Origin of the sequence: Corynebacterium sp. TAE3-ERU16 (assembly GCF_019209935.1) — a bacterium.
Lineage (GTDB): Bacteria > Actinomycetota > Actinomycetes > Mycobacteriales > Mycobacteriaceae > Corynebacterium > Corynebacterium antarcticum.
Genome location: NZ_JAHUTN010000010.1, coordinates 57,168 through 114,838, shown reverse-complemented (window position 1 = coordinate 114,838; position 57,671 = coordinate 57,168). Strand labels below are relative to the sequence as shown.

The following is a 57,671-nucleotide window of genomic DNA, read 5'->3' as shown; positions in this document are numbered from 1 at the left end:
CCCGCAGATGGTCGATGAACTCGATCTCGCAGTGCCTGCCGTAGAGATCCGCCTCCCGGTCCAGGACGAAGGCCTCGACGCTACGCCGTTCATCGCCGAAGGTCGGATTCGTGCCGACTGAGATCGCGGTGATGTACCGGGTTCCGGGCACCATGTCGCCCTCCAGCGGACCCGCGTCGGGATCGTCGGTGACCGTGAACCAGCCGCAGTACACCCCGTCCGCTGGAACGGCGACGGCGTCCGGGAAGTAGAGGTTGGCGGTAGGGTAGCCGAGCTCCCGGCCGCCCCGGCCAGCACCCCGGACGACCTCACCGGACAGCCGGAAGGGCCGCCCGAGCGCCCAGTTCGCCCGGGCCACATCCCCCTCGCGCAGCAGGCCCCGGATGACCGAGGATGAGATGGTCGTCCCGTCCTCGGTGAGCAGACCCTGGACGTCCACCTCGATACCGCGTCCGGAACCGAGCTCGCGGAGGGTGCCGGTGTTGCCGGCAGCCCGGTGACCGAAGGTGAAGTTCTCCCCCACCACGACGGCGACGGCCTTCAGCTTCCCGGCCAGGACGCGGTCGACGAAGTCCTCCGGCGACTGCTTCGCCATGCTCGCTGTGAACGGGACGACGAGCATGTGGTCCACACCGAGCTCCCGGGCGAGATCGGCCCGGGTGGTCACCGTACCGAGCCTCGGAGGCAGCTTCTCGGGCGCGAAAACCGACATCGGATGGGGGTCGAAGGTCATGAGGACCGCGGGAACGCCGAGCTCCCGGGCCCGCCGGGTGGCCGCTCCGATGAGCCTCCGATGCCCCCGGTGAACTCCGTCGAACACACCGATGGTGACCACCGAGCCCTCTAGGTCGGCGGGTATCTGCTCCAGTCCGTGCCAAATGTCCACCGGTACAGGTTACGTGATCGCCTAAACTGGCCGCATGACTGATCCCCTCGCCACATCCGGACTCGTCGTCGTGGACAAACCCGCGGGCCTGACCTCGCACGATGTGATCGCCCGCCTCCGTCGGGCCTTCGGCACCAGGAAGGTCGGGCACGCGGGAACCCTCGATCCGATGGCCACGGGGGTACTGGTGGTCGGCATCGGGCGCGGCACCCGTTTCCTGGCCCATCTGGTGGCCGAGACGAAGTCCTACACGGGCACGATCCGGCTCGGCGCCTCGACATCGACGGACGACGCTGAGGGCGAGGTGGTCTCGTCCGCCCCGGCAGGTGCGGTTGCCCGGCTCGATGACGCGGAGATCACCACGGCACTCGGTGACCTGCGGGGGGAGATCATGCAGAAGCCGAGCGCGGTGAGTGCGATCAAGATCGACGGTAAACGGGCGCATGAACGGGTCCGTGCGGGAGAGACGGTCGAGATTCCGGCCCGACCGGTGACCGTCCACCGACTCGAGGTCACCGACCTCCGCCGTGGTGCGGACCACGTCGACATAGACATCGATGTTCTCTGTTCGTCCGGTACCTACATCCGTTCCCTGGCTCGCGACCTCGGGGAGGCGCTCGGGGTCGGAGGCCACCTCACCGCGCTCCGGCGTACGTCGGTTGGGCCGTTCGCCATCGGCCGTGCCCGCCCCCTGGCGGAGATCATGGACCGGCCGGAGCTGTCATTGAGCCTCGACGAGGCGCTCGCCGCATCCTTCCCGGTCCTCGAGGTCACCGATGACGAGGGTGCCGCACTCGCGATGGGTAAATGGCTGGAGCCCCGCGGTCTGTCGGGCGTGCACGCGGCGGTCACGCCCGACGGGCGGGCGGTGGCACTGGTGAAGGAGGGCCGCAAACGCCTGGCCACGGTGTTCGTCGCACGTCCGTCGACCCTCTGACCGACACCTAGGTGATCGCCGTCGTGGCGATGACGTAGCCGTCCCGTATCAACCACCTTCCGGAGATGAACGGCACCGGTGTCGGACGGACCAGCAGATAGGACACGAAGGTACCGTCGAGGCGCAGATCGACCTCCGCCTGCTCGAAGCCCAGCCACCGGTGCGTCAGCGGGAACCACGCCTTGTAGGTGGCCTCCTTCGCGCAGAACAGCAGGCGGTCCGCACCCTCGATCCCCGCGTCGCGGAACTTCTCCAGCTGGGGCAGCTCGCCCTCCCGGGCGATCGAACTGAGGATCCCCTCCGGGAGCGCCTCGGCGGGTTCCGCGTCGATTCCCATCGACCGGATGAGCAGGGACGGCGCGACCACCGCCGCACGGAAACCCTCGGTGTGCGTGAGTGAACCGGAAACGGCCGGTGGGAGCAGGGGCATACCCCGCTCGCCGCGCAGGATCGGCGCCCCCGTCTCCCGTCCGAGTTGTTCGAGTGCACGGTGCGCACACCAACGGGCGTCACCGAACTCAGCTTTCCGAACATCGAGAGCGTGCGCCACCAGGGCTTTCTCGAGGGGATGCAGTCCGTTGAAGTTGGTGAGGTCATTCACCCCCACCTCGGTCTTGACCCAGCAGAATCTCGCGGAGTTCGGGAACAGGGTACCGTCAAGCATCCCGCACCTCCATCACCGGATAGGGCCAGGTCCACTCCCCCGACAGGTGCCGGTTCCACTCCCGTGGGTAGCCGAGTGAGACCTCTATGTGCGGGATCCCGTCGATGACCGTGATTCCGGGGGTGTGCAGATGCCCGTAGACCACGGCCCGGGCGCCGTATCTCTGTGCCCAGGTGCGGGTGTGCCGGGTACCGCACCAGAGTGACAGTTCCGGGAAGGCCATCTTCTTCACCGGTTCGATGATCAGGGGCCAGTGGTTGACCAGGACGGTCGGACCATCGACCTTGCTGAGCCGTTTGATCGAGTAGGCCAGGCGGTCCCAGCACCACGCCCGGATATCGACGAAGGGGGCGATGGCGAACTGATCGGTCATCACGACCTGGCGGTCGTGGGCGGCCTGCACCGCCTGTTCCACCGTGTACCCGGTCTTGCGGAACGAGTAGTCGTAGAGGGTGAACAGGGGAACGACGGTGACGCCGTCGAACACCGGGTACGGATCCTCCGGGGTCAGGACGTCGATCCTCCGGCATCCGGCCACCAGCTCCTCGTACTTGGCCCGCCCCTGGTGCCTGTCGGTGGAACGGGAGAACAACTCGTGGTTCCCCGGAACCCAGATCACGCACGCGAAGCGTTTACGGAGCCGGTTGAGGATCTGCAGCACGAGCTCGGTGCGCTCGGCCACGTCACCGGCGACGATCAGCCAGTCGGAGGAGTCCCGTGGCTGGATGGAGTCGATCATCTCCCCGTTGTCCTTCACCGCGCCGTGCAGATCAGCGACGGCCCACAGTGTCTGCGTCACTCTTCCCGGGGCGTCGGGGACGCCGGGCGCACTGGGGGTCTGGGACATGCGATTCATTATGCCGCACCCGTGCTGGCACGGTCCCCTTCTTCGCGGCCCGCTGGGGCACTCCCCCGGGCCCAGCGCATCGAACGGAACCGCCACGCGACGAACCCGAGGCGCAGCACCATGAAGGCGGCGAGTCCGCACCAGACTCCGGTGAGTCCGGTTCCCGTGAACAGCGCGAGCCAGACCCCGGGAACGAAACCGGCCATCACCGAGGCGATCGTCGCGTTCCGCAGATAGGCGACATCCCCGGCACCGAGCAGGACCCCGTCGAGCGCGAACACCACGCCCCCGGCGACGATCATCCCGACCATCAGCCACCACGGCCCGACCATGGTCGCGAGGGTTTCACCGTCGGTGGTGAATAGCCCCGGGATGATGGAGTGCCCGAGCGCGAACACCACGGCCAGTACCACCGCGAGACCGCAGGAGAACACGGTCACCCGGGTACCCACCCGTCGCGCGAGCCCGGAGGTTCCGGCTCCGAGGGCGGCGCCCGTCAGGGCCTGGGCCGCGATCGCGAGGGAATCCAGGACGAGGGAGATGAAGTTCCACAGCTGCAGCAGCACCTGGTGCGCGGCGAGAGACGCCGCCCCGAACCGGGCCGCCACCGCCGCCGCGGAGATGAACGCGACCTGGAAGGACAGGGAGCGGGCGATGAGATCACGCCCCATGACCAGCTGTTTGCGCATGATCCCCGGCTCCGGGCGCCAGTTGCCCCCGTGCATCCGGGCGAGACAGATGAGGAAGAGGACGGCGGTGATCGACTCGCCGGTGAGATTCGCCCACGCGGAGCCGACGATGCCGAGGTGACCGACCAGGTAGGGGACGAGCACCGCGGAGGGCAGCACTCCCGCGAGCGTGAACCACAACGGCAGCCGCGTGTTCTGGATCCCCCTCAGCCAACCGTTTCCCGCCATGGTCACCAGGATCAGCGGAATGCCCGCACCCGCGACCCGGAGCCAGGTCGTGGCTTCCGCGGCGACGACCGCGTCGCCCGCCAGCCACATGGTCAGCCGCGGTGCACCGGCGAGGATCACCGCCGCGATCACGGCACCGACCGCGAGTGCCACCCACGTCGCCTGGACGCCCTCACCGACGGCCTCCGGCTTCCTTCCGGCTCCGTAGAGCCGGGCCGAGCGCGCGGTGGTCCCGTAGCTGAGGAACGTCAGCTGTGTGGTGACCATCGCCTGGATCGTGGTCGCCGCACCGAGTGCCGCGAGTTCGTGTTGCCCGAGGCGGCCGACGACCGCCGTGTCGAGGAGAAGATAGAGCGGCGTGGCGGCGAGCACACCGAGCGCGGGCAGCGCCAGACCGAGAATCCGACCGAGGCTGACCTTCTCCAGTTTCCGGGACTCCGTCTCCGTCACGCCCCGTTCTCCCGCGCGGACAGGGACCGGGAGTGTCCCGCTACTGCGTCCCGCACCGTCGCAAGGACCGTGTCCCTGGTTCCCTGGACCGTCGCGCCGGCGGCCAGGAGATGGCCCCCGCCACCGAGTGACGTCGCCACTGAGGCGACGTCGTGGTCCGTGGATCGCAGTGAGACGGACCAGATGCCGGGCTGATTCTCCTTGAGCAGCACCCCCACCCCCTGCCCGGTGGCGCGGATGAACTCGGTGAGCGATTCGATCGTCTCGGGATTCGTCTCCGTGATGGTGGCGTGGTCGGCGGTGAGGACCGTCAGACCGGGGCCGTCGGGGTGGGTCTCCACACCGGCGAGAACCCTGCCGATGACCTTCAGGGAACCCGGTGTGGTCGCGTCCATGAGATCAACGGCGACGGCCCGCGTGTCGACACCGCGTTCCATCAGGTCAGCCGCCATGAGGTGCATCGCGGGGCCGCCCCAGCGGAAGCTCCCGGTGTCCGTGACCAAACCCGCGTAGAGGGCGTGCGCCACGCCCCGGTCGATCCTGTCCCCGGACCGGGTGAACCACCGGTGGAGGATGGCCGTCGTCGATTCCGCTGTCGGGTCGATGACGTCGACGGTCCCGAAGCCCTCGTTCGATGAGTGGTGGTCGATGACGAGCACCCGGTCATGACCGCGGATACCCTCCGCGCAGGTTCCGGTGCGTCCGAGGTCACCGCAGTCCACCGTCACCACGAGATCCGCGGCGGGAAGCCGATCCACCAGCTGAATGTCGTCACATCCCGGGATGGTGCGGAGATTGGAGGCGATGGGTTCGACCTGGCCGATGACACCACGTGCGTCGATACCGCGCCGCCGGAGCACCGCGACGGTGGCGCACACGCTCCCGATCGCGTCGGCGTCGGGCCGGATGTGGCCGACGACGACCGCGGTGGAGACCGTCCCCGGATCGATCAGTTCCTCGGCGGCTGTGAAGAACGGGTCCGCCACGGTATCAGCTCTCCTCGGTGCGGTACGGATTCTCGTCGCCCACGGGCTTCGCGTTCTCGCGGAGTTTCGCCAGTTCCTCGTCGCGCGCCCGGGCCTTGGCGAGCAGCTGTTCCATGTGGCTGGCGGCCTGCGGCACGGTGTCGTGCGCGAAGACGAGGGTCGGTGTGAACCGGACCCCGAGATCGTCACCGACGATCTTGCGGAGTTGACCCCGGTGGCGCTTGAGTGCCTCCGCCGCCGTGGGGACGTCCGGTTCCTCGTCGATGGTCGCGCCCCGGACGGTGTAGTAGACGGTCGCCTCGTGCAGGTCCCCGGTCACCTTGCAGTCCGTGATCGTGATCAGTTCCAGCTTCCGGTCGTTGATCTCGTTCTCGATCGCGGTCGCGACAATCATCTGGATGCGCTTGGCCATGCGGGCGGCGCGGGCGTGGTCGACCATGGTCGGGACTCCTCACGGTTTCAAGGGACGCGTAACGTCCCGGGGGTCACCGGACGGGCATCACTGTGAGAGCCCGGTCCGGCGGATGTACGGTGCCCGATCCTACCCGCCCGAGCAGACGTCTCCGTTGCCGACCCCACGCTGTCGATTCGACCGCCGATCCGACGGGGCCGCGTGCGGGACACCCGCAGGCAGCTGTCGGGAGCAGGCGGGGACGACGAACGGAAGACACCCCGGCACGGGATGCTTCCCGTGCCGGGGTGTCTCTTCAGGAGTGTCAACCGACTAGTCGCGGGGGACCTCGACCTGCTCGTAGGCCTCGACGATGTCACCGACGGAGATGTCCGGGTAGGACAGCACCATGCCGCACTCGTAGCCTGCGGACACCTCGGTGGCGTCGTCCTTCTCGCGGCGCAGTGAGACGATCGTGGCCTTCTCGGCGACGACGTTGCCGTCGCGGATGAGCCGGACCGACGCGTTGCGGCGGACCTTGCCCGATTCGACCATGCAACCGGCGATGAGGCCGACGGCGGATGCCTTGAACAGCGCGCGGATCTCGGCTCGGCCGATCTCCTTCTCCTCGTACACGGGCTTCAGCATGCCCTTCAGGGCCTGCTCGATCTCCTCGATGACCCGGTAGATGACCGAGTAGTAGCGGATCTCGACACCTTCGGTGTTCGCTTCTTCCGTGGCCTTGCCTTCGGCGCGGACATTGAAGCCGATGATCACCGCGTCGGAGGCGGCGGCCAGCGAGACGTTGGTCTGCGTGATCGCACCGACGCCACGGTCGATGATGTTCAGCTGGACCTCGTCGTCGACCTCGATCTTGAGGAGGGCCTCCTCCAGCGCCTCGACGGAGCCGGCGTTGTCGCCCTTGAGGATGAGGTTGAGGGTCGAGGTCTCCTTGAGCACCGCATCCAGATCCTCGAGCGAGACGCGCTTGCGGCTCCGCGCGGCGAGCGCGTTGCGCTTGCGGGCGGCCCGCTTGTCGGCGATCTGTCGGGCGATGCGGTCGTCCTCGACCACGAGTAGGTTGTCCCCGGCGCCGCAGACGGCGTTGAGTCCCTGCACCTGGACCGGCCGCGACGGGCCGGCCTCCTCGACGTCGTTGCCGTACTCGTCGACCATGCGACGGACACGACCGTGTGCGTCACCGGCCACGATGGAGTCGCCGACGCGGAGGGTACCGCGGTGGACGATGACGGTGGCGACGGGTCCGCGGCCACGGTCGAGGTGGGCCTCGATGGCGACACCCTGGGCGTCCATGTCGGGGTTGGCGACGAGTTCGAGTTCGGCATCGGCGGTCAGCAGCACGGCCTCGAGGAGTGCCTCGATGTTCGTGCCCTGCTTCGCGGAGATGTCGACGAACTGGGTGTCGCCGCCGTACTCCTCGGGAACGAGACCGTACTCGGTGAGCTGGCCGCGGATCTTCTCCGGGGACGCACCCTCCTTGTCGATCTTGTTCACCGCGACGACGACGGGGACGTCGGCGGCCTTGGCGTGGTTGATCGCCTCGACCGTCTGCGGCATGACGCCGTCGTCGGCCGCGACCACGAGGATCGCGATGTCGGTGGCCTTGGCACCGCGGGCACGCATGGCGGTGAACGCCTCGTGACCGGGGGTGTCCAGCAGGGTCAGCGTTCGCGGCTGATCCTCGAGGGTGACCGTCACCTGGTAGGCACCGATGCCCTGCGTGATTCCGCCGGCCTCGTCACCGCCCACGTTGGTCTTCCGGATCGTGTCGAGCAGCCGGGTCTTACCGTGGTCGACGTGACCCATGACGGTGACCACCGGGGGACGCTTGGCGAGCTCTTCCTCGTCGCCCTCGTCCTCACCGAACTGCAGGTCGAAGGACTCGAGCAGCTCCCGGTCCTCGTCCTCGGGGGAGACGACCTCGATCTTGAAGTTCATCTCCTCGCCGAGCAGCACCAGGATCTCGTCCGACACGGACTGGGTCGCGGTGACCATCTCGCCGAGATTGAACAGGACCTGGACCAGGCTCGACGCATCGGTGTCGATCTTGTCGGCGAAATCCGCGAGCGAGGCACCACGGGCGAGGCGCAGCTTGGCACCGCGACCGTCCGGCAGGCGAACACCGCTGACGACGTTCGGCGCCTGCATCGCCTCGTACTCGTTGCGCTTCTGCCGCTTGGACTTGCGTCCACGACGCGGAGCACCACCGGGACGCCCGAAGGCACCCGCGGTACCACCGCGCCGTCCGCCGCGACCACCGCCGCCGCGTCCGAAGCCGCCGGGACCACCGGGACCACGACCGCCGGGACCGCCGGAGCGTCCGCCACCGGCGGACTTCTGCGGCATCGCACCGGGACTCGGGCGTTCCGGCATCATCGCGGGAGTGGGACGGCGTCCGCCGCCCTGACGCTCTGGAGAGGATCCGGTACCGGGACGCCCACCCTGGGCACCACCGGGGCGCGGGCCACCGGGACGGGGCCCACCACCCGGACGCGGGCCTGCGGCGCCGGGACGCCCACCCTGGGCACCACCGGGGCGCGGGCCACCGGGACGGGGTCCACCACCCGGACGCGGGCCGCCGCCGGGGCGGGGCTGGGTGCGTTCGGTACCGGTGGAGAAGGGGTTGTTGGCGACACGCGGTGCACGTGCACCGGGCTTGGGGCCGGGCTTCGCCATGGGACGTGGCATCGGGGCGCGCCCCTCGGACCTGGGCTTCTCCGGTTCGCTCTTCTTCGGGGCGGCCGATGCCGGAGTGGGTCCGGCTGCCGCGGGGGCAGCATCGGCCGGGGTCGGCGCAGAGGGCTTCTTGGCCGCCGGGGCCTCGTCGTTCGCCTTGCCGACGGCTTCGGCCGGCGTCGGTACAGACTTCGGTTGGGCCGGCTTGTCCGCTGCGGGCTTCGCCGCGGCGGAGCCGGGCTTCGGCGCGGGACCGGGCTTCGCACCGGGCTTGGATCCGGTGGAGGTCCTGGTGTCGCCGGCGGGCTTGTCACCGCCGTCCTTCTCGACGCCTATCCCCTTCTCGGCGTAGTAGGCCTGCATCTTCTTCACGACCGGTGATTCGACGGTCGAGGATGCTGTCTTGACGAACTCACCCTGCTCTTTGAGCGAGGCAAGCAGTTCCTTGCTTGTAATACCGAGCTTCTTGGCGAGCTCATGTACACGTAGCTTTCCGGGCACTTCTCTCCTTGTAGGTTTAGCTCCAGGCGGATCGAAGGCCGGCGGACCGCGCGTTCTTCAGATCAGCAGGCTGCCGGGTTCTCCGAGCGCCTGAAGATGTAGCGTGTGACGTTCATCGCTGATGCTTCATCGTGTGCTCATCAGTGTTCGTGTCTTTCCTGGGGTAGGTGGTTCAGCGGAGCGTTCCCGTAACCAGGTTCGCACCGCCTCGGTGTCCACGGGGGTGGACACCCGTAGCGCGCGGTTGAACGCGCGCCTCTTCTCTGCCAGCTCCAGTGCCTCGAGGCTCGGGGTGAGCCAGGCACCTCGTCCCGGTTTCCGGCGGGCCGGATCAGGGATGAGGCGATCGGATCGGGAAGGGTCGACGACTATCCGCAGCAACTGCGTGTCCGCTTTACGGTCACGGGTCGCTATACAGGTGCGTACGCGAATGCCGGTCGGTGCCTGGGCACTGGTTCCGGTCACCCGCATTCGTCTCCTCGTTGCTCTCGTCACCGTCGGTGTGTCCCGGCGGTGTTCCGTGCAGCTGACCGGCACCCCACGGGGAGCCGGTCATCTACCGCGACTTACGTTGATGTCGCCTCGCGCTTCCCTCGGATGATGATTCTCCGATGGTGACGATGCCGTGTCCCGGGATACGCGGGCCGCCGAGCCCCCAACGGAGACAGGTGCGGCCGAGAAATCCCGAGGTCATGCGCATTCGTCGGCACGGGCCTTGTACAAGCCTACGCGAAAACACCCGAAAATGTGAACCCGCCGGCTTCCCCGTGACGAGGGAAGCCGGCGGAATCAGCGGAACGGAGTCCGCTGAACGACACTGATGTGGTTCGCCGGGGTCGGTCGGACGGACCGTCTGTCAGCGTCCGTCGGTGTCCGCGTCCGAGTGGATGTCGATCTTCCAGCCGGTGAGGCGGGCCGCGAGACGCGCGTTCTGCCCCTCCTTGCCGATGGCCAGGGAGAGCTGGTAGTCCGGCACGGTGACCCGGGCGACCTGCATGTCGGGGTCGATGACCTCGACGCGGACGACCTTCGACGGTGCGAGGGCGTTTCCGACGAACTCGGCGGGATCCTCGGAGTAGTCGATGATGTCGAGCTTCTCGCCGGCCAGTTCACCCATCACGTTGGAGACCCGCTGGCCGCGCGGCCCGATGCAGGCACCCTTGGCGTTGAGCCCCTTGACGGTCGCGCGGACGGCGATCTTGGAGCGGTGCCCGGCCTCGCGGGCGATTCCGGTGATCTCGACCGAACCGTCGGCGACCTCCGGCACCTCCAGCTCGAACAGGCGCCGGACCAGTTCAGGATGGGTGCGAGAGAGGTTGATCTGCAGGTTCCGCTGTCCTTTCGTGACCCCGACGATGTAGCACTTCACCCGGTCACCGTGCTTCAGCTTCTCCCCCGGAATCTGCTCCGCCGGCAGCAGGACACCGTCCTGACCGTCCACCTCGGTACCGAGGCGCACGACCACGATTCCGCGCTCGTTCGCCCGCGCGTCGGCCTGCACGATACCGCTGATGACCTTTCCCTCGAACTCCGCGTACTCCCCGAAGGCGCGTTCGTTCTCCGCTTCCCGCATACGGCGGATGATCGCCTCGCGCACGGCTCCGGCGGACACCCTGGCGAAGTTGTTCGGCGTGTCGTCGAACTCGGAGACGACCGTTCCCTCATCGTCGAACTCGGTGACGATGACGGCGACGGACCCGGTGGCCGGGTCGATGTCGATCCGGGCCCGGGTGTTATCTCCGGCGGTGTCCCCGGAGTGCGCGTGATACGCCTGCAGAAGCGCCCGGCCGATCGTGGTCAGCATGTCGTTGACGCTGATACCGCGTTCCTTCTCGATGCTCCTCAGTGCCGCAACATCAATATTCACTTGTCTTCCTCCCGCTTGGTCAGCGCGTCTCCGTAACTGAGATCCGCCAGTGCGGCTTCTGCCGCCGGCGGTTGTGAGAATTCAATTTCTACCACCGCGGTCGTACCGGCTCCAATCTCCGCGAGCGGCAGGACGTCGATCCGGACGTCCCTGCGCCCCTTCTCCGGCCTGCGGATGAAGATGACCGAGTCACCGGCCTCGTCGAGCGCCCCGACCCTCCCGAACTCGGTCTGTCCGTCCCTGGTGAGTGCGACGAGGCGGCCACGGTTCCGACGCCAGTGCCGGGGATGGGTCAGCGGGTGGTCGACGCCAGGTGTTCCAACCTCGAGCGTGTAGCCCTGCCCCCCGAACTCGACATCGCCGCGTTCCTCTGCAGCGTCGAATGCGTCGGAGATCTCCCGGGAGACGTCCTCCAGGAGTTCAAGATCGGGGCGCTCGTCGCCGTCGAGGGCGACCGTGACGGAGGACTTCGATCCGGCCCGATTCACGCGGACCCTCTCGACATCGAGAGCGTGCGCCTCCGCGACGGGTGCGACCAGATCGGTCAGGGTCTGTTCAGTTGGAAATGCCATGCGGCCAACCCTACCGTGCCCGGACTCCCGCCCGGGTACACTGATGCGCCGTGAAACGCCGTAGCCTCCGCAGCACCACGATCACCCCCGTCACCGCGCTGTTTCTCGCCGGGGTCCTCACCGCCTGTGCGATCAGTCCGGAACCGGAAGCCGACCCGGCGCTGTTCTCGCTCTCCGCCGACGCGCACGCGGACGCGGCGGAGCTCTCCGGTTCAGACCCCCGGGGTGCGGAGGTACGGGAACGGCATGCAGAGGCCCTCGACGCCGAGATCCGGCGGCTGTGCGGCGTCCTGGAGGACGGGACGGTCCCCGATTCCTGCACGGTACCCACCGCTACGGGTGCAACGGTGCCGACCGGAACCGGATCCGCGGACGTTCTCCCTGAGTCCGCGGAGCAGATCGCCCGTGAAGCGGCCTCCGCGCCGCGGGAGTCAGTGCTGAAGCTGGCCCGCATGCACGGCGAACTCGCCGTGCTCACCGGGACGACGCCCGAGCCGGAGTCGTCGACCGTCGGAGATCTCGTCGGCGAAGCGGAGTTCGAACCGGATCCGGCAGACCTGGAAGCGGCTCTGAAGGCCTTGGAGTGGCAGTACTCGGCGATCTACGGCCTCGAGGTCGCGCAGTCGTGGGCCGATCCCGAGGTGGCGGCATCAATCGGAAGGTCGGTGGAGGGGCACCGGGAACTGGCGACGCAGCTGCGGGAACTGTTGTCCGGAATCCCGGAGTCCCGCCTGCCCCTGCCTGCGGCCGGCTACGGGATGCCTGAGGACCGGGCCCCCGCCGATGCGGGGTCCGCTCTCGCGACAGCTGTCCGCATCGAGACCGACTCCGTACTCATGTGGCAGGCGGACGCCGCGACCGCTGAACAGCCGACCTGGCGCGTGTGGTGCATCCTCGCGGGTTCGACCGCGGCGCTGCGGTCGGTACCGGTCCTGGCGGCTGCGGGAACGGATCCGGCCGCTGAGGGCCTGTTCGATCTCGGGTGACAGGTCCCGGGACCCGTCAGATCCGCTGCCAGTCGGGTTTGTTGTCGAACGCGTAGCGGTAGTACTCCGCGTTGGTCAGTCGACTCGCGGCCTCCTCGTCGACGATGACGGTCGCGTGCCGGTGGAACTGGAGGATCGATGCCGGGCACAGGGCGGAGACCGGCCCCTCGACCGTCGCCGCCACGGCGTCGGCCTTGCCCGATCCGGTGGCCAGCAGGAGCAGATGGCCCGCATCGCTGATGGTCCCCAGCCCCTGGGTGAGTACGTGGTGCGGGACCAAGCTCTCGTCGTCACCGAAGAACCGGGCGTTGTCCGCGATCGTCTGCGGATGGAGGGTCTTCAACCGGGTCCGTGAGCGGAGGGATGAACCGGGCTCATTGAACCCGATGTGTCCGTCGGTACCGATCCCGAGAAGCTGGACGTCCACTCCGCCGGCGTCCGCGATCGCCCGGTCGTAGGCGAGACCCGCCGCTGTCGGATCATCGGCCAGTCCGTCGGGGCTGTGGACGTCCCCGTCGGGGATGTCGATGTGCGAGGTGAAGTTGTCCCTGATGAAACGGTAGTAGCTCTGTTCGTGGGTGCGGGGCAGTCCGACGTACTCGTCGAGGAGGAAGGCACGACAGTGCGCGAAGCTCAGGCCTTCATCGCGGTGCCTGCGGATGAGTTCCCCGTACATGGCCAGCGGCGTGGAGCCGGTGGCCAGCCCCAGGGTGGCGGAATCACGACGGGCGTAGTCGGTGAAAACGTCGGCGGCGACGCGCGCGACTGACTCGGCGTCAGGCTGGATGATGACCTCCATGGCGGGGGCCGTCCTTTCTCCTCGGGGATCCTGATCACCGGTTGGAGACCGGTGGGAAGAGCCGCCCAGTGGCGACACCCTTCAATTCAACACTAGCGCCCGCGTGTCAGACAGGAAAACGGCGGAAGAGAGATTCTTCCGCCGTTTTTTCAGATTGAGCCCCGCCAGCTCTCTAGTTGTCAGACAAGATTCCTGACTTCATCGAGAATGTCAGCCACGGGAACCTCCCGGATCTCACCGGTCTCCCGGATCCGCAGCTCCACGACGCCGTCGGCGAAGCTGCGGCCGAGCACGACGACGAACGGCATGCCCAGCAGCTCGGAGTCCTTGAACTTCACACCGGGGCTCACCTTCGGGCGGTCGTCGAAGAGCACCTCGACACCGGAATCCGAGAGCTCACCCGCGAGCTTCTCGGCGGCCTCGGCGGCCTCGGCGTTCTTGTTCGCCACGACTACGTGCACCTGGTACGGGGCGACCGACACCGGCCAGTTCAGGCCCTTGTCGTCGTAACGCTGCTCGGCGATGACCGCGACCAGGCGGGAGACGCCGATTCCGTAGGATCCCATGGTGGGTACGGAACGCTTGCCGTTCTCATCCAGGATCTGCAGCTCCAGGGCCTCGGAGTACTTCCGCCCGAGCTGGAAGATGTGGCCGATCTCGATGCCCCGGGCGAGCCGCAGTGTGCCCTGGCCGTCCGGTGCGGGGTCACCCTCGCGGATCTCGGCGGCCTCGATGTGACCGTCCGGGGTGAAGTCCCGGCCGGCGACACAGTTGACCACGTGGCGCCCCTCGGCGTCGGCACCCGTGATCCAGGACGTCCCGGAGACGACCCGCGGATCGGCGAGAATCGGCACCCCGTTGGCGGCCAGTCCACGCGGACCGACGTACCCCTTGACCAGGAACGGGGTGGTGGCGAAATCCTTGTCGGACGCGAGTTCCACGGCGGCCGGCTCGACGGATGCCTCCAGCCGCTTCATGTCGACCTCGCGGTCGCCGGGAACGAGAATGCCGGTCAGTTCCGGTTCCTCACCGGGGCGGGTGATCTTCACCACGATGCACTTCAGGGTGTCCGCGGCGGTGACCTCGCGGCCGTCGACGTCGATTCCCGCGCCGTTGGCCCAGTCGACCAGCTTGTCGATGGTCTCGCAGTCGGGGCTGTCGTACTCCAGCGCGGCCGGCTGAGCGTCGATGGGCTTCTCCTCGGCCCGCGGAGTGATCACGGCTTCCGCGTTCGCCGCGTAGTCGCCCTCCGTGGCACGGACGAAGGTGTCCTCGCCGTTCTCGCAGACTGCGAGGAACTCCTCGGAGGCCGATCCACCCATCGCGCCGGACGTGGCGGCGCAGATGACGTACTCGATGCCCATGCGGTCGAAGGAGTTGATGTACGCCTGGCGGTGCCTCCGGTAGGCGGCGTCCAGTCCCGCGTCATCCATGTCGAAGGAGTAGGAGTCCTTCATGGTGAACTCGCGCCCGCGGAGGATCCCCGCACGCGGGCGCTCCTCGTCGCGGTACTTCGTCTGGATCTGGAAGAGGACCGCGGGGAAATCCTTGTAGGAGGAGTACATGTCCTTGACCAACCCGGTGAACATCTCCTCGTGCGTCGGCCCGAGCAGGTAATCACCGCCCTTGCGGTCCTTGAGCCGGAACAGGTTGTCCCCGTACTCGGTCCACCGGCCGGTCTGCTCGTAGGGTTCGCGGGGAAGCAGCGCGGGCAGACAGATCTCCTGCCCGCCGATGGCCTCCATCTCCTCGCGGACGATGCCCTCGATCTTCCGGAGCGTGCGCAGGCCGAGCGGGAGCCAGGAGTACACACCGGGAGCCGCGCGTCGGATGTACCCGGCGCGGACCAGGAGCTTGTGGCTGGGGACCTCGGCCTCGGCCGGGTCGTCGCGCAGAGTGCGCAGGAACAGAGTGGACATGCGTGTGATCATGAGCGCCAATATACCCGCCCGGTCCCGCGGGTTAGGGTGGTGACCATGCTCATTGTGCTGCCCCCTTCCGAGACCAAGGCCGACGGCGGCGACGGCGCCCCACTCGACCTCGATCGTCTGTCGTTCCCCGAGCTCAACCCCGTCCGCCACGAGATCGCCGAGGCACTGCTCGCGCTCGATGATGCGACGATGCGCGAGGCCCTGAAGATCAGCGAGAAGCTGGGTGGTGAGATCGCCGCGAACCGGCGGCTGTGGACCTCTCCGACGATGCCCGCGATCCGGCGGTACACCGGTGTGCTCTACGACGCCCTCGACGCCGACACCCTGGATGCCGCCGCCCTGTCCCGGCTCGCCGTCGGATCGGCACTCTTCGGGATCGTCCGGGCCACGGACCAGATTCCCCGGTACCGGCTCTCGGCCGGCTCGAAGATCCCGGATCCCGGAACCGCCAAAGCACCGACGATGAAGGCCCGGTGGGGAGGAGACATCACCGCGGCCCTCAAGGGTGTGGCCCCGGTAGAGGGGCCGGTCGTGGATCTGCGTTCCGGCGCATATCTCGCCCTCGGCCCCCACCCGGGGGCCATCACCGTCCGTGTGGAGTCCCTGCGGGAGGACGGAACCCGGAAGGTGGTCAGCCATTTCAACAAGCACTACAAGGGGATCCTCGCCCGGTCACTCGCACTGACCGGGCACGACCTCGGACCCGGCACCGGCATAGACGAGGTCGCGGACGTCGCCGGGACCACCGGGCTCACCGTCGAGGTCACCGGAAGATCGTCTCTCACGCTGGTCGTGTGACCACCCCCGCCGATCACGCAACCACCCGTCCAGGGTGCAAGAACTATCCGCCCATCCCACCCGGGGCGACCCGTGCCATCCGAACGACCGTTCAGTGGCACCACAGCAGAATCAAACAATTCGCCCGGCCCATCACAGCCACCGATCAGCACACCATGCTTCACATTCACTGTTTTCACAGCTCACCGCCACCTCCACCCCCGTTCTAGGGCCTTAATTCCGCTGCATGGCCACCAGAGGGAATCAGTTGGTAATACTCTTGCGCATGGCCCTGATGTTCTTCGGGATGATCAACAGGCGGCCGCCCGGAATGTGCTGCGGTGGCCGGGGACAACATGGGCACACAGAAATCAGCAGATAGATTCAGCCCAACCCCGGGAGCCACAATGTCAGCGACAACCCGCGAAGAGAACACAAGAACACCATGGGCACTGGGAATCGATGTCGGGGGCACCGCGATCAAGGCCGCGGTCGTCGATCCCTCCGGTGACACACACCATCAGCTCAACATCCCGACCCCCACCGACCCTCGGCGCCTCGCCGACACCGCCGCCGGAGCCGCGACCGAACTGACGGGATGGGCACGGTCGAACGGGGTCGACCTCGTCGACACGGTCGGCGTCAACATCCCGGGCATCATCGACGAGGTTCGCGGTATCTCGGTGTTCTCGGCCAATCTCGGCTGGCGCAACGAACCCATCGCCGGGATGCTCGAGGAGGCCCTGCGCCGTCCCGTGACTCTCGGACACGATGTGCGCAGTGGTGCCTTCGCCGAATCCCGGTGGGGCGTGGCCTATCCCGATTTCTTCTTCCTCGCCATCGGAACAGGCATCTCCTCGGTCGTGATCAGCGGCCATCAGCCCACCACCACCTGGCAGTGGGCCGGTGAGATCGGCCAGGTACTCGTACCCGGGTACGACGGTGACCTCGTGCCGCTCGAGCACGTGTGCTCCGCCGCCGGTATCGGACGGCGGGGTGCCAGCCTCGGTCTCGTCCCCGAGGGCTCCGGCTCGCGGGAGGTCTTCGAACTTGTGGACCGGGGCGACGGCAGGGCGACCGAAATCACGGACTTCGCCTGCGAGACACTCGGCAGGTTCCTCGCTCCGGTCGTCGCGACCCTCGGCCCGATCCCGATCGTCATCAGCGGCGGCATGGTCGCCCGCGGTGAGAAACTGCTCGCCCCCATCCGGGAGGCGTTGACCAGATACCTCGGGGTGGTCCCGGCACCGGGGCGCATAGAATCCGCGAAGCTAGGCATAGATGCGCAGGTCAGGGGCGCCGCGCTGAGGGCTTTCGATTCCTCCGGGTGCGAGATCCGTCCGAGGTCGGCGGACACGGGTACCCACCCATCCCCCTAGAAAACCGCCCGCCCCGATCCCTGAAACGGGCGCTTCAACCGGTGACAGTGGGCGGATGAGTTCATCGACGCCGGACTCCACCCGGATTCGATGCCCGTGCGCTCTTCAATCGCCGGCAGCCTGATCAAGCTTCACCCACCACTTCTTCCTGCGGTTACCCGCAAGCGAACCCTGAAAGGCCAGTCATGTCCTTCATCAGTGATCTCAAGTCCGCTCCCCCGGTCGGGCGCGCCATCGCGCTCACCGCGGCGGCCCTCGGAATCACCTACGGCTACGACATCTCCAACATCGCCGCCGCGCTGCTGTACCTCGAGAAAGACTTCGGTCTGGACACCACCGGACAGGCGACCATGGCCACCGCGGTCGTCATCGGTCAGATCTTCGGAGCCGTCGCCGGCGGCCCGCTCGCGAACGCCATCGGCCGAAAGAAGACGATGCTCATCGTCGCAGCCGGATACGTGGTGTTCTCCGTGGCGAGCGCCTTCGCCCCCACCGCCGGCATCCTGGTGTTCCTCCGAGCACTGCTCGGCCTGACCATCGGCCTGTCGATCACCGTCGTTCCCGTGTTCATCGCGGAATCCTCCCCCAACAGGATCCGTGGCGGTCTCCTGACCGCCTACCAGGTGACCACGGTCCTCGGTATCATCGTCGGATACCTCGTCGGCTGGGGCCTGTCCTTCTTCGAGAGCTGGCGCTGGATGCTCGGCGCCGCCGCGATCCCGGCCGCCATCGTGTTCGTCGCACTGTTGAAGATCAGTGAGACCCCGCAGTGGCTCGTCCTGAAGGGACGGGTCTCGGAAGCACGGGCGGTCCTGCTGAACATCAATCCCCCGGAGGAAGCCGAGGAGGAGCTCCGGTCCATATCCGAATCCGTCAACCAGAACCGTGGCGGAAACGACCTCAAACGTCTGGGCGAGATGTTCCGTGGACCGATCTCCCGGGCCACGATCTTCGCCATCGCCCTCGGCTTCTTCATCCAGATCACCGGCATCAACGCCACCATCTACTACGCACCCCGGATCTTCGAGCAGATGGGCTTCCACGGAACCGCCCAACAGCTCCTCCTCCCCGCTGTGGTGCAGACCTTCGGACTGGCCGCAGTCCTCGTCTCCATGGTCGTCATCGACTCCTTCGGTCGCCGGAAGGTCCTGCTCAGCGGCATCGGCACCATGATCTTCGCCGACATCCTGCTGGTTCTGGTCTACCGCATGAGCGCGGACTCCTCGACCGCGTTCCTGGTCCTCGGATTCATCGGTATCGTCCTGTTCACGATGGGCTTCACCGGTGGCTTCGGTGCCATCGTCTGGGTCTACGCGGGCGAACTGTTCCCCACCCGTTACCGCGCCCTCGGTGCGTCACTGGTGCTGACCGCTGACCTGATCGCCAACGCGATCGTCGCACAGCTCTTCCCGTCGCTGCTGGAGGCCGTCGGTGGTGCCGGAGTCTTCGGGATCTTCGGTGTACTGGCCTTCGTCGCCTTCATCGCGGTGTTCCGCTACGCCCCCGAAACGAAGGGCCGCAAGCTGGAGGACATCCAGAGCTACTGGGAGAACGGTGCGAAGTGGGACGGTCCGGTCAAGGCCTGATCGTCCCGAGCACCTCCATCTGAACCGGAATTCCTGATTCTGAAGCCCGGTCACCCGTGCACTCCACGCGGTGACCGGGCTTCGTTTCGCCGGTACCGGGAGGACCCCGGCCTCCCGGTACCGGCTCCGGTCAGCGGATCGCGCGTCTGGTGTCGGACCACCACGCGATAGCCCCCAGAACGACCACCCAGCAGGCCAACGCGACACCACCCTGGAGCGGCGTGGCCGTGATGCCCGGGATGGAGCTTCCGTTGGCTATCTGTCCCGAGAGGAAGGGCAGGACCCAACCGACGTCCTTGAGCGCCTGGACGGGCAGAGCGTAGACCATCGCCTCGATGACGAAGACATCGGCGGCGAAGATCAGGGATGCGAGCACCGTGGAACGGGTGATCACCGCGAGAAGCGCGGCGAGGACAACCGCGGTGACGAACTTGATCAGGTCGAACCGGAACTCCCGGAGCTGCTCACCCGGGACATCGGCGGGGAGGGTGTCTCCGATGAGGAGAACGGCACCGCAGGCGAGCGCCAGTCCCAGCGCAAGCCCGGCGAGAGCACCGATCAGCACGACCCCGACACGGAGGGCGGTACCCCGGCCTCTCCTGTTGTCCATCATCCACATCCAGGCGATGGAGTGGTGCCGGTAGGTGCCCCCGATGATCGCCGCTGCGGCGAAGCCCGCGATGAGGAATGACAGATCGGTGCCGACCGTGAGGTCGCGGAGAGTCAGCGGCCCGTCATTCTGGGCGAGCCGTATCGCTACCGAGAATGCCGGAATCACCAGTATCACGGCCGCGAGGAAGACCAGGTGGCTGCGCACCGAGGTCAGTTCGGTGATGACGGCGGCGAGAATTCCTCCGTACCCGGGACGCCGGTATGTTCCGGTGGTCGGGAAATCTGAGATTGAGGCGGTCATGATCAGGCGCTCCTGTAGGTGGTGGTGTCGGCTGTCGCGGTGAGGAAGACGTCTTCGAGGGACTGCTCCCGGGAGGCCAGGTGTGTGATCACGATTCCCGCCCCCTGACACAGCCGTGCGATGCGCTCAGTGGTCGTGGTGTCCGCGTTGACGGTGATCAGTCCGTCTGGCGCACGGTCGGCGGTGATGTCGTGCTCGGCGAGGACCCGGACTGCGGCGTCTGTGTCGGTGCACCTGATCTCGTGCACCGCATCCCCGACGAAGTCCGACAGCGGCCCCTCAGCGATGAGCCTTCCCCGTCCGATGATCACGAGCCGGTCAGTGGTCACCGACATCTCGGAGAGCAGGTGCGAGGACACCAGCACGCCGCGTCCCTCCTCCGCGAGCTGCCGGGTCATCCGGCGCATCCAGATCACCCCCTCCGGGTCCAGCCCGTTGACGGGCTCGTCGAGTATGACGTGGCCGGGGTCGCCGAGCAAAGCGCACGCGAGACCGAGCCGCTGCCGCATGCCGAGACTGTATCCGCCGACCCGCTTGTGTGCGACGGAGTTCAGGCCCACCCGGTCGAGCACCGTATCGATCCGGTCGGCGTCGATACCGCCCGCCCGCGCCATCATGCGCAGATGTGCCCGTCCGCTGCGTCCCGGGTGGAACCAGGAGGCGTCGAGCAGCGCGCCGATGACGCGGGCCGGTGCGGGCAGCGCGGTGAAGCGACGCCCATCGATGAAGGCGGTGCCCGCATCCGGGCGTTCGAGTCCGCAGATCATGCGCATGGTGGTCGATTTTCCGGCGCCATTGGGGCCGAGGAAACCCGTGACCTGCCCGTCGGGCACGGTGAAGGAGAGATCGTCGACGGCCGGCGTACCGCCGTATCTTCTGGTCAGTGAGGTGACTGTGATCATGTCTCCACGATCCCGCGTCGGGTGAGGTCCCCACGTCCTCCGCCGAGGTGATCCCCGGAAAATCAGCCCCCGGGATGAGCGAGCAGCTCCGCGCGACCCACCAGGCCGGTCCGGTAGGCGTGGAGAACCGCGTGAACCCTGTCCCGGGATCCCGTCTTCGCGAGAATGTGCCGGATGTGGGTCTTCACCGTGGCCATGGACACGAACTCGCGGGCGGCGATCTCGTCGTTGTTGTAGCCCAGTGCGACCAGTCGCAGAATCTCGGTCTCCCGCGGGGTGAGCGGGTCAATGAGGGGCACCGGCGTCGGGATCTGCTCTTCAGCCGCATCCGCACCCGTCTGCCCGGGTGTCCTCAGTCGTTCAAGCAGCTCCGCGGTCACCGACGGTGCGAGGACCGCAGCCCCGGAGTGCACGGTGCGCACGGCGTCGAGAAGCTCCTCCGGCTGGGCGTCCTTCAACAGGAACCCGGACGCTCCCGCGGCGATCGCACCGCTGACGAAGCGCTCATCGTCGAAGGTGGTGAGCATGATGACGCGGACATGGCGGTCACTCGAGAGCACACGCCTGGTCGCCGGAATACCACCGGTCCGGGCCATCTGGACATCCATCAGGATGATGTCGGCACCCGATTCCCCGTCGGGGATCTCGTCACCGTCACCGGCCTGCCAGACGACCTCCATATCGTCCTGGCTGCCGATGAGCATGGCGAAACCCGCACACACCAGGGGCTGGTCGTCGACGATTCCGACCCGGATCATCTCGGCACCACCGCCGTCACCACGAACCGTGCACCCGTGTCCACGACATCCAGCTGCCCACCGACCGCTCTGAGACGTTCCCTCATCCCGGCGATGCCGAAGCCACTTCCCCCGGGATTCCCCGTCTGACCGGTCGGGTTGGTCGCGGTGACGGTGACGGCCCTGCCCGTGTCGGTCGCGGCGAGTTCCCCGGTGCCGTCGCCGTGCCGGAGCATGTTCGTCAGCATCTCCTGGACCAGCCGGTACAGCGTCATCTGCGACAGCTGGGGCAGGTCCGTCGGGATCTTTTCCAGCCCCTCTGCACGCAGAGCCAATCCGCTTCGCCGTGCATCCGCGATCAGGCCGGGGATGTCCGCGGTACCGGGTGGGGCGGTCTCTGAACGTCCCTCATCCTCCCGCAGGACGCTCAGCAGGCCCCGCATCTGAACCAGTGACTCCCTGGAGGTCTCCGCGATCAGCTCCAGGGTGTCCACCGCCACCTGAGGATCCTTGCGCGCCGCGAACCTGGCACCGTCGGCCAGTGAGGTGACCGCGGCCAGGGAGTGCGCCACGATGTCGTGCATCTCGCGGGCGATGCGCGTTCGTTCCACCACACCGGCGAGTTCCGCGCGCTGGCGGAGCGCCTCGAGATCGCGCCGTCTGCGGCGCGCGATATCACCGAGCAACCAGAAGAACGCCACCCAGGTCCACGACGAGAAGAGGGCCGCCACCAGCATCACCACCGGCCATCTGCCTCCTTCGGGGAGGAGAGAGATGTTCCAGAGCATCAACAGGGCCACGGTGGCGCCGAGCAGCATCGCGCCGAGGTACACGAAGCGGATACGCGATGTGATGCGCGCGGCGGTGAGGAACGCACAGTACGCCACGATCACCGCGCCGGCGCCCGGTCCGCCGGGTAGACCGCGAAACAGGATCGCCGACAACACGATGCCCGTGGTCCCGACGGCGACCGCCGGGTACCCAGGCGCGACGAGCAACACGCAGGCGATGATGAGATAGAGGACCGAGGAGAGTGTGTCGGTGTGCCCACCGGCATCCAGGAGGATGGCCCCGGACGCGCAGAACACGTAGCAGAACGCGTGACCCGTCCCGCCGACGGCGACGCGGACACGCTCCAGAAGCGCAGCTGTGGCTCCGGAACAGGTGACGGGTGGCGGCATCGGGCAGGTCTCTCGGATCGGGTGCGGGTCCACCCGACAATCGTAGGACCCCGTGGGCGGGAGGGAATCAGCCTCAGGGATGACTGTGGATCCGACCGAAAAACGGGCCACCGGCCACCTTCCACCGAAAACCGGGGCCCTCTCGGTCGCCTCCCCGGGCGACGGTTCATCCCCGGGGCTTCATTCCGGCGAATGCCTCACCGACGTACGGGCATCCACGGTGGGATCGATGTGCCCCGCTAGCCCAGGGTGCTGGCCTTCTCCGCTTCGCGGCCCTCGCGGATCTGCTCCGGGGTGAAACGCACGAACACCAGGGATATCACCACGACTGCGATCGCCAGACCGGCGCAGATCAGCAGCGATGAGGTGTAACCCGTTCCGAGCGCGGCACGCGCCGCATCATCGAGGGCCGCCCGGTCGATCCGGTCGAAGGTGGAACCGAGGGCCGACCTGGCACGGTACTCCGCGAACGCGGTCACCGCCGCGAGCCCGAGCGGCCCACCGAGGGTCTGCGACACCAGCGACGTGGCGGTCAGCGGGCCGACGTCCATGGGTTTGACGCCTGCGACGACCGACAGGGTCAGTGGGATGAGCACGACACCGACACCGAATCCGATGATGAGGATCGGCAGAAGAAGGTCAGGGACGTAGGTGGTGTCCACACCTAGCGTGGATCCGAAGACGAATCCCGCGACGAGGATGAGGCCACCCGCGGCGATGATGAAGCGGGGTGCGGTCCGCTCCACGACGAGTCCGGCGACCCAGCTTCCCGCCCCGAGCGCGAAGGCGAAGGGAATGAACGCCAGTCCCGCCTGGAGCGGGCCGTAGCCGACGACCTCCTGGACGAACAGCGCGACCTGCACGGTCATGGCCATCATGAGCGCACCGACGAGCAGCAGACAGATGAACACCACCGCGCGGGACCGCTCGCCGAACATGTGCAGCGGCAGCACCGGGTTCGGGACCCGACGCTGGGAGAGGAAGAACGCGACGAGGATGCCGACACCGAGGACCAGGGCACCGACGACGACGGGCGAGTATCCGGTGCCGCCCTCCGCGAGGCCGAACACCAGGAGGGTGGACGCGCCGGTGGCGAGGATCGCACCCCGGACGTCGAGCCGGATCCGCTCGAATGCGGGTGTGCGGGCGAGCACCTTCACGCCGACGACGAGGATCAGCAACCCGATCGGGACGTTGATGAGGAAGATCCACCGCCAGCTCGCTTCGGTGAGAGCGCCACCGGCGACGAGGCCGAGGACACTGCCCAGGCCCGTCATCATCGCGAACACGGAGAACGCCTGGTTCCGTGCCTTGCCCGGTGCGAAGGTGACGACGATGAGCGCCATCGCGGTGGGAGAGGCGACGGCCGCACCGATCCCCTGGATCACCCGCGCGGCGAGCAGGATCACCGGAGTGGTCGACAGACCGCAGGCCAGAGAGGCGACGGTGAACAGCCCGACACCGGTGAGGAACACCCGCTTCCTGCCGAAGGTGTCGCCGAGCCTTCCGCCGAGCAGGAGCAGGCCGCCGTAGGCCAGGGCGTAGGAGGTGACGACCCAGGAGCGGAGGTTGTCCGTGAGGCCCAGCTCGATCTGTATGCGTGCGAGCGCGAGATTGACCACCGTCCCGTCGAGAACCACCATCAGCTGCAGCGCCGAGAGCACCGCGAGTGGCCAGCCGAGTGCGGAGGCGGCCACCGGTGGGGTGATCTCCCGTGCGCCGGGGCCGGTTCCGCGGGCGGTCACAGACCCGCCACCTCTCCGATGACGATGACGGCGGGTGGGGTCACCCCGTTGGCGGTGATCAGGGCGCCTAGGTCACCGAGTACACCACGGAAGCTCCTCTCCCGGGCCGTGGTGCCCTCCTGGATCACGGCCACCGGGGTCTCCGGGCTGCGTCCGGCGGCGATGAGGGCGGTCGCGATGGCCGGTGAATTCTTCACCCCCATGATCACGACGAGGGTTCCGCCGGTCCGGGCCAGGGCGTCGTAGTCGACGAGTGACTTGGGGTGCCCGGGCGGCACGTGTCCGGATATGACGGTGAAGGAGTGCACGACGCCACGCTGGGTGACCGGGACATCGGCGGCGGCGGGAACCGAAACCGCGCTGGTCACCCCGGGGACGACCTCGCACTCGATCCCCGCCTCGCGGCAGGCGACGAGTTCCTCGAATCCACGGCCGAAGACGTAGGGGTCCCCACCCTTGAGCCGGGCGACGTTGCGTCCGGCCCGGGCGTGGGAGATCAGCAGTTCGTTGATCTTCTCCTGCGCCATCTGCTTGCCGTACGGCAGCTTGGATGCGTCGATGACCTCCTTGTCGGTGAGGTCGCAGAGCTGGTCCAGCTGGTCGGTCGGTCCGAGGTGGTCGGCGACGATGACATCGGCGGCCCGGAGGCGATTCATACCCCGGACGGTGATGAGGTCGCGGGCGCCCGGCCCGCCGCCGATGAGGGTGACGTGGCCGGATGAGGGCTGTCCGGTACCGGTGCTGGTGGGTGAACTCATAGATGTCGAGTGTAGTCGTTCGGTTCAGGCCCACCTGGGTTGGAGTCCGGTCGGTGGAGAGCACCCAACCGAACGTTTGATTCGTCAAATGACTAAACGAACTGTCCGTTTCTGTCCGGTTTTCCGATTCCACGCGCATCTGATCCGCGCACACTGGAAGACAGTTCCCACCAGTCCGACCCTCAAAGAGGAGTACCCCCGAACATGTTCCTCGCTCTCCGTGACCTGCGGGCCGCCCGTGGGCGGTTCGCCCTGATCACCGTCACCGTGGCGATGATGGCCCTGCTGGTCAGTTTCCTCTCCGGACTCACGGGAGGTCTGACCCACCAGAGCATCTCCGCCCTGTCCACCATCGGCGGTGCCTCCGCGACCCTGTCCGACACCGGAGAGGCCAGCCTGGACCGGTCACGGCTCGATCCGGAATCCACCACCGCACTTCTGGACGCCGCCGCGGCGGCCGGAACCCCCGCCACCGCCGTGGGGATCGACCGGAGTCTGCTCGGCGAGGAATCCGTGTCGGTACTGGCCACCAGGCCCGCGGCCGACGGCCCGGCGGATGCGTCCACTCCCCTGCCCGGACCGGGTCACGTCGTCCTTTCCGAGGCCGCGGCGAAGGCCACCGGGCTGGCCGCCGGGGATTCGACGGACCTCGGCCGCTACGGCACGGTGACGGTCGACGCCGTGCGCGGCGACGACCACTACTCGCACCAACCGGTCGTCTGGGCCCATCTCGACGCGGATGCGCCGGCCACCTTCATCGCCTCGGGCGCCCCGATCGACGCGGTACCCGGCACGCTGGGGATCTCCGCCGGGGACCTGCCCGGCACGATGGCGTCACACAAGGCGGAGTCGACCTCCCTCACCATGATCAACGTGATGCTGCTGATCATCACCGCGTTGGTCACCGGGGCATTCTTCACCGTGTGGACCATCCAACGGAAGCCCGACATCGCCACCCTGAAGGCCCTCGGAGCCACGAGCACGGCACTCGTGGTCGACGCTCTCGGCCAGGCCGCCGTGATCCTCGCGGTGGGCGTCGGCGCGGGGCTCGGGCTGACCCTGATCTCGGCGTCGCTGATCGGCGACGGACTTCCGTTCGTGGTGTCGACCTCGACGACGCTCTACCCGGCGCTCGCCATGTTCGCGCTCGGCCTGGTCGGTGCCGCCGCCGCACTGTCCTTCCTGAAATCCGCTTCCCCGCTTTCCGCTCTCGGAGGTAACCGATGAACTCCAGTCCAGTCCTCACCCTCGACGACGTCACCCTGACCTTCCCCGACGGCGCCGGTGAGATCACCGCAGTCGATCGCGCGTCGCTGTCCCTCGACGCCGGTGAACTCATCGCCATCACCGGCCCCTCCGGTTCCGGCAAGTCCTCGCTCCTGGCCGTCGCCTCCACGCTGCAGCCCCCGACCTCCGGGTCGATCCGGCTGCGCGACCGGGAACTCGCCGATCTCTCGTCCAGGGAGGCGGCCGCCGTCCGACGGAACGACATCGGGATCGTCTTCCAGCAACCGAACCTGATCGGATCACTCACCGCCACCGAACAGTTGATGATGACCCGGCACCTGGATTCCCCGTGGCGGAGACGCGCCTCCAAAGCCGCGACGCGGGACCGCGCCCTCGAGCTCCTCGAACGTCTCGGCCTAGCCGATGCCCGCGACCGGAACGTCGGTGCACTGTCCGGTGGTCAGCGGCAGCGCGTCAACATCGCCCGCGCCCTGATGAACTCCCCGGCACTCCTCGTCGTCGACGAACCGACCTCGGCGCTCGATTCCGGGCGTTCCGCGGACGTGATGGACCTGCTCCTGGAACTCGTCGCGGAGGAGAGGGTAGGGACCCTCCTGGTCACCCACGACGAGGAGGCCGCCCGGCGCGCCGACCGCCTGTGCACGATGGTGGACGGGAAACTCACCGAGGATCGCCGGGCACTCGTCGGCGGCTAGGCGCAGGCGGCCACGAACCGTTCGATGGCTCTCGGTGTCGCGGCCGGATGGCAGTGCAGATAGGACGCGTGCACGGTGTCGCCCGCGAATCCCTCCCGGACACCCCGCTCGTCCCAGCCACGCCAGCCCCAGGCGGGTGACCAACCGGCCACGGAGGTGTCGGTGAGGGCTGTGTGGTGGAACTCGTGGCCGGTGAGTCGCTCCCCCTCCCTGTGGAGCACCGAGTCAGACAGCGCGACGGCTTCCCGGTAGCCGAGGGTGAGCCGCCGGCCCATGGCCGCGTGGGTGTCGATCACCCCGAGCATCGGATGCGCGTCGAGGCTAGCCGTCAGCCACAGCAGGCCCGCGCACTCCCCGTGGACGGGCATACCGTCGGCGATCCGTTCCCGAACCCGCTGGCGGAGTCCGGTCCGGCCCGCGAGATCCTCCACATGCTCCTCGGGGAACCCGCCGGGAATGATGAGTCCGTCGCAGTCCGGCAGGTCATCGGTGAGCGGGTCGAAGCGCACGACCCGGGCGCCCGCCGCACCTAGGAGTTCGGTGTGTTCCGCGTATGCGAAGGTGAAGGCGGGTCCACCGGCGACTGCGATCGTCGGTCTTCCTGCCTCCGCGACCTCGGTGCGCGGATTCCACGACTCCCCGTTCCACGTGCAGTCGGCGACGGAGACGAGGCCGTCCAGGTCGAGGTGCTCCTCGACGAGATCGGCCATCCGCTCGACGGCGGTGACCGCGGCACCGCCCCGCTCGATCGCGGTCACCAGCCCCAGGTGGCGGGAGGGCACCTCGATGTCGGCGAAGCGTGGCAGGGAACCGAGGACGGGCACGCCGACGGCATCGCACGCGCTGCGGCAGACCGCGTCGTGACGTCCGGTTCCCGCCCGGTTCAGGATCACCCCGGCCAGTCGCACACCGTCGACGGCCGTCGCGAAACCCCGGACCATCGCGCCGATCGACTGGCTCATTCCCCGGACATCGACGACGAGTACGACCGGCAGTCCGAGGGTGCGGGCGATCTCCGCGGTGGAGCCGGGCGCACACACGGGATCCGAACCGGCCGCGATGCGGCCGTCGAAGAGTCCCATCACACCCTCGACCACGGAGATGTCGCATCCGGCGGAACCGTGGGCGTAGAGCGGGCCGATCCGTTGGCCACCGCACATCACGGAGTCGAGGTTCCGTCCGACCCTCCCCGCGGCGAGACCGTGGTACCCGGGATCGATGTAGTCGGGCCCGACCTTGAACGGGGCGACCTCCATCCGGCGCGCCAACGCTCTGATCAGTCCCGTGGCGATCGTGGTCTTGCCGGTGCCCGATGCAGGCGCAGCGATGCACAGGCCCGGTACTACCACTCGATTCCTCTCTGCCCCTTGCGTCCCTGGTCCATCGGGTGCTTGATCTTCGTCATTTCGGTGACGAGATCGGCGACCTCGATGAGTTTCGGGTCCGCGTCCCGGCCGGTCATGACGATGTGCTGGCGTCCCGGCCGGTCCACCAGAGTCGCCACGACCTCGTCGACGTCGATCCAGCCCCATTTGATTGGGTAGGTGAACTCATCGAGGACGTAGAAATCGTGGGTCTCCGCCTCAATCCGGCGACGGATCTCCGCCCATCCCTCGGCGGCGTCGCGGGCGTGATCCTCCTCGGTCCCGGCCTTGCGCGCCCAGGACCATCCCTCGCCCATCTTGTACCACTCGACGGGGCCGCCTTCACCCGTCTCCTCGTGGAGCTGGCCCAGTCGCCGGAGCACGGCTTCCTCCCCGACCTTCCATTTCGCGGACTTCACGAACTGGAACACCCCTACGTTCATACCCTGGTTCCAGGCACGCATGGCCATGCCGAAGGCCGCCGTCGATTTTCCCTTCCCCGGACCGGTGTGCACCGCGGTGACGGGAAGCATCCGGCGCTGCCGGGTGGTCAGACCGTCATCGGGGATGCTGGCTGGGTCGAGTTTTCCCTTGGGCATGGGGAGGATCCTTCGGTGCGTCGGGTGCAGCTTGTCGGGATCATCCTATCGCGACGGGTGTCGACGCCGACGGGTATCTGTTCTCCGTCGCCTCCGTCTTCCCTTGAATGCCGGTTCCCCGCCCTTCTTTCGGGAGGGACGGGGAACGGTTTTCTCTGGTGACATCGGCCGCCCGGAATCATCCCGGGCACGTGGACGCCGATCTAGCGGTACAGGCCCAGAATGTTGAACCTGACGAAGTGGAACAGTGCGGCGATCATCGCGACTATTCCACCGACGTTCAGGAGAGACAGCAGGCTCAGGCCACCGAAACCGATGAGGAGCTTTCCACCGAATCCGGAGGACATGCCGTTGCCGTCTGGGATCTCCGGGGTGGAGGTAGTGGTGGTGGTAGCCGGAGTGGAAGTCTCCGGAGTGGAGGTTGCCGGACTCGAGGTAGCCGGCGTGGTGGTGGCCGGCGTGGTGGTGGCCGGCGTTTCAGTGCTCTTCAGCGGCTCATTGTCGTCGGATGTCCCGAGTTCGACTGCCTCGAGGGCGTCGTCGGCGGTGCCGACGGTGACGGCGTCGCCGCCGGTGGAGACCTTGATGAGGGTGAGGGTCTCTTCGCCACCGAAGTCGTGGACACCGGAGATGAAGATGTCGTCGCCGACGAACTTCAGTGTGTCCGCGGCCTGGCCGTTGGTGTACTGGAGGGTGGAACCGACGGTGGTGCTCGAGATGACCTCGAGTGTGGTCGGGTCGAGGACGGCGAGTTCGTTGCCGTCGCTGGCGCTGGCCAGCACGAGGTTGCCCTCGGAGTCGAAGGTCGCACCGGTGATGAAGTCGAAGGCGGTGACCTCGTCGGCGGTGCTCTTCCTGGTGAAGGCGCCCTTGGAGTAGGTGTAGACGCCGACGGACTCGAAGTCACTGTTCACGCCGTTGTAGAACACGATGTTCCCGTCGACGATGCTGGCTGTACGTCGTCCGCCGCCGTACAGCACCGACTTGAACTGCTCCTTGGCCGCCTCGATCTCGACGGCCGCCGGGGTCTGACCCGGGCGGATGTGGAGCGGCGTGCTGCCCGTGCGCCCGTCGGGCCCATCGAGGATGTCGTCGAGGATGTAGACGAACGTGCCGTCGGGAAGGGCACGGAGGCCGACGGCGTTGCCGGTGGGACTCCTGTAGCCGTAGGTGCTGTCGAAGCTCCCGCCGTCCTCTGAGGCCGGGGTTCCACGGACCTCGCTCATGGGGGGCAGTGCCGTCTGACTGGAGGTTCCGTCCGTGAGGTTGAACACGGTGAACACGCCTTTTCGCGTGTCGGGGTCGGCGGTGAGGACGCCGAGGGTGTCCGTACCCTCCGAGTAGGCGAGACCGGTCACGTTCGAGTTCGGCACGGTACCGAGTTCCATGACGGCACCGAGACCCGCTGCGCTCGCGTCGGCGTAGCGGATCGTGTTTCCGTCGGCCCAGTAGAGCGTGTCGGTGGCGGACTTCAGCGCGGAGGGGTTGCCGAGGTTGACGGTGATGTCGTCGACGGCGGTGAACTCACTGAGATCGTTGTTCGCGATGACGATCTGGGAGTCACTCGCTTCCTTGCCGCGGGTGATGTGGAGGACGGACCCGTCCTTCAGCCCGAACAACCGGTTGGCATCACCCCTGGAGTACGAGGTCACGGCCTCCTTCACCAGAGTGAGGTCTTCCGTGGCACCGGTGGAGGTTCCGAAGGAGATGGGATCGCCGAAGGAGAGATCCAGGGCGTCGAGGGCGTCGTATCCCTTCGGGTTTCCACTGAGCGCGGCACGTCCCTCCTCGGTGACGGTGACCGCGATGTCTCGGACGGTGGAGACCTCACCGGACCTGTACCTGGCGTTCGAGAGGTCCAGATCGGCCATCACGACGCGGCTGGGTCCGAACCACTCCCTGGTCTTCTTGTCGAGGGTGTGGACGATCATCGAGATGTTCCCGGTGCCGTCGGCCGGGTTGATCGTCACGGTGGGCTCACTGATGGTCAGGTCGAGTTTGCAGTTTCCGCGCTCATCCTGGTCCATGTAGGTCGGACCGCAGAAGTTCATGACGTTGGCGGTACCGGCGTAATTCAGCACCACGGTCCCGTCATCGGAGTCGGTGCGGGAGACGAAGGCGAAGGACGGCACACCCGAGTGGAGCGTCGCTCCGTCGAAGACGCGGTCGAAACCTCCGGATGCCTGCCGGAAGATGCCCAGTACACCCCAGGCGAGGGCCGGGGTGTCGTCCGCGTAGCTGGTGGTGGAGGCGACGTGCTCGATGCCGATCTTCGCGTTCTCGTCGGCCCCCGAGACAGCGGGGGTGATCAGGGAGATCGACATGGTCAGGCAGGCTACGACAGCGAGGCCGGCCCGGGAGAGACGACGGGTGGACTGAGTCATGGTGCGTTACTTTCTGGGTTTCAGGGGATATCGGTGGTCAGGGACCCTGCTCGGCTCATTGATGTTCGAGTACCGGCTTCCGGGCCACAGCACGTTCCCTAACCTACCTTAGGCATGCCTAATTTCAAACCGTGTTCTGAAACTATATTCACTTTTCTATCAGGTAAATCTTCGCCTAAATGTTTCCGGTTCCAAGCTTCCGGAATATCTTCGGCACCGCGACCGTTGATCCGGATGCCCCGTCCGTACGCCACACCCGATACCGAAGGAACATCCACCGTGTCTACTACCGCATCCCCCATACCCGACATTCCGGATTCCGCCCGCCTCGTCGGTGTCTACAACGCCAACGGGGGAATGCTCGGCGAAGTGTCGTATGTCATCGGAAAGCTCCGCGGAACCACCCACTGCAGCCTCTGCGACATCAGCCACGGCAGATCGGTCCGGGAACGGAAGGACTGGACCACCGCCCTCGATCAACTTCCGCTCCCCCTGGAGACGGTCCATCTCAACGAAATGGACACAGCGACAGCCCGGGCCGCAGGTGGCAACAGCCCGGTTGTCGTGTACCTGGACGGAGACCACGACCGCATTCTCCTCACTCCGGCCGATCTGGACTCCTGCGCGGGGCGGGTCGACCGGTTCCTGGAGCTCGTGACCGATCGGCTCGCCGGGACCCGATGATCTAGCGGGACATGACGGACAGGTGGAGGCCGCCCGGCACATGGGTCCGGAGGAAGTGGATCAGGCCCACAACGAGCGCGAGGAAACCACTGATGTTCAGGAGCGGAAGCAGCCCTGGGGCACCGACCGTGTCAGCTTCGCCGGATCCGCCGAACAGCACACCCAGAATTCCGCCGGAGCTCGTGGATCCGGGCGGTGTTCCGCCGTCGCCATCCCCGGTACCGTTCCCGTCACCATCACCGTCTCCGTCACCACCACCGACGGAGAAGGCGGCGATCGACTTGTCCACGCTTCCGTCGGCGTAGGTGACCGTCACGACGACACCGATGGTCTTCCCGGCATCGGCGGCCGTGGGTGTCAGTGTGACCACACCGGTGTCGGGATCCACCACCGCTTCCCCCGGCCGTTCACCGTCCAGCGAGTAACTCACCGTGCCGGGAACCCGATCACTGTCCGAGGTGAAGGTGGGCTCCGGGGAACTGGCCTTCTGTCCCGGTTCCGCCGGTGTCACCGGATAGACCGGGGTGAGCTCGCGGGCATCGGTCACCGGAGCCACTGAGCCTCCGTTGAGCGACTCATCCATGTAGAACGGGGTGATCGAGGGGTCGAGCTTGCCCGCCGCGGTGGCCTCCTCGAGCATCTGGAGTCCGATGTAGGTGTCGAGATCGGTGTCCGGGTTTTCGGTACCGGGTCGGCCGTCGAGGACGATGATCCGTCCACCGGTGGCGACGACCCCGTCGTTCTGATTGCGTTCGGTTCCCTCCATGAAGCTCGACAGGGTCGCCGAATCCACCACCTCGAAGGTGACGGGATCGATGATGGCCAGGGTGGATTTGTCGGCGTCGGTGAGGACGAGATTGCCGTCATCGGTGAACGCACCACCGGCGAGATTCGCGAGGTTCACCCCGTCCACGACGACCTTGTCCCGACCGTGGACCTGTGTGAAGGTGCCGTTCTCGTAGGTGTAGGTGGCCACCCCCTGCCTCTCCTGATCCGCGTAGTCGTTCCAGATCGCTATTATCCGGCCACCACGGACCGCGACGCCGTCGTTGGATGCGACGAACCCGTACTGCGGCCACGCTTCGGTGACCAGCGTCGCGGTGACATCCTCCTTCGGCGTGACGTGGATCGGGACGGCACCACGTTTCCGGGGTCCGCCGAACCCGTCGTCGGTCCCCTCGACCGGTGTCGTCCCGTGATCATTCACGGACAGCCAGGTCCCGTCCGGTAGGCCGAGGAGCTTCGATGCGCGCCCGTTCGGGATGGACTCGCCGTACGCGCCGTCCGAGTAGTACCTGTCGTCGACGGGGATACCGAACAGCTGGCTGCCACTGGGCAGGTCGACGGTCGCGCGCTCCCCACCCGGGGCGATCGTGGTGAACTGGTCATCACCCTTGCGGGCCTGGTGGATGATGCCCACCTCCCCGGTCGCTGCGTTGAAGCCCATCGAGGTCACACGGTGCGGGAGTCGCGTGATGAGTTCCGGTTCCCCCACACCCGCCGCCGTGACCGCGGCCCTGTAGACCGGGGTGTCCACCACCGGATCCAGGAACCCCGCGGGCTCGTTGTATCCGGCGAAGTAGAGCACGTTCTCCGTCGGGTCGTAGGCGGAGGGGTTGTCCGAGTCGAGATCGATCGTGCGTTTCTCGCCGATCGGCTTCATGTCCCGCCCGATCAGGACGGCGGTGCTGGTCTCGTGGTCCCCCGCGACCAGCACCAGTGATCCGTCACTCCGCGGGAAGAGCCGCACCGCGTGCTCGAGGACGATCCCCGTGTGTTCGACGGCTGTCGTCGAGTAGCCGCCGTCCCCGGCGCCCGTGAACCCGGGGTCACCCGTGAAGGTGAAGTCCAGGAGGGACAGCGCGTCGCCCTCGTCGAGGACGTCGCTGAACGCATGCGCCCCGGCGACGGTCAGCGCCGAGGGAACATCCGCCCACGTGGTCAGGTCGCCCGAGGTGTTGTAGCGGCCGTTCTTCAGGTCGAAGGTGGCCAGGTCCAGGCGTTCCGACCCCTCCCACTCACCGGAGTTCCGGTTGATGGAGTGAACGACGGCACTGAACACTCCCCTGCCGCACCCCGTCGAGGGTGGTGTCGGCACCTCCCGAGATCTGCATGAACAGGTCGCGGATGTTCCAGTACATCGCCGGTGTGTCATCGGGGTACTCGGTGATTTCAGCCGTGTGCCTGATCCCGATGGGGTTGGTCGCTTCCGCCGCGGCCGGCGACACGGCCAGAGGGGAAGCGGTCAGTGCGACACATGCGAATGCACCGATTCCCGCCCGGTGGATTCGGTGGATTCTTCTGGCCATGCGGTGTCCTCGGGTCACTCGGAAGGTGCGGTACCGCACCGTGACCCCGGGGCCGGCCCGGACGGAACGGCGCCGCCTTTGACCGGAAGCTTAGTTTAGGCTCAGCTATGTCTGAGGTTTCCGGGCGAACTGTGGGACACTCCTCAGTCTTCGACGGTCACTCAGACCGCCTCGATGACACCGGCCACCGAATCCGCCGACACCTCATCGAGCCGGACGCAGACCCCCTCGAGCCGTTTCGCGAGGTCCGCAGCCAGGCCGAGTCGGATGCGACCCGCCCGCTCACAGTCAATCACCAGACTGCCCGCGAGTCCGCGCTCCCGGATCACGGCGGCTGCCCGGCGGGCCCCGGCGGTCCCGGATACCCCGGTGGCGCGCCCGTCGGAGAGCACGACGAGCAGGGCCCGTCGCCCGGGTTCCCTGCGGTGTTCCCGTTCGATCAGGTCGTGGGCCATCATCAGGCCCTCACCGAGAGGCGTACGCCCGCCGGTCGGGGCCCCCTCGAGCCGGCGCACCGCGGTCACGGTCGATCCGGTCGGGGGAAGCAGGATCTCGGGGGCTGATCCCCTGACCGAGATCACCGCGATCCTGTCACGGCGCTGATAGGCGTCCCGGAGCATCGAGACGACGGCGCCGGTCACGGCGGAGAGCCGGTCCCTGCCCGCCATCGATCCCGAGGCGTCGACGACGAAGACGATGAGGTTGGACTCCATGCCCCGCCGGAGTGAACCGCGGAGGTCCTCGGGCCGGAAGTCGATCAGGCCGTCCACGATCCCGGCACCCCGCTCAGCGGCGGCGAGCACCGAACCGACGACGTTCAGTCCGCGACCACCCGGGATCGCCCGAACGTTCTGCCCCTGTGCCGACCACGCCTTGGAACGGCGCCCGGGGACCCCCTCATCTCCGGAGCCCTTACGCCTCAGTACCCGCGGAACGAAAGGGGGCGCCCTGTTCGGCGCGACCTGCCTTCCCGTCGGAGGTCGGCTGTTCGGACGGTTCATCGGTCTGCTCAGGAGGATCCTGGGGGGTGTCGTCCTCTGTGTCCCGGTCCTCGGGCTCCGGATCGTTCGCCTCCGGTTCCGGGGCGTTGTCCTCCGGCTGCTCCGGGTGCTGGTCGCGGGCCTCGTCCATGGTCTCGTCGAGCTTGTCCTCGTCGAGACCCGGCTCATCGAAGGGATCGCGGCGGCGTCGGTGCGGTAGCGCGAGCTGCGCCGCGGTCCGGATGTCCCCGTCGGTGACGACGGTGTCGCCGCGGTAGGCGGCGCAGGCCGCCGCGGCGCGCGCGATGACGAGATCGGCGCGCATTCCGTCGACGTCGAAGCTGGCGCAGATGTGCGCGATGCGGGCCAGGTTCGTCCCCGTGAGCTCGACCCGGGGGAGAATCTCCCGCGCCCGGGCGATGCGGGCGGAGAGATCGGCGTCCTCCTCCGCCCACACCGACGCGAATCCCGCGGGATCCGCCTCGTAGGCCAGGCGCCGCCGGATGATCTCGGTGCGGATCTCCACATCACGTGATGCGACGACATCGACGGCCAGCCCGAAGCGGTCGAGCAGCTGGGGACGCAGCTCCCCCTCCTCCGGGTTCATCGTCCCGACGAGCACGAAGTTCGCGGGGGAGCTGTGCGAGATGCCGTCCCTCTCGATGGTGACGCGGCCGGTGGCGGCCGCATCGAGGAGCGTGTCCACGAGGTGATCGGCGAGGAGATTCACCTCGTCGACGTAGAGCACGCCCCCGTCGGCCTGTGCCAGCAGTCCCGGATGGTATTCCGCGCGCCCGGTCGTGAGTACCGTCTCGACGTCGAGCGAACCGACCACGCGGTCCTCGGTGGCGCCGATGGGGAGGTTGACGAGCGGCGCTCCACCGAGCAGGGCCGCGAAGGCCCGCACGGTGGTCGTCTTCGCCGTGCCCTTTTCCCCGCGCACGACGACACCCCCGATCCGGGGCGAGACGGCGTTGAGGATCAGGGCCAGCCGAAGCTGATCCTGACCCACGACCGCAGCGAACGGATAACCGGCGTCGGGGGTGGAGTGCGTCACTGTTAGGCCTGGTCCTCCAGCTTGAGGGTCTTCTGGGTGCGCTCCCAGGTCTCGTGGAACAGCTTCTCGTCCATGGCGAGCTTGGTGCCGTAGGTGGGCACCATCTCCTTGATCTTCGGACCCCACGAGACCATGTGGGAACCGAAGCAGCGCTCCAGGAGTTCGAGCATCGCGGCAGGCGCGATGGAGGCTCCGGGAGACGCCCCGAGGATGCCCGCGATGGAGCCTTCGGCGTTGTTGATCAGGGCGGTGCCGAACTCGAGGGAACCGAACCGCGGTCCCGCGACAGGCTTGATGACCTGGACGCGCTGGCCGGCGGTGACCAGCTCCCAGTCCTCGGAACGGGCGCTCGGCATGTACTCACGGAGCGACTCCATGCGGGCCTCGGCGTCCTTCATCACCTCGGTGATGAGGTACTTGGTCAGGCCCAGCTCCTGCACACCGACGGCCGCCATGGAGGGGATGTTGGTGGGACGCAGGGACTTGGCCAGATCCAGCCAGGAACCCTGCTTGAGGAACTTCGGGGTCCAGCCGGCGTAGGGGCCGAACAGCAGCCCCGTCTTGCCGTCGATGACGCGGGTGTCGAGGTGGGGCACGCTCATCGGGGGCGCACCGACGGACGCCTTTCCGTAGACCTTGGCGTGGTGCTGGGCGATGATCTCCTCGTTGGTGCAGCGCAGCCACTCACCGGAGACGGGGAATCCACCGAAGCCGCGGATCTCGGGGATACCGGACTTCTGGAGCAGCGGTAGTGCCATTCCGCCGGCGCCGACGAACACGAAGTTCGCCCGCACCACACTGGTGTCACCGGTGTGGACATTCTTGACCTTGATCTTCCACTTCGACCCGTCCCGGATGATGTCGGCGACCTCGTGGCCGTACCGGATCTCGGTCCCGGCCTCTTCCGCGTTGCGGAGGAACTGACGGGTCAGCGCACCGTAGTTGATGTCCGTTCCGGCGTCGGTCCAGGAGATGGCGACCTTCCGCCTGTCGAAGTCGCGGCCTTCCGCCATGAGCGGGAGGAACTCCGCGAACTTCTGCTGGTCATCGGTGAACTGCATGTCCGGGAACAGCGGGTGGACGGACAACGCGTCATAGCGCTTGCGCAGGTACTGGACCTGGTCGTCGCCCTGGGCGAAGGAGACGTGGGGGACCTGGTTGATGAAGTCACGTGCGTTGTCGAGCTCGTTGTTCTCCAGGAGGTAGGACCAGAACTGGCGGGAAACCTGGAACTTCTCGTTGACGGCGACGGCCTTTGTGGTCTGGATCTCACCGTTGACCTCCGGGGTGTAATTCAGCTCGCACAGCGCGGAGTGCCCGGTACCGGCGTTGTTCCACGGCGAGGACGACTCCTCGGCGGGGCCGTCGAGGCGTTCGAAGACGAGCTGCGACCAGCCCGGCTCAAGCTGCCGGAGCATCGCGCCGAGGGTGGCGGACATGATGCCTGCACCGATCAGACAGACGTCGACCTCATCTGTCACATGAGCTGCGGAAACCTTGGAGTCAGACACTGTATTCAACCTTCGCTAGTTCTCTGAATTGTGCATTCGTCCCAGTCCCGGTACGCGGATCCTCTCCGGACCCACCACCATCACGGCATCATCCACCGTTCCACCCTGGCCGGCCGACCTGTGCCCGCTCATCTGTCCGCCCATCCCTCGACAACGATGGGATGGCACGCGCGACATGACACGACACCGACGGACCCCTGCAGAGCATCCCGATCGACCACCACTGACCGATGATGCCTTCACCAGCACCGGCGTGGCCCAAGATAAGGATTCCCGGACTGGCCTATCGCTGTAACACCTTACGCCCCGCACCCCGGGGGTATCAGCACAGCCCCGATTTCGATGCCCACTTCCCCACCCACCGACACCCCCGATCTTCCTGACATCACGCCACCTACCTCGAAAAACCCGCCGGAAGCGCGCGAACTCCGCCGGGGGCGGAAGGTCGAGGGGAGAGGAGGCCATACCGTCACCACCCCCACGTTCACCCCCACCGGGCGGGATCATCCCCACCTCCGGTGTTCCATCGGCCGTCAACGGTGCAGCACCTCCGCGTCACTCACCTGAAAACCTGGTGAACAGTCAATGTCCGCACGCGGAGAACCGTGACCGGAGAGTTACGTTTCATCCTGAATGCCCCGTTACCCCCCGGAAACAGATCCCCGGAAGAAGGATGACCACCAGTATGTTCCGAAACCCCCTCAGAAGACGCACGACCGCACTGCTCGTCGCCGCCGCCACGATCCTCGGTGCCAGTCCCGCCACCGCCGACGAGACGGCGGTTCCCCAGTACGGATTCAAGAATCAGTACATCCCGATGGGCACGCCGGCTGACGCCACGACCCCTCCGGACGGGTTCGAGCAGGTCTACACCATGGTGCTGGGCCGTCACGGATCCCGCGGAGCGAGCTCCTCCTCCCGCTTCAAGAACACCATGAAGTACCTCAGGAGGGCGCAGGATCAGCCCGGTGCGCTCACCCCTCTCGGTGAGCAGGTGCTCGTCGAGATCGACCAGATACTGCAGATGACGAGGAACCTGCCGGCCAACGATCACCTGACGCCTCCGGAAGAGGGGGGATACGGAACACTCACCACCCTCGGAGCGCAGGAATGGCAGGCTATCGGACAGCGCAACTACGAGCGCAACCGGGACTTCTACACCCGGATCGCGAACGCCGGGACGAACGAAAAGCTCAGGTACCACAGCTCACCCAAGGGCCGGTCCCAGTTCTCCGGAGTGAACTTCGCCATCGGGCTGCACGACTCGGACGCGGCACTCGATCCGCTGATGGGCTACGACGCCTCCGCCCCGGTCCCCATCGACACCGGGGTGTTCGGGGCCGACGGTGAGCAGACTCCCCAGTCCAAGCTGATGATCGAGTACAAGAACAAGGACAGCCTCGATTACCCGGCGTACAAGGCCTCCCAGGATCTTCCCGACGAGAAGCAGGCCGGTGAGGCGTCCCACAGTGACCCGGCCGTCATCAGCGCCGCCCGGGAGATCCTGGGGCACCTCTACTCGCCCGAGTACCTGGCGACGCTGGACGATGAGGATGCCATCTCGCAGGCCCACCAGTTCTACTCCGTCAACGGCTACGCCCGACTGCTCACCGAGGAAGCCGGTGCACCGGCGGAGGGCTGGGCCACCGAGAAGTACATGACCCAGCAGACCGCCCGGGAGATGCGGTACCTCTACGAGGTCCACGACTTCTACACCTTCGGCCCCGGACGCGAGGGCTCCTCGGATTCCTACCGGATCTACGACCCCCTCATCCGGCTGATGCTCAAGGACGTCGACGACCGTGCGAACGGAACCTCCGAGGTCGCGGGTAACTTCTACTTCACCCACGGCGAGACCCTCGGTCCCGTCGAGAGCTACCTCCAGATCCCGCAGGCGAACCACCCCACGCCTCCCGGGAGGTTCTTCGACAAGGACAACGCGTGGAATTCATCGGTGACCGTTCCGATGGCCGCTAACATCCAGTGGGACGCATTCCGCAACAAGGCCGGGATCACTCTGGTGCGGATGCTGTTCAACGAGAAGGAGACACCCTTCGGGCCGAAGTGCCAGTCGATCGCCGACGGTTCCCCCTTCTACACACTCAACGAGCTGAATGCCTGCGTGCCGTTGGACTCCGTCTCGGACCACTCCGAGGCCCGCCCCGCAGCCATATGGGCACCCGGACTCTCGACGAAACCGGTCTCCGTCTGCGAGGGTGAGCTCCTCGATCCGAGGGCCGGAATCACCGGCCTGTCGGACGACGCCACCATCGAGGTCGTGACGCCGGCGGACACCAGCACGGCCGGTGAGAAGGAACAGCAGGTCAACGTGACGGTTCCCGGCGCCGAGACCGGGGAACTCACCGTTCCGGTCAGCGTCGTGAAGTGCTCGACCGAAACCTCCACCACCACGGTCACCAGCACCAGCGTCATCACGGAGACCGCCGACCCGGTCACGGTCACCGAGATGCCGGAACCCGTCACCAGCGTGACCACCGAGGTTCCGGATCCGGTCACCGGCACGGTGACCACGACGCCCTCCCCGGTCACGACCACGGTGACCACGACCCGGGAACCGGTCACGGTGACGATGCAACCGTCCCCCACCACGGTCACCGAGACACAGACACTGACGCCCCCGACCGTCACCGAGACCTCCGCGTCGGTACCGACGACCGTCACGGAAACCACGACCGTCCTGACGACGACGACGGTACGACCCGAGCCGACCACGGTGACCGCCACTCCGGCGCCCGCCACGGGTACCGTGACGGTGACCGAGACCGTTGCGCCGGGAACCACCACCGTGACCACGGAACCGACGGCCACGGTCACCACCACCGAAAATCCCCGGCCCACTGATTCCGTTCCCGCGGTCACGGGCATCGTCGCGTTGCTGCACTCGATCCTCGCGATCCTGACCAACCTCAATTTCCCGACCACTCTGGGCGGACTGTCCAGCGGGAACAACACCGACCACCTCTTCCTCCCCAGGTTCAACGGAGGAGCACTGGAGGCGTTGCTGGCCGCGATCCGCTCCTGGCGCAACCTGTAACAGCCCTCTCCCCGACCCCGGAGAACCACACCGTCCCGCCCATCGGCGCCGGGCGGCGGGGTTCTCCGGGTTTTTCGTCCCGTACCGGTGCACCGGTGGGAGGTCCGCCCGTGCACCGGTGTCGCGGGCCCCGCATGCCACGCCACCCCGGGATAGGGTGGTCGACATGAGCGATCTGCCGATCTCCGAGACGTACACGGACGACATCCTGGGCGACGGGTTCACCAGACGGTCCCTTCGCCTGGGCGAAGACCCGGAAGGCGACGGACCGGTGGTGGCGACACTGGTCAGGTACCTTCCGGGTGGCTGCCGGGACTTCGACTCACGACCCGCGATGCTCTTCGTCCACGGAATGAGCGACTACTTCTTCCACCGGCACGTCGCCGAGCGCTTCCACCGGGAGGGCTACGCCGTGTACGGGGTGGACCTGCGCAAGTGCGGCCGTTCCCACCTGGCGGGACAGCTGTGGCACGACATACGGGACGTCCGCCGGTATTTCGAGGATCTCGACGCGACCGTGGACGCGGTGCGACAGGACCACGGTCAGGTGATCATCCAGGCACACTCCACGGGCGGCCTCATCGTCCCCCTCTGGCTGGACCACCTCCGCAGGGCGACGCTCACCGGGGACCCCGTGGCCGCGGCGCGACACTCCGCGATCGCGGCGACGGTCCTCAACAGCCCGTGGCTCGACCTGATGTTCCCCGCGCCGCTCCACCGCTGGACCCGCCCGCTGATCCGTGCACTGGGGGGCCGGGCACCGGAACTCAACCTCCCCGGTGGACTCGCCGGCTACGGCGAGTCCATCCACGCCGACCACTACGGCGAGTGGGATTTCGACACCCGGATCAAACCGATAGCCGGTCACGCGAAGAACGCGGGCTGGTTCGCCGCCGTCGTCCGCGCCCAGGACACGGTCCACGCCGGGGGTGTGGAATGCGGGACCCCGGTTCTGGTGTTGTGCTCTACACAGTCCTGGCTCAACAAGCCGTACTCGGCGGTGACGGACACCTCGGACGCGGTACTCGATGTCGATCAGATCCGGCGGTGGGCACCGTCGCTCGGCGCAGATGTCACCGTGATCCCGGTGGAGGGTGCCCGCCACGACGTGTGGCTCTCGCTCCGTCGCCCCAGAGAACGGGCATTCACCGCCGCGATCAACTGGTTGGCCGAGACCCTGGCCGACCGGGCCTGAACCGACTCCCCGCTACAGCGACAACCGATCCGGACACGACCCCGACACGACAAGGAACTGCGGACCACCTGCCATGACCAATTCATCCCCCACCCACTACGACCTCATCATCATCGGAACCGGATCCGGCAACTCGATTCCGGGCCCGGAATTCGACGACAGGAAGATCGCAATCGTCGAAAAGGGACGCTTCGGCGGTACCTGCCTCAACGTCGGCTGCATACCCACGAAGATGTACGTCTACACCGCGGATGTCGCGGAAGAGATCCGCAACGCCGCCACCTACGGGCTGGACGCGCAGCTCAATGGCGTGGACTGGGCCTCCATCCGGGAAAGGGTGTTCGGCCGACGCGTCGACCCCATCGCCGACGGCGGGGAGGCGTACCGCCGCGGGGACGAGACCCCGAACATCGACGTCTACGACCGTGCCGCACGCTTCGTCGGCCCGAAGACCCTAGAGACGGGGTCTGGGGATGAGGTCGTCACCATCACGGGTGACACGATCGTCATCGCAGCCGGCGCGCGACCCACGATTCTCCCGGCGATCGCGGAATCGGGAGTGACGTACTACACCAACGAGAACATCATGCGCCTGGAGAAGCTGCCGGAGACGATGACGGTCCTCGGCGGCGGATTCATCGCCGTCGAGTTCGCCCACGTCTTCGCGTCCCTCGGCGTCGACGTCACCCTGGTCAACCGGTCGGAGCGGCTGCTGCGCAAGACCGACGCCGCCATCTCCGACCGCTACACCGAGCTCGCGGGGAAACGCTTCACCCTGAGGCTGGGTGTGACCCCGACGGGTGCGACCGAGGACGAGCACGGTGTGACGCTGAAACTCGACGACGGTTCCGAGGTCACCTCCGAGGTACTGCTCGCGGCTACGGGACGCACGCCGAACGGCGATCAGCTGAATCTCGGCGCCGCCGGCATCGAGATGGACGGCCCACGCATCAAGGTCGACGAGTACGGGCGGACGACCGCCGAGGGGGTCTGGGCGCTCGGTGACGTCAGCTCGCCGTACCAGCTCAAGCACGTCGCCAACGCGGAGATGCGTGCGGTGAGACACAACCTGCTCCACCCGGAGGACCTCAGGCCCATGCCGCACGAGAACGTTCCCGCCGCGATCTTCACCCACCCCCAGATCGCCAGCGTCGGGCTCACCGAGGATGAGGCCCGCGACGCCGGGTACGACGTCACCGTCAAGGTGCAGGACTACGGCGACGTGGCGTTCGGCTGGGCGATGGAGGACAGCACCGGGTTCGCCAAACTCATCGCCGACCGCTCCACCGGGCGGTTGCTCGGCGCCCACATCATCGGGCCGCAGGCCTCCACCCTGATCCAGCAGCTGATCACGGTGATGGCCTTCGACCTCGACGTCCGCGAGGTGGCCCGTGACCAGTACTGGATCCACCCGGCACTGCCCGAACTCATCGAGAACGCACTACTCGGCCTGGAGTTCTAGCCCCCGCATCCCCGTCGTCCCGCCACCACCGACCGGACCCGCGCCATCCGCAGGCGGTCGCGGGACGGACAGCCGGCCTGGGGTAGGATCGCCCGCTATGCAGCGCGGTTCAGCCAACACCCCGGGAGACCGTCCGGACGGGGGCGGCATCTTCTCCCCCACCTATCTCGCGACCACCGTCGGTCTGCTGATGGCCATCACGGCCTGCGCCTTCGACAACACCGCGGTGACGGCGGTGATGCCCCGCATCACCGAGGTCCTCGGGGACACGCAGTCCTATTCCCTGGCGTTCGCGATTCCGTTCGCCGTGTCGATCGTCGCCATGGTCGCCGCCGGTATCGCCACGGACGTCGCGGGCGTGAGACTCTCCCTGCTGACGGGGACCGGTACCCTGGCGGTGGGGTTGGCGCTGTCGGTCGTGGCGCCGGACATGACCGTTTTCCTGATCTCCCGCGGTGTCCAGGGGTTCGGCATCGGAGCGGTCATAGTCGCCATCTACGCGGTGATCGCACAGGTCTACCCCGCCCGCCTCCGGGCACCGGTGTTCGCCGCCTTCTCCGGGGCATGGGTGATCCCGTCACTGATCGGCCCCGCACTCGCCGGGATCCTGACGGAGACGTTCTCCTGGCACTCGGTCTTCCTGTTCACCCTGGTTCTCCTGCTCGTCGCGGCGGGCCTGCTGTGGCCCTCGGTCCGGCGGCTGCCGGTCACCCGGGGCACGTTGTCGCCGAGGAGCACGCGCATGCTCCTCGCAGCTCTCGCCCTGTCCACCGCCGCCGGGGTCCTCAACTACTCGTCCCAGCTGGCGCTGGGTGCCGCGTTCCTCGGATTCGTCCTCGCGCTCCCGGTCATCGCGGTGTCCATCCGTCCACTCGTGCCGGCCGGTACGTTGCGTGGCCGTCCCGGTGTGCCGCGCCTGGTCTCCTCCAGGGTGCTGACGGACATGGTCCTCGCCGCGGAGATCTACATCCCGCTCCTCCTCGCCGAAGTGTACGGACTCGGCCCGACACTCACCGGCCTGGGGCTCACCGTCAGTGGCGTCACCTGGTTCATCGGTTCGCACATCCAGGCCCGCCACGCGGCACACCTGTCCACCCCGGTGGTCTGCCGGCTCGCCGCCGCCGGGATGGCTCCGGGGCTGATCATCGTGGCCCTCACCGCGGTGTCCGGAATCCACTGGGCGTTCGCCGTGGCGGGGTGGGGGCTGTCGGCCTTCGGCATCGGCTTCGTCTACCCCCGGATCTCCAGTGACGCCCTCGAGTTGAGTCCCCCGGAGCGAACCGGCTTCATCGGTTCCGCCCTCCAGGTCGCGGGTATCACCGGCATGACCATCGCGGTCGCCGTCGGAGCGCTCACCCTGGCGCTCACGGCGGGTCTGGACGTGCACTGGCGGTTCCTGACCACCTACCTGGTGCTGGCTGCAGGTGTCCTGCCGTTCATCTGGCTCTGGCGGCCGGGAGTCGAGGAGCCGTCCCCCGAGCCCCTCCGGGTCCGGTGACAGCACACGAGCTGGAGACGGGAAACACGTCCCGACCCCTGGTGTAGCCACCGCCACATATCCTAGAGTTCGGTCATGACCGAACTCATCGATCTCCTGACCCCGGACACCATCTCCGTCGGAGTCTCCGCCGATGACTGGGAGTCCGCTGTCCGACAGGCCGGGCAGATCCTCGTGGATTCGGGGAGCTGCACCGCGGAGCACACCGGGAACATGGTGTCCGCGGTCCGGGACAACGGCCCGTACATCGTCATCGCACCGGGGCTGGCCTTCGCGCACGCGAGGCCCTCCTCAGCGGTGCTCAGTACCGGCATGTCCCTGATCGTCCTGAAGGAGCCGGTGACCTTCGGACACCCGGACAACGATCCCGTTTCACTGGTCGTCGCCCTCGCGGCCACCGATCCCGAGACCCACCTGTCGGCGATGAAGGATCTCACACGCTCACTCAGGTCCGCGGGTACGCGGGATCAGGTGACGCGGGCCGACTCCGCGGAAGACGTCCACCGTATCCTCTCCGGCACCCGGCCCGGTGCGGGAGCGGACACGCCGGATCAGACACCCGCACCGTCGGCGGTCGATTCCGGGAAAGCCGGCGGTGAGACCGTCCCGAGCAAGGGACTGATCCTCACGGTCTGCGGTAACGGCCTGGGGACTTCACTGTTCCTGAAAAACACCCTCGAGGACGTGCTCGACGGGTGGGGATGGTCCCGGTACATGGCGGTGGAGGCCACCGACACGATCTCGGCGAAGGGAAGAGCCGGGGACGCGGACTGCATCCTCACCTCCCGGGAGATCGCCCGGGCCCTCGGGGATCTCGGGGTCCCGGTGCGGGTGATCTCCGATTTCACCTCCACCGACGAGATCGACGCCGCCCTCCGCGGGATCTACGCGGTCTGACCACCTCCACCACTCAGAAAGGACTTCCGACATGGTTGTCATCGAGTTCCTGGTCAACCAGATTCTCTCGGTGCCGGCGTTCCTCATCGGGATCATCACCGCGGTGGGTCTCGCCGCACTGCGCAGGTCGACGGGCGAGGTCATCGGCGGCGCGGTCAAGGCGACCCTCGGTTTCCTCCTCATCGGCGCCGGCGCCGGCCTCGTCGTCGCCTCCCTGGAACCGTTGGGGACGATGATCACCGGTGCGACCGGCGCGCGGGGCGTGGTTCCGACCAATGAGGCGATCGTGGGAATCGCGCAGGAGAACTACGGAGCCCAGGTCGCGTGGCTCATGGTCCTCGGGTTCGCGGTGTCGCTGCTGCTGGCACGATTCTCCCCCCTGCACTACGTGTTCCTCACCGGCCACCATGTGCTGTTCATGGCGACGCTGATCACCATCGTCCTGGCGACGGCGGGATTCTCCGCGGGTGTGACGGTTCCGTTGGGCGCGGTGCTGCTGGGTGTCCTCATGGTGTCCCTGCCTGCGCTCGTGCATCCGTGGACCAGGCGGATCACCGGCGATGACTCGATCGCCATGGGGCACTTCGGCACCGCCGGGTACATCGTCGCCGGCGGCGTGGGTTCCCTCGTCGGCGGGCGGAGACCGGACAGGCTCTCCCCCTCCACCGAGAACCTCAGGCTGCCCGAGGGACTGAAGTTCCTCCGGGACTCGATGGTGGCCACCGCGCTGTCCATGGCGCTGATGTACGTGATCCTCGCGGTCGTCTTCCTCATCCGGGCCGGACGGGACGAGGCGTTCGCCGCCTTCGAGGACGGCGCATCCGACGTGGGCGCGTACCTGATGCACTCGTTCACCCTCGGTCTGCAGTTCGGTGTCGGCGTGGCGGTGATCCTGTTCGGTGTGCGCACCATCCTCGGTGAACTGGTCCCGGCCTTCCAGGGGATCGCCGCGAAGTTCGTTCCCGGAGCCGTCCCGGCCCTCGACTGCCCGATCGTCTTCCCCTACGCACCCAACGCCGTCCTGATCGGCTTCATCTCCTCCTTCATCGGTGGGTTGGTCGGCCTGGTGCTTCTGCAGGTCGCGTTCAATCCGATGTTCGGGGTGGTGCTGATCCTGCCCGGTCTGGTCCCCCACTTCTTCACCGGTGGTGCGGCCGGTGTGTACGGCAACGCCACCGGCGGGCGACGCGGTGCCGTGGCCGGCGCATTCGCCAACGGCCTGTTCATCACCCTCGGCCCGGCGTTCCTCATGCAGGTCCTGGGTGTGTTCTCCGGGGAGAACACCACCTTCGGCGACGCGGACTTCGCCTGGTTCGGCATCCTGATCGGCGCCGCCGCGAAGACCGGGGTGCTCGCGGGCACGATCCTGATCCTGCTCACGGGTGCCGCGATCCTGGGTGGCGCGATCCTCGTCCAGCGCCGAGTCGTCGACGCCGGGTGGGACCCGAGCCCCGTGCGCGCCGCAGTGTCGGCGGGTGCCGCCGTCAGTGGCTCCAAGGGGGAATCGTCCGGTTCGGGACCCTCACCCGACTACCCGAAGGTCGCACCGCCGGCCGGCGCCCCGCTTCCCCCACCACGATCGGAGAGCGGACACGGGTCCCCGCGGTGACGGGAGGCCACGGCACCGGACGTGGGCGGTGGGACGCGGCTAGAATGAGGGGCCGCAACCGCCGCTGACCCGACGATGACGAAAGCCGCACGTCTGCACCGTGACTCCCCAACGACCGTCCCCGCGCCACCGTGATGTGCCCGCCGCAACGGCCTCGATCGCCGCTGCCGTGGCCCTCCTGCTGGCGACGCTGGGGGTCAATTACACGCGGAGTCACGTCGGATATGCGGGGCTGGCGGCCGCGACGGTGGCGTTCGGGGCGGCGAGCGCCCTCGCGCAGCTGTACCGCTCGGGCCGGATGACGGTGTTCCGGGCGTCGTCCGCCGCGGGTGGCGTCGCACTGCTCATGCTGGGGGTTCTGGTGGCGGTGAGCAGGTTCACCGCCCTGGACGAGGTGTTCACGCTGACGACGCTGGCCACGGTGTATCTCACCCCTCCCGCTGTCATCGCCTGTCTGGTGGGTGGGCTCGGGCAGTTGCCGGGGCGGTGGGTTCCCCGGGTGGGGTTCAGCGTGGTGGGTGCGGCGGCGGCCGGTTGGTTCGCGCTCGGACCGGACACGATCGCGACCCGGGCGCTGGTGATCACGTCCTCGGTACTCGCGCTCCTGGGATGCGTCCCGGTACTCGCGGACGCCCGGCGCGGAGGCTCACGCAACCGTGGCTGGAGGTCCGTGGCGGTCACCGTCGCGGCCGCGGTCCTCGCGGCGACGATGGCCTATGCGGTGATCGTCGCCGCCACCCCGATAACCTGGTGGCCGGCCCACGCCCCGAGCATCGTGCTGGCGTGGGCGTACATCGTCGCCGCGGCGTTGCCCGTGGTGGCGGGTGTCACGTACCGCGATCCACCGGCCCACCCCGAGGTGTCCGGCCGATCCAGCTGATCGCCGTCGACCACGGTGCGGACGGAGGTTCCCGGACTCCCGGCGTACACGCCGGTCCCGGGCCGCCCGGTCGTGTCGGGGCGCGCCCCGGAGAGTCAGGGGCGCAACGCCGGATCGGAACCGGTGGATTCCCGCAGGGATTCCTCCGCGACCCCGGGGACGGATGAGACGACGGGTGTCGAGGGACCGGGACCGGCGGTGGCCACGGCGATCAACAGGCACTCTGCGACTCCTGCCGCCGCCTCCCGTGACTGTGTTCCCGGGGTTCGCCGCGCAGCGGTGGCGGGCCACCGGGTCAGCGGTGCCGGATGATGGTGTCCAGGTCCAGGGCCTGCTCCACCGCATCGGCGATCAGATCCAGCTGGCGGAGGCGTTCGGCGTGGAAGGAGGTGTTCGTCGCGAGGACGAACCCGCTCCGCCCGACGGCCGCGGCGATGTCCCGGATGAAGGCACGGCGGTGCCCGTCGTGCTCCAGATGGCCGTGCCGGTGGGTCCCGAAGACGACGCCCCGCCTCGCCCCCTCATCACCGATCCACGGCTGTTCGGTGGAGCGCACCACCCGCCCGTGGTGCACCTCGTAGGCTCCCCCCTCATGCCGGATGAGGGTCTTGTCCGGGTGGAACACGATGTCGGTGTCGAACACCCCGAGTCCCTCGACGGCATCGGTGGAACCGGACTCCACGGGGTCGGTGATGCTCCGGCACAGCATCTGGTATCCGCCGCAGATCCCGAGCACCGGCAGGTTCCCCCGGACGCGCGCGGCGACGGCCGCGGCGATCCCCGTCCGTCGCAGCCAGGCGAGATCGTCGACGGTGGCACGTGTCCCGGGCAGGACCACGAGGTCGGCGTCGGCGATCTGGTCCGCGTCGGCCGACCAGACAACACTCACCCCGGGTTCGCAGGCGAGTGCCTCGACATCGGTGGCGTTCGAGATCCGCGGCAGCCGGACCGCCGCGACCCGCAGGCGCTGGGTGCCCAGGGCGGGCGCGGCGGGACCGACGCTCGCCCCGAGTGGCGACTGGAGCGAATCCTCGGCGTCGATCCACAGCCCTTCGATGAACGGCAGTACCCCGACGGTGGGTACCCCGGTCAGTTCCTCGAGTTGGACGAGGCCCGGGTCGAGGATGGACTGGTCGCCGCGGAACTTGTTGATGATGAACCCGCGGATCCGGGCCCGGTCCCCGGCGTCGACGATCTGGTGGGTGCCGTAGAGATGGGCGAGCACTCCCCCACGGTCGATGTCCCCGACGATGTAGACGGGCAGGTCGCAGGCCTCGGCGAGACCGAAGTTGGCGACGTCGGTTGCCCGGAGGTTGATCTCCGCCGGCGAACCCGCACCCTCGCAGATGACGACGTCGAATCGGCGGCGCAGATCACCGAGGCACTCGGCCGCGACCTGCCTGAGGTGGGTCCGGTGCTCGATGTAGTTCCGGGCGCTGACCGAGCCGGTGGCTCTGCCCCGGACCACGAGTTGGCTCGTCCGGTCGCTGCCGGGTTTGAGGAGGACCGGGTTGAAGTCCACGCTCGGTTCCAGCCCGCAGGCCGTGGCCTGCAGCGCCTGGGCGCGACCGATCTCCCCGCCGTCGGGGCAGACGGCCGAGTTGTTCGACATGTTCTGCGCCTTGAATGGCGCGACGGAGACACCGCGGCGGGCCAGTGCCCGGCAGATCCCCGCGACGATGACGGATTTACCGGCGTCGGAGGTGGTTCCGGCGATGAGGACCGCGGACACGACTGCCCCCGGATCAGTTTTCGTGGCCGAAGGAGTCGATCTCGGCGTCGGGGATGGTCAGGATCTCCGGGCCGTCCTCGGTGATGACCAGGGTGTGTTCGAACTGGGCGGTGAACTTTCCGTCCCGGTTGGCCACGGTCCAGCCGTCTTCCCAGATGTCGTAGGGCAGGTCGCCGATGTTGATCATCGGCTCCACCGTCAGAGTCATGCCGGGCTCGAGGATTGTGTGGTCCTCGGGGTTGTCGTAGTGCACGACGACGAGACCGTTGTGGAAGGTCGGGCCGACGCCGTGGCCGGTGAAGTCACGGACGACGGAGTATCCGAAGCGTTTCGCGTAGGACTCGATGACGCGGCCGATGACGTTGATCTCGCGGCCGGCCTTCGCCGCCCGGATACCCCGCATCGTGGCGGTGTAGGTGCGCTCGACGAGCAGACGGTGTTCCTCGCTGACCTCCCCGGCGAGGAAGGTTCGGTTGGTGTCGCCGTGGACGCCGTTCTTGTATGCGGTGACGTCGATGTTGACGATGTCGCCGTCCCGGATCACCGTCGAGTCCGGGATGCCGTGGCAGACGATCTCGTTGAGCGAGGTGCAGCAGGACTTCGGGAAACCGCGGTAGCCGAGGGTCGAGGGGTAGGCGCCGTGGTCGCACATGTACTCGTGCGCGATCCGGTCCAGCTCGTCGGTGGTGACACCGGGTGCGACGGCCTGACCGGCGACGGCGAGCGCGTTGGCGGCGATGCGGCTGGCCTCGCGCATGGCCTCGATGGTCTCCGGGGTCTGGATGAGCGGCTCGCCGCACGCCTCCCTGACGGTGTCCTTCCAGACGTACTCCGGCCGCTCGATGTGCTTGGGCACCGTGCGGACGGGGCTCTGTTTTCCGGGGGTCAGGCGTGCGCGTGCGGTAGACATGAACACCATCGTAGCGCTGCCCGTCGGCACCACGACGCCGAGGTGCCGGTGCACCGAACATTCCGGTGTTCGCGTGTTCCCCGACGGTGGTGACGTGTCCCTAAAGGTACGGCGGCGGAACCGCCGCCGTCTCCTCCGGCTGCGCGGGAGCGGCGGGGGCCGCTGCCGGGGGCGCGGTCTCCTCCTCCGGCGCCGGTGGGCGGGGTTCATCCCTCGGGGGCAGGAGTGACGGGTCGTCGAGGGCCCGGAAGAAGTGGTCGGTGATGGCGACGGAGGTCTCCGATCCACCGCCGAGCACGACGAGGGTGGCGAAGGCGATGTCGTCGTCGCGGAAACCGGCGAACCAGGCGTGGGAACCGTCCGCGATCTCGGCCTCACCGGTCTTGCCGTGGATCGCCCCACCGGCCTGCATGCCCCGGGCCGTACCGGTGGTCACCACCTGGCGCATCATGCGTTGCAGGCCCTCGATCGCCTGGGGTGTGGGCGGATCGACGTGCTCGCTGACCGTGGTCTCCCGGCCGTTGATGAGCACCGGGACGGGGGTGCGTCCCGCGGCCGCGGTGGAGGCGACCAGCGCCATCCCGAACGGGCTGGCGAGATCCTTGCCCTGACCGAATCCGGCCTCGGTGCGGTCGACCAGCTCGTCACCGTGGGGGATGGAGCCGGTGACGGTTCCCAACCCCTCGATGGTGTAGTCGAGACCGAGCCCGAACTGCTTGCCGACCTGCTCGAGTTCGCCGGGATTCAGGCGTGAGGAGATGTCGGCGAAGCTGGTGTTGCAGGATGCGGCGAACGCCCGCTCGAGCGGCACCGATCCGAGGGAGAAGCCGTTGTAGTTCGTGACGATGCGGTGTCCGATCTCCATCGTCCCGGGACAGGGGACGATGCTGTCGGGGGTGAGGTCCTCGTCCATCATGCCCGCGGTGGCGGTGATGATCTTGAATGTCGACCCGGGCGGATACTGGCCCATGAGGGCGATCGACCCGTCCCGGTCGGCTTCGGCGGTCTGCGCGATGGCGAGCACCTCCCCGGTGGAGGGGCGCATCACCACCATCACCGCCTTCATCCCCGAGCGCAGATCCACCGCCGCCTGCGCGGCACGCTGGACGTTGGTGTCGAGGCTGACCCGCACCGCGGGCGCAGGTGTCGGGGCGTGGGTCTCCAGCGTGTCGATCTGGGCACCGTACGAGTTGACGACGGCGATCTGCCAGCCGCGCTCCCCGTCGAGATCGTCGTTGACGATGCGTTCGACCCGGGAGATGATGTCCGGCGCGAAGTCCCGGTCGGTGCGGACCATCGCCGCCTCCGGGTTCACGGTCACGGCCTCGACGCCGTCGAGGGCCTCCACGACCTTCGGTCCCTCGATCTCGTTCACCAGACCGACCGAGTACATGCCCTTCGCGCGGCGGAGGTTGTCCGCCAGTTCGTTGGCGTTGACCGTGGCCACACTGCGGTCGCGGGAATGGGCCGCGTCGAGTGCCCGGGCGACGGTCCGGGCCGTCGCTTCCGGGTCCCGCAGGTCCTTCGTGTTGACCAGAACCCGGTAGGTGGTTCCGGGTTCCAGGAGCGCGACGCCGTCGTTGCTGATCACCCTGGCGCGCTCCGCGTTGATCCCCCGCAGCTCGAGATGCTGGTTCGCGCCCAGCCTGGGGTGCAGGAGGTTCGGCCGCCACCGGATGACCCACTCGCCGCCGACCTTGCTCAGCGACATCCTCGACGGGTAACGGACCTCCCGGTCGCGCGGCAGGGACCAGTCGACCGTGAACTCCGCGGTGGCGGTGTTGTCCCCGGTGGACAGGCCTTCGAGCTCCACGTCCACCTGTTCCGCCTGGAGCCCCTCGAAGGACTCACGGAGCATGCCGGACGCGGCGGACGGATCATCGGTCAGCGCTCCCGCCGCATCGAAGTCGCCGTCGGAGACGGCCGCGAAGAACGCCCCCACGGTGTCGTCGGCGGGTGGCGGCTTCGGGGTGCAGCCCACCAGCCCCGCGGCGACCAGCATGATCGCCGTGAGCACCGCAGACGTCTTCTTCATGGGGTTCAAGGTATCAACCGGGACGGGCGCACCGACGGAACCGCGCGGCGTGCCGTGACCGGAACCGGCAACTTGTGACGGATGGGACTGGTGGGGAGTCGGCACACGTGCGGACACGGGGAGGGTCAGGTGGTGACCTTCACCTCGGGGGAACCGCTCACACTGCCTTCCTCGAGACCGAGCTCCTCCGCGATCTTCATCGCCTCCTCGATCAGGGTCTCCACGATCTGCGACTCGGGCACGGTCTTGATGACCTCACCCTTGACGAAGATCTGTCCCTTGCCGTTGCCGGAGGCCACGCCGATGTCCGCGTCGCGGGCCTCCCCGGGCCCGTTGACGACGCAGCCCATCACGGCGACGCGCAGCGGGAACTCCATCCCGTCGAGCGCCGCGGTGACCTCCTCGGCGAGCTTGTAGACGTCGACCTGGGCGCGGCCGCAGGACGGACAGGACACGATCTCGAGCTTGCGGGGCCGCAGGTTCAGCGACTGCAGGATCATGTCACCGACCTTGACCTCCTCCTCCGGCGGAGCGGACAGGGAGACCCGGATGGTGTCGCCGATACCCTCCGCCAGCAGCGCGGAGAAGGCCACGGAGGATTTGATGGTGCCCTGGAACATCGGGCCGGCCTCGGTGACGCCGAGGTGCAGAGGGTAGTCACACTGCGCGGCGAGCTGACGGTAGGCCTCGACCATGACGACCGGGTCGTGGTGCTTCACGGAGATCTTGATGTCCCCGAAACCGTGCTCCTCGAAGAGGCTGGCCTCCCAGAGCGCCGACTCGACGAGGGCTTCCGGGGTGGCCTTGCCGTGCTTCTCCATGATCCGCTTGTCCAGCGAACCGGCGTTGACACCGATGCGGATGGGGATGCCCGCGGATCCGGCGGCGAGCGCGACCTCCCTGACCCGGCCGTCGAACTCCTTGATGTTGCCGGGGTTCACGCGGACCGCAGCGCATCCGGCGTCGATGGCCGCGAAGATGTACTTGGGCTGGAAGTGGATGTCGGCGATCACGGGGATCGGCGACTTCTTCGCGATGATCGGCAGGGCTTCCGCGTCGATCGGCTTGGGGCACGCCACACGCACGATGTCGCAGCCCGTGGCTGTGAGCTGGGCGATCTGCTGCAGGGTGGCGTTGATGTCGTGGGTCTTCGTGTTCGTCATCGACTGCACCGAGATCGGGTGGTCCGATCCGACACCGACGTTGCCGACCATGAACTGTCTGGTCTTGCGTCTCGGGGCGAGCACCGGCGGCGGCGCCTCAGGCATGCCGAGTCCGATGGGGATAGTCACTGTGAAAGAACTCCTTGTCGCGCACCGCCTGCAGGTCGGTGCTCGTGGGTGAGATTCTGGCGGGCCGTCGTGGTCGATGGTAGCACCGGCTCCGGCACTCGTCCGGTGCGGGGATCCGCGGGCGGCGGACCGTCAGCCGGACAACCGGATCGGGTTCACCACATCGGCGGCGATGACGACCATGCCCACCGTCAACAGAAGCGCGGCAACCGTGTAGGTCAGCGGCATGAGGCCCCGGTAGTCCGCGGGCCCCGCCGACGGCAGACCACGGAGCCTCCGCACGGCGTCCCGGAGCTTCTCCCAGACGACGACGGCGATGTGTCCTCCGTCGAGCGGCGGAAGCGGCACGACATTGAACAGCGCGAGGAAGAAATTCAGGCTGGCGAGCATCATCAGGAACGTGGCCCAGTCGCTGCGCTCAGCCAGTTCCCCGCCGATCCGGGTCGCGCCGACGACGCTCACCGGTGAGTCCTGGGCGCGCTCGCCACCGAACACCGCCGCGGCGACGCCCGGGATCTTGGCGGGGAAGGACTTCAGCCCCTCGACGGTGCCGGAGAGCATCAGGCCCGCGAAACGGAGTGAGGCGCCGATACCCTCGACGGGGCCGTAGGACCGGAACACGTTCCCGACCGGTGCCCGCGACACACCGATCGCACCGACGGTGATCTCCTCACCCGCGGCGTTGATCCGGGTGGCTTCGGCGACGGTGACCGGAACCTCGCGGGTGATCCCGTCGCGTTCCACGGTGAGCTCCACCGTCTCTCCGGGCTTCGCCATGACGGTGTCCCGGAGCTCGATGAAGGTGTGCACGCGCCGGCCGTCGACGGCGGTGATCCGGTCACCGGAGACTATGCCGGCCTCCGCGGCGGGCCCCGCACCGGAGCACGGCGACAGCGTTCCGTCGGGGTTCTGGGCCGACGCGACGCAGGCGGTGCCGTCGACGGTCGGTGTGAGGTCGATGTCGGGATCCGGGATGCCGGCGCTCACCGCGACGGTGTAGATCAGGACGAGACCGACGAAGACATTCATGACCACGCCACCGGCGAGGACCGCGATGCGCTGCCACGCGGGACGCCGCCACATCGCGAGCGGCTCCTCCTCCGGGGTGAGCGGATCGTTGGCGGTCATCCCCGCGATGTCGCAGAAGCCCCCGAGTGGGACCGCCTTGAGCCCGTAGGTGGTGTGCCCACGGGTGAACTGGCTGACCGTCGGACCGAATCCGATGAAGTAGCGGCGGACCCGCATCCCGAGCAGCCGGGCGACACCCATGTGCCCCGCCTCGTGCAGTGCGATGGTCAGCGCGATACCGAGGGCGAAAAGAATGACGCCCAGCAGATAACCCACGGTGAGGTCACTCCCCTTGCATGTCTGTCGGTGTCCCGGTCCGGGCCGGCGGCCGGTGGTGCGGGCTCAAGTCTCGCACACCGGTGGATGGTTCAGCGTTTCGCGGCGAGGATCTCCCCGGCCAGCCGGCGGGCGCGCTTCTCCACGTCGAGGACATCATCCACGGTCCCGGCCGGTCGGACGAATCCCTGGGCCCGGTCCATGACCTCGGCGACGGTGTCGACGATCTGCGGGAACCGGATGTCTCCGGCGAGGAACGCGGCAGCTGCCTCCTCGTTGGCGGCGTTGTAGATCGCGGGCCAGGTGCCGCCGGCGTCCACCGCCCGGGCGGCGAGCTGGACCGCCGGGAACGCGGCGTGGTCGACGGGTTCGAAGTCCCAGGAGAACGTACCGGAGAAGTCGAGAGCGGGCTGCGCGTCCGGGACCCGCCTGGGCCAGTCCAGGGCCAGGGAGATCGGGAGCTTCATCGACGGCGGGGACGCCTGCGCGATGGTCGCACCGTCAGTGAACGTGACCATCGAGTGCACGATGGACTGAGGGTGGACGACGACGTCTATCCGGTCCCCGGGTATCCCGAAGAGGAGCGAGGCCTCGATGAATTCGAGCCCCTTGTTCACCAGCGTCGCGGAGTTCAGGGTGTTCATCTGCCCCATGGACCACGTCGGGTGGGCGGCGGCCTGCTGCGGGGTGACGTCCATCATCCGCTGCCTCGTCCACCCCCGGAACGGACCGCCGGACGCGGTGAGCACCAGCCGGGACACCTCCCGACCGGTCCCAGCCATCAGGCACTGCGCCATCGCCGAGTGCTCGGAGTCGACGGGGACGAGTTGTCCGGGTCGGGCGGCCCGCAGCACGAGTTCGCCGCCGGCCACCAGGGACTCCTTGTTCGCCAGCGCGAGGACCGCCCCGGATTCAAGGGCGGCGAGTGTCGCCGCGAGCCCCATGGATCCCACGAGAGCGTTGAGCACGGTGTCCGCCGGCACGGCGTCGACGAGATCCCGGGCGGCGTCCGGCCCGCTGATCACCGCCGCACCGAGGGCGCGGGAGACCTCGGCCGCCGCCGCGGGATCGGCGACGGCCACCTGTCCCGCGCCGAGACGCAGCCGCCTGGCCTGGGCGATGATCCGTGCCGGGTCGGATCCGCCCGCGGCGATGCCGGCGACCTCGAAGGCCTCCGGGTTCGCGTCGATGACCTCGATGGCCTGGGTCCCGATGGACCCGGTGCTTCCCAGAATTAGAACGCGTTTACTCACCTGTCCCATTCTTCCACTGATCTGTTGCGGGCGCGGAACCGGACCCGGCGGTCCGCATCAAACTTTCCACTACACCCGAAAGGGGCGGAACTTGTGGCGTGGCACCGCGGAGAGCGGCCGAAAACCCGCTTCTGCACCCGCATTTTGCACGGATTTGTCATATCCCGCCACCGTATGGGGCAGTTCGAGTCGCTGTCGGCGGCACGATATGAGATGATGGCGGCAACAGAATGCGATTTCGGTACGTGCGCTTTATCCCATAAGGAGTT

At 67.6% G+C, this 57,671-nt stretch carries 46 protein-coding genes and 2 pseudogenes (1 of these 48 only partly in view); 15 read left to right on the top strand and 33 right to left on the bottom strand.

Translation table 11 applies throughout. From position 1 onward, the window contains the following. Nucleotides 1–886 carry the 5' portion of a bifunctional riboflavin kinase/FAD synthetase gene (locus KRX55_RS10555; protein WP_218407690.1) on the bottom strand. The gene continues 101 nt to the left of window position 1, outside the view, so 886 of the gene's 987 nt are visible here — the first part of the coding sequence; its start codon is at nucleotides 884–886; the stop codon falls past the left edge of the window. Nucleotides 887–920: 34 nt separating this feature from the next. Between KRX55_RS10555 and truB the strand changes: the two genes are divergently transcribed. After that, nucleotides 921–1,823, top strand: coding sequence for a tRNA pseudouridine(55) synthase TruB (truB, locus tag KRX55_RS10550; RefSeq protein ID WP_218407689.1), 903 nt, complete (start codon nucleotides 921–923; stop codon nucleotides 1,821–1,823). A 7-nt stretch (nucleotides 1,824–1,830) separates the two neighbouring features. Here the strand turns inward: truB and KRX55_RS10545 are convergent, their stop codons facing one another. The 10 genes and pseudogenes from KRX55_RS10545 to rimP form a co-directional block, all read right to left on the bottom strand. Then, entirely contained in the window at nucleotides 1,831–2,487 is a 657-nt protein-coding gene (locus KRX55_RS10545) for a 4'-phosphopantetheinyl transferase family protein (protein ID WP_218407688.1), read from the bottom strand. Further along, on the bottom strand, nucleotides 2,480–3,286 hold the full coding sequence (locus tag KRX55_RS10540; protein WP_218407716.1) for a metallophosphoesterase family protein: 807 nt from the start codon (nucleotides 3,284–3,286) through the stop codon (nucleotides 2,480–2,482). Before KRX55_RS10540 ends, KRX55_RS10545 begins: the two co-directional genes overlap by 8 nt. Nucleotides 3,287–3,342: 56 nt before the next feature. After that, complete coding sequence (locus KRX55_RS10535) at nucleotides 3,343–4,701, bottom strand: MATE family efflux transporter (RefSeq protein WP_218407687.1); 1,359 nt, start codon at nucleotides 4,699–4,701, stop codon at nucleotides 3,343–3,345. Further along, a complete protein-coding gene (locus KRX55_RS10530) occupies nucleotides 4,698–5,687 on the bottom strand; it encodes a DHH family phosphoesterase (protein ID WP_370625830.1) in 990 nt (329 codons plus the stop codon). Before KRX55_RS10530 ends, KRX55_RS10535 begins: the two co-directional genes overlap by 4 nt. Nucleotides 5,688–5,691: 4 nt before the next feature. After that, the gene (gene rbfA, locus KRX55_RS10525; RefSeq protein WP_200257145.1) at nucleotides 5,692–6,126 is read right to left on the bottom strand and encodes a 30S ribosome-binding factor RbfA; all 435 of its coding nucleotides are present in this window, start codon (nucleotides 6,124–6,126) and stop codon (nucleotides 5,692–5,694) included. Between the two features lie 285 nt (nucleotides 6,127–6,411). Then, nucleotides 6,412–9,066 (bottom strand): annotated as a pseudogene (gene infB, locus KRX55_RS10520) (translation initiation factor IF-2); the annotation flags it as partial. A gap of 56 nt (nucleotides 9,067–9,122) precedes the next feature. Beyond that, a pseudogene (locus tag KRX55_RS12100) lies at nucleotides 9,123–9,276 on the bottom strand (translation initiation factor IF-2 N-terminal domain-containing protein); the annotation flags it as partial. A 126-nt stretch (nucleotides 9,277–9,402) separates the two neighbouring features. Continuing rightward, nucleotides 9,403–9,747, bottom strand: coding sequence for a YlxR family protein (locus KRX55_RS10515; protein ID WP_218407685.1), 345 nt, complete (start codon nucleotides 9,745–9,747; stop codon nucleotides 9,403–9,405). Between the two features lie 385 nt (nucleotides 9,748–10,132). Next, complete coding sequence (gene nusA / locus KRX55_RS10510) at nucleotides 10,133–11,143, bottom strand: transcription termination factor NusA (RefSeq protein ID WP_218407684.1); 1,011 nt, start codon at nucleotides 11,141–11,143, stop codon at nucleotides 10,133–10,135. Then, a complete protein-coding gene (rimP, locus tag KRX55_RS10505; RefSeq protein WP_218407683.1) occupies nucleotides 11,140–11,715 on the bottom strand; it encodes a ribosome maturation factor RimP in 576 nt (191 codons plus the stop codon). The genes nusA and rimP overlap by 4 nt, the downstream gene beginning before the upstream one ends. 50 nt (nucleotides 11,716–11,765) lie before the next feature. Here rimP and KRX55_RS12095 point away from each other — a divergent pair, with 50 nt between their 5' ends. After that, complete coding sequence (locus KRX55_RS12095; RefSeq protein ID WP_218407682.1) at nucleotides 11,766–12,701, top strand: DUF4439 domain-containing protein; 936 nt, start codon at nucleotides 11,766–11,768, stop codon at nucleotides 12,699–12,701. 16 nt (nucleotides 12,702–12,717) lie between these two features. Here the strand turns inward: KRX55_RS12095 and nagB are convergent, their stop codons facing one another. Both nagB and KRX55_RS10490 read right to left on the bottom strand, forming a co-directional pair. After that, nucleotides 12,718–13,500: a glucosamine-6-phosphate deaminase gene (gene nagB, locus KRX55_RS10495; RefSeq protein ID WP_218407681.1), complete on the bottom strand. Its 783-nt coding sequence runs from the start codon at nucleotides 13,498–13,500 to the stop codon at nucleotides 12,718–12,720. Nucleotides 13,501–13,679: 179 nt separating this feature from the next. Further along, nucleotides 13,680–15,431, bottom strand: coding sequence for a proline--tRNA ligase (locus KRX55_RS10490; protein ID WP_218407680.1), 1,752 nt, complete (start codon nucleotides 15,429–15,431; stop codon nucleotides 13,680–13,682). 45 nt (nucleotides 15,432–15,476) lie between these two features. Here KRX55_RS10490 and yaaA point away from each other — a divergent pair, with 45 nt between their 5' ends. The 3 genes from yaaA (at nucleotide 15,477) to KRX55_RS10475 (ending at nucleotide 19,173) form a co-directional block, all read left to right on the top strand. Beyond that, nucleotides 15,477–16,229 carry a peroxide stress protein YaaA gene (yaaA, locus tag KRX55_RS10485; RefSeq protein ID WP_218407679.1) on the top strand — a complete coding sequence of 251 codons (753 nt, stop codon included), beginning with the start codon at nucleotides 15,477–15,479 and terminating at the stop codon, nucleotides 16,227–16,229. 386 nt (nucleotides 16,230–16,615) lie between these two features. Then, nucleotides 16,616–17,587, top strand: a complete 972-nt coding sequence (locus KRX55_RS10480) for an ROK family protein (protein ID WP_218407678.1) — start codon at nucleotides 16,616–16,618, stop codon at nucleotides 17,585–17,587. 185 nt (nucleotides 17,588–17,772) lie between these two features. Further along, on the top strand, nucleotides 17,773–19,173 hold the full coding sequence (locus KRX55_RS10475; RefSeq protein ID WP_200257135.1) for a sugar porter family MFS transporter: 1,401 nt from the start codon (nucleotides 17,773–17,775) through the stop codon (nucleotides 19,171–19,173). Between the two features lie 130 nt (nucleotides 19,174–19,303). On the opposite strand, the gene KRX55_RS10470 is transcribed toward KRX55_RS10475, so the two are convergent. The 6 genes from KRX55_RS10470 to cobA form a co-directional block, all read right to left on the bottom strand. Further along, the gene (locus tag KRX55_RS10470) at nucleotides 19,304–20,086 is read right to left on the bottom strand and encodes a hypothetical protein (protein ID WP_218407677.1); all 783 of its coding nucleotides are present in this window, start codon (nucleotides 20,084–20,086) and stop codon (nucleotides 19,304–19,306) included. A gap of 2 nt (nucleotides 20,087–20,088) precedes the next feature. Continuing rightward, on the bottom strand, nucleotides 20,089–20,988 hold the full coding sequence (locus KRX55_RS10465) for an ABC transporter ATP-binding protein (protein WP_218407676.1): 900 nt from the start codon (nucleotides 20,986–20,988) through the stop codon (nucleotides 20,089–20,091). 62 nt (nucleotides 20,989–21,050) lie between these two features. Beyond that, nucleotides 21,051–21,746 (bottom strand): response regulator transcription factor, encoded by a 696-nt coding sequence (locus KRX55_RS10460; protein ID WP_218407675.1) that lies wholly within the window; start codon nucleotides 21,744–21,746, stop codon nucleotides 21,051–21,053. Further along, complete coding sequence (locus tag KRX55_RS10455; protein ID WP_218407674.1) at nucleotides 21,743–22,906, bottom strand: sensor histidine kinase; 1,164 nt, start codon at nucleotides 22,904–22,906, stop codon at nucleotides 21,743–21,745. The genes KRX55_RS10460 and KRX55_RS10455 overlap by 4 nt, the downstream gene beginning before the upstream one ends. A 239-nt stretch (nucleotides 22,907–23,145) precedes the next feature. Next, on the bottom strand, nucleotides 23,146–24,651 hold the full coding sequence (locus tag KRX55_RS10450; protein ID WP_370625829.1) for an MFS transporter: 1,506 nt from the start codon (nucleotides 24,649–24,651) through the stop codon (nucleotides 23,146–23,148). Further along, nucleotides 24,648–25,409 (bottom strand): uroporphyrinogen-III C-methyltransferase, encoded by a 762-nt coding sequence (cobA, locus tag KRX55_RS10445; protein ID WP_218407673.1) that lies wholly within the window; start codon nucleotides 25,407–25,409, stop codon nucleotides 24,648–24,650. Before cobA ends, KRX55_RS10450 begins: the two co-directional genes overlap by 4 nt. A gap of 204 nt (nucleotides 25,410–25,613) precedes the next feature. Here cobA and KRX55_RS10440 point away from each other — a divergent pair, with 204 nt between their 5' ends. Both KRX55_RS10440 and KRX55_RS10435 read left to right on the top strand, forming a co-directional pair. After that, nucleotides 25,614–26,636, top strand: coding sequence for an ABC transporter permease (locus KRX55_RS10440; RefSeq protein ID WP_218407672.1), 1,023 nt, complete (start codon nucleotides 25,614–25,616; stop codon nucleotides 26,634–26,636). Beyond that, nucleotides 26,633–27,352, top strand: a complete 720-nt coding sequence (locus tag KRX55_RS10435) for an ABC transporter ATP-binding protein (protein WP_218407671.1) — start codon at nucleotides 26,633–26,635, stop codon at nucleotides 27,350–27,352. Before KRX55_RS10440 ends, KRX55_RS10435 begins: the two co-directional genes overlap by 4 nt. Here KRX55_RS10435 and KRX55_RS10430 read toward each other — a convergent pair. The 3 genes from KRX55_RS10430 to KRX55_RS10420 form a co-directional block, all read right to left on the bottom strand. Next, a complete protein-coding gene (locus KRX55_RS10430) occupies nucleotides 27,349–28,701 on the bottom strand; it encodes a cobyrinate a,c-diamide synthase (RefSeq protein WP_218407670.1) in 1,353 nt (450 codons plus the stop codon). The two genes, KRX55_RS10435 and KRX55_RS10430, sit on opposite strands and share 4 nt — an antisense overlap. Further along, nucleotides 28,695–29,315: a cob(I)yrinic acid a,c-diamide adenosyltransferase gene (gene cobO / locus KRX55_RS10425; protein WP_218407669.1), complete on the bottom strand. Its 621-nt coding sequence runs from the start codon at nucleotides 29,313–29,315 to the stop codon at nucleotides 28,695–28,697. Before cobO ends, KRX55_RS10430 begins: the two co-directional genes overlap by 7 nt. Nucleotides 29,316–29,518: 203 nt before the next feature. Next, entirely contained in the window at nucleotides 29,519–31,699 is a 2,181-nt protein-coding gene (locus KRX55_RS10420; protein ID WP_218407668.1) for an HtaA domain-containing protein, read from the bottom strand. 279 nt (nucleotides 31,700–31,978) lie between these two features. On the opposite strand from KRX55_RS10420, the gene KRX55_RS10415 reads away from it, so the two are divergent. Next, complete coding sequence (locus tag KRX55_RS10415) at nucleotides 31,979–32,383, top strand: hypothetical protein (RefSeq protein WP_218407667.1); 405 nt, start codon at nucleotides 31,979–31,981, stop codon at nucleotides 32,381–32,383. Between the two features lies 1 nt (nucleotide 32,384). Here KRX55_RS10415 and KRX55_RS12090 read toward each other — a convergent pair whose 3' ends face one another. From KRX55_RS12090 to mqo, 5 genes are all read right to left on the bottom strand, one after another. After that, nucleotides 32,385–34,445, bottom strand: a complete 2,061-nt coding sequence (locus KRX55_RS12090) for a Rib/alpha-like domain-containing protein (protein ID WP_218407666.1) — start codon at nucleotides 34,443–34,445, stop codon at nucleotides 32,385–32,387. Next, a complete protein-coding gene (locus tag KRX55_RS10405; RefSeq protein WP_218407665.1) occupies nucleotides 34,402–34,692 on the bottom strand; it encodes a hypothetical protein in 291 nt (96 codons plus the stop codon). The genes KRX55_RS12090 and KRX55_RS10405 overlap by 44 nt, the downstream gene beginning before the upstream one ends. Nucleotides 34,693–34,853: 161 nt before the next feature. After that, nucleotides 34,854–35,693: a vWA domain-containing protein gene (locus KRX55_RS10400; protein ID WP_218407664.1), complete on the bottom strand. Its 840-nt coding sequence runs from the start codon at nucleotides 35,691–35,693 to the stop codon at nucleotides 34,854–34,856. Next, a complete protein-coding gene (locus tag KRX55_RS10395; RefSeq protein WP_218407663.1) occupies nucleotides 35,605–36,729 on the bottom strand; it encodes an ATP-binding protein in 1,125 nt (374 codons plus the stop codon). The genes KRX55_RS10400 and KRX55_RS10395 overlap by 89 nt, the downstream gene beginning before the upstream one ends. A gap of 2 nt (nucleotides 36,730–36,731) precedes the next feature. Beyond that, nucleotides 36,732–38,240, bottom strand: coding sequence for a malate dehydrogenase (quinone) (gene mqo, locus KRX55_RS10390; RefSeq protein ID WP_218407662.1), 1,509 nt, complete (start codon nucleotides 38,238–38,240; stop codon nucleotides 36,732–36,734). Nucleotides 38,241–38,925: 685 nt separating this feature from the next. Between mqo and KRX55_RS10385 the strand changes: the two genes are divergently transcribed. The 7 genes from KRX55_RS10385 to KRX55_RS10355 all read left to right on the top strand — a co-directional run bounded on the left by KRX55_RS10385 (nucleotide 38,926) and on the right by KRX55_RS10355 (nucleotide 48,836). Further along, nucleotides 38,926–41,295 carry a histidine-type phosphatase gene (locus KRX55_RS10385; protein WP_218407661.1) on the top strand — a complete coding sequence of 790 codons (2,370 nt, stop codon included), beginning with the start codon at nucleotides 38,926–38,928 and terminating at the stop codon, nucleotides 41,293–41,295. Nucleotides 41,296–41,461: 166 nt separating this feature from the next. Beyond that, complete coding sequence (locus KRX55_RS10380; RefSeq protein ID WP_218407660.1) at nucleotides 41,462–42,490, top strand: alpha/beta hydrolase; 1,029 nt, start codon at nucleotides 41,462–41,464, stop codon at nucleotides 42,488–42,490. Nucleotides 42,491–42,563: 73 nt separating this feature from the next. Further along, the gene (gene mtr, locus KRX55_RS10375; RefSeq protein WP_218407659.1) at nucleotides 42,564–43,952 is read left to right on the top strand and encodes a mycothione reductase; all 1,389 of its coding nucleotides are present in this window, start codon (nucleotides 42,564–42,566) and stop codon (nucleotides 43,950–43,952) included. Nucleotides 43,953–44,049: 97 nt separating this feature from the next. Continuing rightward, entirely contained in the window at nucleotides 44,050–45,450 is a 1,401-nt protein-coding gene (locus KRX55_RS10370; protein WP_218407658.1) for an MFS transporter, read from the top strand. Between the two features lie 75 nt (nucleotides 45,451–45,525). Then, the gene (locus KRX55_RS10365; protein WP_218407657.1) at nucleotides 45,526–46,347 is read left to right on the top strand and encodes a PTS sugar transporter subunit IIA; all 822 of its coding nucleotides are present in this window, start codon (nucleotides 45,526–45,528) and stop codon (nucleotides 46,345–46,347) included. A 31-nt stretch (nucleotides 46,348–46,378) separates the two neighbouring features. Next, nucleotides 46,379–47,956: a PTS ascorbate transporter subunit IIC gene (locus KRX55_RS10360; protein ID WP_218407656.1), complete on the top strand. Its 1,578-nt coding sequence runs from the start codon at nucleotides 46,379–46,381 to the stop codon at nucleotides 47,954–47,956. A gap of 136 nt (nucleotides 47,957–48,092) precedes the next feature. Further along, nucleotides 48,093–48,836 (top strand): hypothetical protein, encoded by a 744-nt coding sequence (locus tag KRX55_RS10355; protein ID WP_218407655.1) that lies wholly within the window; start codon nucleotides 48,093–48,095, stop codon nucleotides 48,834–48,836. A gap of 295 nt (nucleotides 48,837–49,131) precedes the next feature. Here the strand turns inward: KRX55_RS10355 and KRX55_RS10350 are convergent, their stop codons facing one another. The 6 genes from KRX55_RS10350 to dxr all read right to left on the bottom strand — a co-directional run bounded on the left by KRX55_RS10350 (nucleotide 49,132) and on the right by dxr (nucleotide 57,411). Beyond that, on the bottom strand, nucleotides 49,132–50,568 hold the full coding sequence (locus KRX55_RS10350; RefSeq protein ID WP_218407654.1) for a cobyric acid synthase: 1,437 nt from the start codon (nucleotides 50,566–50,568) through the stop codon (nucleotides 49,132–49,134). 13 nt (nucleotides 50,569–50,581) lie between these two features. Continuing rightward, nucleotides 50,582–51,487 (bottom strand): type I methionyl aminopeptidase, encoded by a 906-nt coding sequence (gene map / locus KRX55_RS10345; RefSeq protein WP_370625832.1) that lies wholly within the window; start codon nucleotides 51,485–51,487, stop codon nucleotides 50,582–50,584. 91 nt (nucleotides 51,488–51,578) lie between these two features. After that, nucleotides 51,579–53,513 carry a penicillin-binding transpeptidase domain-containing protein gene (locus KRX55_RS10340; protein ID WP_218407652.1) on the bottom strand — a complete coding sequence of 645 codons (1,935 nt, stop codon included), beginning with the start codon at nucleotides 53,511–53,513 and terminating at the stop codon, nucleotides 51,579–51,581. A 125-nt stretch (nucleotides 53,514–53,638) separates the two neighbouring features. Further along, nucleotides 53,639–54,781, bottom strand: coding sequence for a flavodoxin-dependent (E)-4-hydroxy-3-methylbut-2-enyl-diphosphate synthase (ispG, locus tag KRX55_RS10335; RefSeq protein WP_218407713.1), 1,143 nt, complete (start codon nucleotides 54,779–54,781; stop codon nucleotides 53,639–53,641). Nucleotides 54,782–54,937: 156 nt separating this feature from the next. Continuing rightward, nucleotides 54,938–56,149: a M50 family metallopeptidase gene (locus KRX55_RS10330; protein WP_370625828.1), complete on the bottom strand. Its 1,212-nt coding sequence runs from the start codon at nucleotides 56,147–56,149 to the stop codon at nucleotides 54,938–54,940. A gap of 92 nt (nucleotides 56,150–56,241) precedes the next feature. After that, on the bottom strand, nucleotides 56,242–57,411 hold the full coding sequence (gene dxr, locus KRX55_RS10325) for a 1-deoxy-D-xylulose-5-phosphate reductoisomerase (protein WP_218407651.1): 1,170 nt from the start codon (nucleotides 57,409–57,411) through the stop codon (nucleotides 56,242–56,244). Nucleotides 57,412–57,671 lie beyond the last annotated feature (260 nt).

Coding starts and splice junctions, on each gene's coding strand:
- truB (WP_218407689.1), top strand. CDS start 921: ATGACTGATCCCCTCGCCACATCCGGACTCGTCGTCGTGGACAAACCC.
- KRX55_RS10545 (WP_218407688.1), bottom strand. CDS start 2,487: ATGCTTGACGGTACCCTGTTCCCGAACTCCGCGAGATTCTGCTGGGTC.
- rbfA (WP_200257145.1), bottom strand. CDS start 6,126: ATGGTCGACCACGCCCGCGCCGCCCGCATGGCCAAGCGCATCCAGATG.
- KRX55_RS10515 (WP_218407685.1), bottom strand. CDS start 9,747: ATGCGGGTGACCGGAACCAGTGCCCAGGCACCGACCGGCATTCGCGTA.
- rimP (WP_218407683.1), bottom strand. CDS start 11,715: ATGGCATTTCCAACTGAACAGACCCTGACCGATCTGGTCGCACCCGTC.
- nagB (WP_218407681.1), bottom strand. CDS start 13,500: ATGGAGGTCATCATCCAGCCTGACGCCGAGTCAGTCGCGCGCGTCGCC.
- KRX55_RS10490 (WP_218407680.1), bottom strand. CDS start 15,431: ATGATCACACGCATGTCCACTCTGTTCCTGCGCACTCTGCGCGACGAC.
- yaaA (WP_218407679.1), top strand. CDS start 15,477: ATGCTCATTGTGCTGCCCCCTTCCGAGACCAAGGCCGACGGCGGCGAC.
- KRX55_RS10480 (WP_218407678.1), top strand. CDS start 16,616: ATGTCAGCGACAACCCGCGAAGAGAACACAAGAACACCATGGGCACTG.
- KRX55_RS10475 (WP_200257135.1), top strand. CDS start 17,773: ATGTCCTTCATCAGTGATCTCAAGTCCGCTCCCCCGGTCGGGCGCGCC.
- KRX55_RS10470 (WP_218407677.1), bottom strand. CDS start 20,086: ATGACCGCCTCAATCTCAGATTTCCCGACCACCGGAACATACCGGCGT.
- KRX55_RS10465 (WP_218407676.1), bottom strand. CDS start 20,988: ATGATCACAGTCACCTCACTGACCAGAAGATACGGCGGTACGCCGGCC.
- KRX55_RS10460 (WP_218407675.1), bottom strand. CDS start 21,746: ATGATCCGGGTCGGAATCGTCGACGACCAGCCCCTGGTGTGTGCGGGT.
- KRX55_RS10455 (WP_218407674.1), bottom strand. CDS start 22,906: ATGCCGCCACCCGTCACCTGTTCCGGAGCCACAGCTGCGCTTCTGGAG.
- cobA (WP_218407673.1), bottom strand. CDS start 25,409: ATGAGTTCACCCACCAGCACCGGTACCGGACAGCCCTCATCCGGCCAC.
- KRX55_RS10440 (WP_218407672.1), top strand. CDS start 25,614: ATGTTCCTCGCTCTCCGTGACCTGCGGGCCGCCCGTGGGCGGTTCGCC.
- KRX55_RS10435 (WP_218407671.1), top strand. CDS start 26,633: ATGAACTCCAGTCCAGTCCTCACCCTCGACGACGTCACCCTGACCTTC.
- cobO (WP_218407669.1), bottom strand. CDS start 29,315: ATGCCCAAGGGAAAACTCGACCCAGCCAGCATCCCCGATGACGGTCTG.
- KRX55_RS10420 (WP_218407668.1), bottom strand. CDS start 31,699: ATGACTCAGTCCACCCGTCGTCTCTCCCGGGCCGGCCTCGCTGTCGTA.
- KRX55_RS10405 (WP_218407665.1), bottom strand. CDS start 34,692: ATGGCCAGAAGAATCCACCGAATCCACCGGGCGGGAATCGGTGCATTC.
- KRX55_RS10400 (WP_218407664.1), bottom strand. CDS start 35,693: ATGAACCGTCCGAACAGCCGACCTCCGACGGGAAGGCAGGTCGCGCCG.
- KRX55_RS10385 (WP_218407661.1), top strand. CDS start 38,926: ATGTTCCGAAACCCCCTCAGAAGACGCACGACCGCACTGCTCGTCGCC.
- KRX55_RS10380 (WP_218407660.1), top strand. CDS start 41,462: ATGAGCGATCTGCCGATCTCCGAGACGTACACGGACGACATCCTGGGC.
- mtr (WP_218407659.1), top strand. CDS start 42,564: ATGACCAATTCATCCCCCACCCACTACGACCTCATCATCATCGGAACC.
- KRX55_RS10370 (WP_218407658.1), top strand. CDS start 44,050: ATGCAGCGCGGTTCAGCCAACACCCCGGGAGACCGTCCGGACGGGGGC.
- KRX55_RS10365 (WP_218407657.1), top strand. CDS start 45,526: ATGACCGAACTCATCGATCTCCTGACCCCGGACACCATCTCCGTCGGA.
- KRX55_RS10360 (WP_218407656.1), top strand. CDS start 46,379: ATGGTTGTCATCGAGTTCCTGGTCAACCAGATTCTCTCGGTGCCGGCG.
- map (WP_370625832.1), bottom strand. CDS start 51,487: ATGGTGTTCATGTCTACCGCACGCGCACGCCTGACCCCCGGAAAACAG.
- KRX55_RS10340 (WP_218407652.1), bottom strand. CDS start 53,513: ATGAAGAAGACGTCTGCGGTGCTCACGGCGATCATGCTGGTCGCCGCG.
- ispG (WP_218407713.1), bottom strand. CDS start 54,781: ATGCCTGAGGCGCCGCCGCCGGTGCTCGCCCCGAGACGCAAGACCAGA.
- dxr (WP_218407651.1), bottom strand. CDS start 57,411: ATGGGACAGGTGAGTAAACGCGTTCTAATTCTGGGAAGCACCGGGTCC.